The following is a 57,671-nucleotide window of genomic DNA, read 5'->3' on the forward strand; positions in this document are numbered from 1 at the left end:
GCATCCTGCGCTCGAATGACGACGGCAAGACCTGGCATCGCCTCGGGCTCGACGAACCGATCGAATTCGACGGCATCGTTCGTGCGCTCGCCGTCGACCCCGTGACGCCCTCCAGAATCTATGCGGGCGCCGACTCGGGTCTTTGCATCAGCGACGATGGCGGCGCGCACTGGCATCGACCGGCAAACGTGCTGAACGATCAAACGGTATGGTCGATTGCCATCGACCCGAAGAACAGCGCGGTACTGTATGCCGGCACCGGCGCGCCGTCGCGTGCCGCCATTTTCAAGTCGATCGATGCCGGCCAGACATGGCAACGGACGGCGCCGGAGCTCCCGGAATTCTGTTCCGGCGTTCATCGGCCTCGCCTGCTCACGATATGCATCGATCCGCAGGACAGCAACGACGTCTGGTACGGCGTGGAGGAAGGAGGCGTTTGGCGAAGCCGCGACGCTGGCGCGAGCTGGGTGCGTGTCGATGGCCCAGGCTCGGCCATTCGCAACAGCGATATCCACGCGATTCTCGTGCAGCCCCAAACACACGACAAGCCGAAAACCACACTGGTGCTGAGCGTCAATGCGGTTTATGTCAGCGAAGACGACGGGCAAACATGGAACGGAAAACTCTCCAGAGATCGGTTCGACGGCCTGTATTACACCCGCACGGTGGCGCAGTTGCCAAAACCCGGGGGTGACCTGCTGATGGCAATTGGTGACGGTACCCCCGGCAGCCGCACTCGGATCTACCGCTCGGAAGACCGGGGCTGGGAATGGGGGGCGACCGAGCTGGCGAGCGAGCCGAATTCGACCTTCTGGGCGTTCGGCCTGCACGCGGCCAAGCCGGATCTGATTTATGCCGGCACGAAGTATGGCCACCTGTTTTGCTCGCGGGACGGCGGGCGGCACTGGCACAAGGAATGGCGCGACTTCAGTGAAATCACCGCCGTGGCCTGGACGCCTTTTGAAGCACCGCTGGTTGCCCACGCCCAATCGACGCATTAAACAGAGAGTGGCCAGATGATTACGCCAGAAATGCAACAGCGCGCCGCGGCGGCCAATGCAAGCGGTGCGCCGCTGCCGACGCCGCGCGTTCAGCGAACCCATTTGTCGTTGTTCGTTCGCGATCCGGATCTGTCCGGGCGGTGGTATGCGGAAGTGCTTGGCATGACCGAGACCGCACGCGACGAGCAATGGGTTTTCATGTCGTTCGGCAAGAAGCATCACGACATCGCACTCATTCGCGCGGTGTCCGACGCGGAACTCGGCACCGTTGGCCTGCAGCACTACGGCCTGGAAATCGATGGTGACCTGACCGAACTGCGGCGCCTCTACGGCATGTTGATCCGGCGCGGCGTGTCCATCGTGAAGATCACCGATCACAAGGTCGGTGTTGGCGTGTATTTCACCGACCCGGACGGCAATCGCCTCGAATTCTTTTGTGAAACCGTCAAAGACGACGAGGAAGGAAAGCGCGTGCTCAATTTTTACAAGGCGCCGAGCAATCCGACCGAACTCGAACCGCTGTTCGACTAGATCGTTTGTCGATTCAATCCACGAATTCAATATCACAGTCCCTTGGAGCATCCCTCATGAACAAGACCGCGAATTTCGAGAGTTACCACATCCGCAAGTGGTACACGCAAATTGAAGACTCACTGGCGAACGAAACTGGTGAACTTGCCGACGGCGAGCCGTTGCGCAAAATCGTGATCGCCGCCGCCTTGCATAACCCGTACGCGGGTCGCTTCAGCCGTGACCTCGACGACCTGGTGAAGCCGTCACCGGCGCTCGGCGAGGAATTCGCGCGACGTATCAAGGAGTTGATCGGCGACGGAAAAATCGAGAGTTATGGCAAGGCGTGCCTGGTCGGTGCCGACGGTGAATACGAGCACGGCAATGCATTTCTGACGTCGATTTTTGCCGAACCCATTCGGGCCGCATTGGGCGGCGGCAAGTCCTGGGTTCCTTCGAGCGGCAAACGCGGCCCGATCAATACCGTGATCGATGTGCCGTTGGCCCATAAGGACGCCCTGTACGTTCGCTCGCACTACGACACCGTGACCTGCCTGTTTCCCGATGCACCCAATGCCGACGAAGTGCTGGTGATTTTCGCCTTCGCCACGCGTGGGCGATTGCATGCGCGGCTCGGCGGTCTCAAAGCCAGCGAGATCGTCGGCAACGACGGGCTGGTCTAACTTGACAGGCAAAGCGAAGGGCGAGCGATGAATATGTCTGCCGCGCAGGAAGGCTGGATCCAAAGCGATGGGCTTCGACTGCGCTACGTAAGCTGGGGCGACGACGATGCGCCACCGGTGGTGATGTTGCACGGCCTGCGTAGTTACGCTCACACGTGGGAGCCGGTCGCACAGGCGTTGGTCGATCGCTACCGGATCATTGCCCTGGATCAGCGTGGCCGAGGCCAGAGCGATTGGGATCCGAAACGCGATTACTACGCGAGTGCCTATGTGCGCGATCTTGGTGAGCTAATCGACACGCTCGCTCTGCGCCGGTTCGTGCTGGTCGGGCATTCGATGGGAGGGGCAAACGCATTTGTCTACGCCGCTGCCAACCCGAACCGGCTCGCGGGCCTCGTCATCGAGGATATGGGACCGGGGGCGTCGGCGAGTTCGCAGGGATCCGAGCGCATCAAGCGCGAGCTCAAGGCGACTCCGGATGCTTTCGACACCTGGGCGCAGGCGAGGGCTTTCTGGCGGCGTCAGCGCCCGAATATTTCGGAGATTGCCCTGCAATCGCGGGTCGAGCACTCGCTGAAGGACGGTGCAGACGGCCGCGTCGTTTGGCGCCACGATGCCGCCGGCATCGCGGCGGCCAGGCTGGCCGCCACACCCGCGCAGTTGGTGGATCTCTGGCCAATCGTCGCGGCGCTGCAAACTCCGACGCTAGTCATACGCGGCCAGGAGTCCGACTTCTTATCCGAGGCGGTCGCCCTGGAAATGGAGCTGGTCAATCCGCAGATCTGCGCGATCAGCATTCCAGGCGCAACACATTATGTCCATGACGACCAACTGGATGCGTTCAACCTGAAATTGCGGCACTGGCTCGACCATCTGGATGATGCCGCCTGGCGTAACGGGAACTGACACGTGGCGACAAACGAATCAAACAGGACGTCGGTCGCCATTGTCGGTGCCGGACCCAACGGCGTGGCAATGGCAAATATGTTGGGTCTCTACGGTATCGACACCGTGATCGTTGAAAAGACCGCTCAGATCGTTGAATTTCCTCGTGCGGTCGGGATCGACGACGAGGCGCTTCGACTGTTTCAGACCGCCGGTCTCACCGACGAGTTGAGCCGAGACATCATCCAGAACGTACCGCTGCGGATGTTCAAGGCCAACGGCACATGCTTTGCCGACATTCGGCCATCGGTCCGCGAATTCGGCTGGTGGCGCCGCAATATATTCATGCAGCAACTGGCCGAGAAGACCCTGCGTGAGGGGTTGACACGCTACCCGCACGTATCGCTTCGCACCAGCGAGGAAGTCGTCGAGCTGACGCAGGACGAGCAAGGGGTGACGTTGCGGGTGCGTCGCGGCGACGGTCAACTCTACACCTTGGAGGCGGACTACGTGATTGCCGCCGATGGCGGCCGCAGTTCGGTGCGGCAGATGCTCGGCGTGAAGTTGGATGGCAAGACACATCCGATCAAATGGGTGGTCACCGACGTCAAAAACGCGGATCTCGAGCAACCGTGCACGGCGCTCGTGTGCGATCCTCGCCGCCCGAGCGTGTGCGTCTATCTGCCGTTCAATTACCGGCGTTGGGAGTTCCTCGTTTTCCCGCACGAAAACGAAGAGGAAATCGTCAAGCCCCAGACGATCAAGCGGCTAATCGCGCCGTACGTTCGAAACGTCGATGCCATCGAACTGGTGCGGGTCCGCACTTATACGCACCATTCCCGGGTAGCCGAGCGCTTCCTGGTCGGACGGGTGGCACTGATCGGCGACGCGGCCCATTTGACCCCGCCGTGGGTCGGCCAGGGATTGAACGCCGGCTTGCGCGACGTGGGTAACCTGGCCTGGAAGCTGGCGGGCGTCATCAAGGGTGCGTTCAACGCGGACGTTCTCAAGACGTATGAATCCGAGCGCCGCGACCACGCCAAGGCCATGATCGATCTGGCCGACACCTTCGGTGCGATGCTGATGCCGACGAGCCGGACGGTGGCATTTTTGCGCGACGCCTTCTTCAGTCTCGCGCGTTGCGCCCCCGGACTGCGCAACTATGTCCTGCAAATGCGTTTCAAGCCGATGCCCAGCTATACGAATGGCTTGGTGCTGAGTGGGCCATCGACTGCAATTGGCAAGATGATCGTGCAGCCCGACGTTGAGACATCGGATGGACTTCGCCGGAAACTCGACGATGTCATGGGGCCATGGTTTTCGATTATCGGCTGGCGGTGCGATCCGCAGGCAGTCCTCAGTCCGGAGGACCGCGCGTACTGGGTTTCGATGGGCGCCAAATTTGTGCAAATCAATCGCTCTCGCAGCGGGATGTCCCGGCAGGGGCGCGTGTCCAGCGACTACGGCACGGAGTGCGTCGAGGATGTCGACAACACCCTGGCCGAGTGGTTTGAGAAGCACCCTGGCCGGCTCGTGCTCGTGCGACCCGATCGTTACGTGGCCGCACAGACCGACGACGCCGGGCTCGCCGAGATGACGCGCCGCTTCCAGGCATTCTCATCAAAGCAACAGGAGACAGAACATGTTTGTTGAGCAGCGGATATATACGCTCGTGCCGGGTGGTGTCTCGCAATACCTGCGGCTTTATGCCGAGTTTGGCCAGGGTCCGCAAGAGCGGGCCTTGGGGAAAATGCTGGGGTGCTTTACCACCGAGATTGGGCCACTCAACCAACTGATCTATCTGTGGCCGTTCGCGTCTCTCGACGAGCGTGCGCGTCGGCGCGCGGCATTGATGTCCGACCCCGAGTTCGCGGAATTTCGCGGCAAAGTTCGCCATCTGCTCGTCAAGCAGGAAAACCTGATTCTGCGCGAGGAGATCGGTGGGACGCGGGCCGGTTCATAGGCTCGCGAGATCGCAAAGACAAAATCGCCGATGGCGCTTTTCGGCGAGTCAGCGTGGCCAGGCGCAACAACCGATGACCGAGGTATCCATTTTGACAAATCTCTCCCCACTCGCTGCCGAATCGACGAACTCGCCCGCGGCAACCTACGCCGACCTTCACCTATACATCGATGGTGAGTTCATTGGCGTACAACAGCGTCGTACTCTGTCCGTCGTCGATCCCGGCACCGGGCAAGCCATCGGCGAGCTGCCGTTTGCCGATGCCTCCGATATCGCGCGCGCGGTGGACGCAGCGCATCGCGCGTTTGGCGTCTGGAAGCGCGAATCACCGCTCGTTCGCTCCGACATTCTGAGAAAGGCGGCAGCGTTGATTCGTGAGCGCGCGCACGAGATCGGGTGCCATATCACCATGGATCAGGGCAAGCCGCTGCATGAGGCTGTTGCCGAAGTCATTTCCTCTGCGGAGCATCTCGAGTGGCATGCCGAGGAAGGCCGGCGCATTTACGGCCGGGTCATACCCGCCAGATCGCCGGATGTTCAGCAGACGGTGCTGCGCGAGCCGATCGGTGTATGCGCGGCTTTCTCGCCGTGGAATTTCCCCTTCAATCAGGCGCTGCGCAAGCTTGCCGCGGCGCTGGCCGCGGGGTGTACCGTGGTGCTCAAGGGGCCTGAGGAATCGCCCAGCGCGATCGTTGCGCTGGCACGCATATTCCACGACAGCGGGCTGCCGCCGGGGTGCCTGAATATCGTCTGGGGCGTCCCCAGCGAGGTCTCCGCGCAACTGATCGAATCCCCTTTGGTACGCAAGATCTCTTTTACCGGTTCGGTGCCGGTCGGCAAGCATCTGGCGGCGCTGGCGGGTGCGCAAATGAAGCGCATGACCATGGAGCTGGGTGGGCATGCGCCGGTCATCGTATGCAACGATGCGGACGTCGAGCGTGCCGCGACGATGCTTGCCTCCTATAAATTCCGCAACGCCGGGCAGGTCTGCGTTTCCCCGACGCGATTCTTCGTCCAGCGCGGTGTCTACGAACGTTTCATTGACCGATATCTCGACGAGGTCAAGAAGATCCGCGTCGGCTACGGACTTGAGCGCGGTGTCACGATGGGCCCGCTGGCGCATGGTCGACGGGTCGCGGAAATCGAAAACTTCGTTGTAGATGCCAAGGAGCACGGGGCGGAAATCGCGCTGGGGGGCGCGCGCATTTACCCGGCAGGGAATTACTTCGCGCCGACGGTCGTGCTCGCGCCATCGAACCAGACACGCCTGATGAACGAAGAGCCGTTCGGGCCGATCGTCGGGATCGTGCCGTTCGATGAACTCGATGCAGTGCTTGCCGAGGCCAACCGGCTGCCGTTTGGCCTGGCGTCATATGTCTTCACCACGTCGATTCACAATGCCCATCGCATCAGCCGCGAACTGGAGGCCGGCATGGTCAATATCAATCACTTCGGCATGGGCCCGGCGGAGATTCCGTTCGGTGGTGTCAAGGACAGCGGCTTCGGCAGCGAAGGCGGTACGGAAAGTTTCGATGGATATCTGGTGACCAAGTTTGTCACGCAACTGAACTGATCGATAAACATGAATATCAAGGATGCAGAGCTGCTCAAATCGCGGTGCTATATCAATGGTCGCTGGCTCGATGCCGACGATGGCTCCACCATTACGGTGACAAATCCCGCCGATGGCCGCGCACTCGGCACCGTGCCGAAAATGGGGGCGAAGGAGACACGGCGGGCCGTCGAGGCGGCTCACGGCGCCTTTGCAACATGGCGCGAACTGACGGCCGAGACGCGCGCAAAGTACTTGCGCCGCTGGTTCGACCTGATTCTCACCCACCAGGAAGATTTGGCTCTGATCATGACGCTCGAGCAGGGCAAGCCCCTGGCCGAAGCGCGAGGTGAGATTGCCTATGCGGCGTCATACATCGAATGGTTCGCGGAGGAAGGTCGGCGGCTGTATGGCGACGTTGTCCCCTCGCCATGGAGTGACAAACGCATTGTCGTGCTCAAGGAGCCGGTTGGCGTATGCGCGGCCATCACGCCGTGGAATTTCCCGGCGGCGATGATCACGCGAAAAGTCGCGCCCGCGCTGGCCGCGGGGTGCACGGTCGTGGTCAAGCCGGCGTCTCAGACACCGCTGTCTGCGCTGGCGTTGGCCGAACTCGCCCAGCGAGCCGGCATACCCGATGGCGTGATCAATGTCGTGACGGGCAACGCTTCGGCGGTTGGAGGCGAACTGAGCGCCAATCCGCTCGTGCACAAGCTTTCGTTTACCGGCTCGACGGAGGTTGGCCGCACGCTTGCCGCGCAATGCGCCCCTACGCTCAAGAAGCTGTCGATGGAGCTCGGCGGCAACGCACCGTTTATCGTCTTCGATGACGCGGATCTGGACGCCGCGGTCGAAGGCGCCATGGCGTCCAAGTACCGCAATTCCGGGCAAACCTGTGTTTGCGCCAACCGCTTTCTCGTACAGGACGCCGTCTACGACGAGTTTGCGGAAAAGCTCGCTGCCGCCGTGTCGCGACTGCGCGTCGGTAATGGCATAAATCCCGATGTTACGCAGGGCCCGCTGATTGACGCCGCGGCGCTCGCGAAAGTTGAAGAGTTGGTGGGCGATGCGCTTGCCAAAGGCGCGCGGCTTGTGACTGGCGGCCAACGGCACGCGCAGGGCGGAACGTTTTATGAGCCGACCGTGTTGCGTGACGTCGGTGCGGACATGAAGATTGCCCGCGAGGAAATTTTCGGGCCGGTGGCACCGTTGTTTCGATTCGCGACCGATGCCGAAGCCGTCTCCATCGCCAACGCGACGGAGTATGGGCTCGCCGCCTACTTCTTTGCCAACGACATCCGGCGAATCTGGCGTGTGGCGGAGAAAATCGAGTACGGCATGGTGGGGATCAATACAGGGTTGCTCAGTACCGCGGTGGCGCCATTTGGCGGCGTCAAGCAATCCGGCATGGGGCGTGAAGGCTCCAAGTACGGCATCGAGGACTACGTCCACACCAAATATCTGTGCCTGGGCGGGATTTGACCGCTTGGACGGATCAGAGACGACCGCTTCGGCGAGCGGTCGTCAGTCATCGGTGTCGGGTCGACCGCTCAGATCGCCTGGCCGATCCGGGTTGCCGCATCGACCAATAGCTTGCCGAGCACGGCTTGGTCGAAGAGCGCGAAATGTTCGTCGCGAAAGACCAGAGACAGGCTACTGTTGACTTCGCCATTGCTGGCCGCGCAAATGGGTGCCGCGATACCGACGAATCCGCGATCGAGTTCACCCCGGGAGATCCAGTAGCCGATGGTGGCGATTCGTTGGCAATGGCGCCAGAACGTCGGCCAGTCGTCGAACTCCCCCATCTCCGCGCGATGCCTGTCATGCAGCCGCTTGAGGCGCGCACGCGACATCGATGCCACGATGACCTTGGACGACGCGCCCTGGAACAACGGCATGACACGCCCTCGGCCGAATCCCAGCTGCAGGTTCTCCGCCCCAATTTCATGCAGCACATTGATGATTTGCTCGTCATATAGCGTCGAGATCAACGCGTCGCCCCCAGTCACCTGCGTCAGCTTTTCGGTGACAGTCTCCGCCGCCTTCAACATCGGGTCCGATTGCCGCATGTTGTAGTCGAGGTGGATGATCCGCGGCCCGAGGGTGTAAGCCCCGTTGTTGCTCACCAACAATCCGACCGAGGCCAACTCCTTCACATAACGGTAGCAGGTGGTTCGCGAGAATCCCATGTGCTCGGCGATTTCCTCGGCGGTCATGGATCTCTCGCTGGTCGAGAATATATCGAGAATCGAGAGCATTTTGGTGAGGCTGGACATAGCTTGATCCGTGACTCAAACGGGTTTGATAAAGGCTGAGGTCGGCTGGCGGTGGCGAGTTTTTCCTATTCTTTGCGCCAACCGGCAAGGTCACCGCCTGCTGCTACTCGACGCCGGCCGGCGCCTCCGACAGGGTTTCCCACTGACGTGCAAAAGCGATCGGATAAAAGCAAAAAATCCGAATGATGAGATTTTAATAAAAATTCGCCTCATAAGTACAGCAAATGGCAACTCGTTCAGTTTCTCCGCAACACGCCCAACCGGCTGTCGCCAGCGGCAACATTCTGAATGATCCCGGTGTCGACGGCCCAAAACGGACTCGGTGGATCGGCGAAATCCTTCGTTCTTATGAAATGCCAAATTAAAGGATTTTGGTTGCAATGTTAATCGGCTATCGGCGTGATAAATTATTTAAATCCCAAATTAAGGAATTATAGGGAATTCCCCTATGGGGAATTGCGATGCCTGCAACCTAAAATTTGTCATTGAATCAGCTCAGCGGCGACATCGTCACGTGCCGCGGGCTCGAATGCCTTCCTCCGTCGGTCCCTTGCCGTCATCGCGATGTCCATGACGAAGTAGCCGGTGGCCCTGTACGAATTTTTTCGATCATTCCCGTACGCAATGAGAAACACCTCTGACGGACTCAGCATCGCGCCTGGACGCGCTGCAACCCAAGGCCTGAATTCGCCGGCCGCGCTTGACAGAGCAGCCCTGCCGGATAGCGAGTACGACGTAGTCGTGGTAGGGGCGGGATTCGCCGGCCTCACGGCAGCCCGCGAATTGGGTTGCAGGGGCCTGCGCGTGGCAATTGTCGAGGCGCGTGACCGAATTGGCGGCCGGACTTTTGTTGCCGAACAGGATGGCCAGAAATATGAAATCGGCGGGACCTGGATCCACTGGGGCCAACCTTATGTGTGGAACGAAATCCATCGATACGGCCTCACCATCACCGAGTCATTGAGCGGTGCGGCCGACACAATGAGCATATTGAGCGCAGATGGCCTGGTGACCGATACGGCCGAGGCAATAGGGACGGATCTCGAGCAGATACTCACTGCGTACTGTGATATCGACGGGGCGCAGGGCCGGGTGGCGTTCGCGAACCCCCACGCAGCGTCGCCCGAGCTGCTGGCGAGCACGGATGCGCTTAGCCTGGCTGATCGCTTTGCGATGATTCCGGCGGCCGGGCGTCAGCGTGACCTGCTGCTGTCGTTCCTGACCATGAATGCCGCGACCGACCCAGCCAAGGGCGGCTTCCATGACCAGCTGCGCTGGTGGGCGCTCGGAGAATATTCGGCCGACTCGTTATTGAAACGATTGGGCCGCTACAAGATCGCCGAAGGAACATCCGCATTGGCGCTTGCGCTGCTCAAGGACGCGAACGCGGACCTGGCGCTTGGGCATCCGGTCTCGCAAATCAGCGTGGTCGACGGGGCGGTCCGAGTCCGAACCAAGGCAATGGAGATCCGTTGCAAGGCGGTCGTCGTCGCCGCGCCATTGAATGTACTCGGCGACATTGATTTCACATCCGGCGTGTCTCATGAGCGTCTGGCGGCGCAACGGGAGCGGCATGTCTGCGCCGGCACGAAATTCATCGCCCGGGTCGACCGCAGCGTCGGCGCGTGGGTGGGCTTTGCGCCATTCCCCAACCCATTGACGATGGTGGTGGCGGACCGCGAGGTCGGCGGCAAGTCCGTTCTGGTCGGCTTTGGTCCGGATGACAGTATCGATCTTGGTGATATCCGGTTGATCGAGAGTGAACTGAGGAAGTTTCTACCGGGGGTGGTTGTCGAGGAAGTGTTTGCACACGACTGGACAAACGATCCGTACGCCAAGGGCGGGTGGACGTGGTTCTCGCCGGGACAGACTTCCAGGGTACTGAACGAGCTGCAGACACCCGCGCCGCCGCTGTTCTTCGCCAACACCGACTGGGCAAGCGGGTGGCGAGGCTTTATCGACGGAGCCATCGAAGAGGGAATCCGTAGTGCGCGCGACCTCTTGTCGTATTTGCGCGCATCCCGCTGAGCTGCCCATTCCTGTGTCAGCACTGTCAACCAACTGTTGTGGAGAGTAAGAACCATGAATCTGAACGAAGCTATCGAGAAATTGCAGACGTTGTGCCGAGCCGGCGATGCGCGCGTTGTCTTCCAGGAGATGTTTGCCGAGGATGCCGCTGTCTCGGGAGAGGGAGCGCCCGGAATCACATCCGGCTCGGCATTGCTGCCGATATTGACGGAAATGCTGAAGACCACGCCGATGCTGTCGATTCGGGCTGTGAGTACCACCGAGCTCGGCGACGGCGCGGCCGCAACCTGGCTCGAGTGGACGTCGCCAAGGGCGGACCAGCCTGAGGAAACGATCGCATTTCGCTCGCTGACGGCCTGGCGCAAGCGCGGTGCGGCCTGGGTCATCGCGGCCGACATGTATGGGTTGGGGACCTTCGAGGCCGCGTGAGCGGATATCCATTCTTGACTGCATTGTAACGAGGAAGCCATGTCGGATTCACCCACGTCGCCAAGCGAACACACCGGCCTCAAGCGAGACACCATCGGGTGGTTCGGTATCTTCCTGATGGTGATCACGACGAATGGTCCGCTGACGTCCATGGGGGGTGGGGTTCCGGCAAGCATCTCGCTCGGCAACGGGATCGGATTGCCCGGCTCCTACGTCATCGTCTGTGTTGCATACCTGCTGTTTGCGGTCGGCTTTTGTGCGATGAGCCCCCATGTGAAGAACGGCGGAGCCTTCTACGCCTATATTACCAAGGGGCTTGGGACGATCCCCGGCGTGGGCGGAGCCTGCATCGCGGTGTTATCGTACGTCGCTGTGCTGCTGGCTTGCTACGCGATGCTCGGGCACTTTTTAAGCGTCGCATGCGCTCTGTTCGGCCTCGCCGTGCCGTGGTGGATCTGCGCTATCGTCGCGGCCGTCGCCGCGCATCTGTTGTGCGTGCGGGGTATCGAGTTCAGCGGGCGCCTGTTGCTCATTCTGATGCTCTCCGAGGTTGGCGTCATTCTCCTGGCCGACTTGCTGGAACTGCTGCGCGTGAGGCCCGCAGCTCAGGCGCTTTCGTTTCTGCCGTTTTCTCCCAGCATGGTATTCACGCAGGGCTTTGGCCCGTCGCTGATTTTCGTGGTTGCGTCTTTCATGGGTTTCGAGACGGCGGCCATCTATTCCCAGGAGGCTCGCGAGGCTCACCGCTCGGTACCGCGCGCGATGTACTTTTCCATCGTGTTCATCGGGGTCCTGTATGCGGGATCGATCTGGCTCATGCTGAATCACTTCGGGATTGCCGAGGCAGTGGGCGTGGCGTCGCGCGATCCAGGGGGGATGTGGCTGTCGATGTTTTCGGTCCTGGCCGGGCACACCGCTGCCAAGATCGGGTCCGTGCTGGTAATGACAAGTCTCTTCGCGGCCGTTCTGAGCTTTACGAATGTCGTGGCGAGATACTGGCATGCCCTGGCGGTCCGAGGGCTCGTATGGCGCGTGTTATCCCGCACCCATCCGCAGCGCCAATCACCGCACATCGCTTCGGCGGCCACCATGGGCATATCGGTGGTTTTGATACTGCTTTGCGCGAAGGCCGGACTGGACCCGATGCTTCAGGTGCTGCCATGGGCGAGTGTCCCGTCGGCCGTTGGCGTGCTCTCCTGCCAGGTGCTGGCTGCAGTCGCCGTGGTGGTGTTTTTCAGAAGAAATCGGACGGGCGTGTCACTCTGGCGCTCGCTGTTCGCGCCTGCCATCAGCGCGGCCGTCTTGCTGTTCTTCCTCTGGGAGATGATTATTCACGTCGAACTCCTGTCCGGCCTGTCCGCCGCGCTGAGTTACTCCCTTGCGCTGAGTGTCTTGCTGGCCGGCTTTCTCGCGTCGTGCTATGCCACAGACCTGCGCCGCCGGTCCCCGACGAGGTACGCGCAGCTGTCGGATCTTGTTCGCCTGCCGTAACTGCGGTTACGGCGGCAACCATGCACGGCGCTCAAAGGCGTGCATGCGCACGTTCCGCGCCACGCCTGTTTGGGTGCACCGGCCATTGACGCGGTCGGTTGTATCGAGCCCAGACCGTATCTTCATGGCCAGGCGTTCGCCGGCTTTCCATCGGTACTGAGTCGAGACCAAGAAATACAAAGGGCTGTTCCGACACTCCCCGGTGCGTCCGTGTCTGCGTCCGCTTGGCGGTGAGTGCCCGTGGCTTGGGGTTCCGGCCGGCAGCCGCTTTGTCGCGATCACCCGTACCGGACCGAATCATTGGCCGGCGCGGCGCCCCCCTGCGAGCTGGGTCGACATGACCGCTGGTGTGATTCTGCGCGATTACTAAAGTCCCAAATTTGCCGGCTATTATCTCAAAATATTCGGAATCTATAGGGTCAATAAATTATTTAAATCCCAAATTGCGGAATTATAGGGAATTTACCTATGGGATGGCCTACCGTCGGCAATCTAGAATTCGCCATCGGATCGAGCCCGCCGAGAGACGCTTCCCAATCTCCTGCGGGCTTGGGCATCCGCATCCATTGGTGTCTCGCAGCCATAGGGATGGGCAAGGCGGAAATGCTGTTGGGTTTGTGTGTTTTTGGAATGAGCGCCGTACGCAATGAGAAAAGTGTGTGACGGAACGTGCGGCGAACTGACAGGCGTGAGCAAAGTGCTAATTTGGGTTAAGCGATTCCGGGGTCATGACTCGATACTCTCACCACGGTTGGGACCTGCCGCAAATAGCCGGTTTGCGATAGTTGCCGCGATTTGCGCGGTCCCGCACCTTTGACCCACTGGAGACAACAATGAGTTATGAAAATTCGCGCTTCTGGCACCCGATGATGCACCCGGCTGCAATGAAGCAACGCAAGCCGCTGCGAATCGTACGTGGTGAAGGCTCTTACGTATTCGACGATGCCGGGAGCAAGTTCGTGGACGGTGTCGGCGGACTGTGGAATGTGAACGTTGGCCACAATCGCCCGGAGGTCAAGGCGGCGATCGTCAAGCAGCTCGATCAGCTGGAATATTTCCAGCTCTTCGATGGCGTGTCGAACCCGCGTGCGGAGGAGCTATCGGCTCGCCTGATCGACGTCCTGGCGCCGGAAGACATGCAACGGGTTGTGTTCAGCTCGAACGGCTCCGACGCGACGGAAACGGCGTTGAAGCTGGCGCGGCAGTATTGGAAAGTGATGGGGCAGAAGGATCGCACCAAATTCATCTCGCTCAAGGAAGGCTATCACGGCAGTCACTTCGGCAGCGCCGCGGTCAACGGCAACATGGTCTTTCGCCGCAACTACGAGCCCGTAATGCCCGGCTGCTCGCATGTGCAGAATCCGTGGGTCTACCGCAATCCCTTCACGCATGATCCTGAGCAGCTGGCGGTGCTGTGCGCGCAACTGCTCGAGCGCGAGATTGAGTTCCAGGGGCCGGACACCGTCGCCGCGTTTATCGCCGAGCCCGTGCAGGGCGCCGGCGGCGTTATCGTGCCGCCCGCGAGCTACTGGCCGATGGTGCGTCAGGTTTGCGACAAATACGGGGTCTTGCTGATCGCCGACGAGGTGGTCACCGGCTTCGGTCGCACCGGCAGCCTGTTCGGGGCGCGCGCCTGGGGCGTCAAGCCGGATTTCATGTGCTTTGCCAAGGGGTTGTCGTCGGGGTATGTGCCGCTGGGCGCAACCGTCTTCAATTCGCGGGTGGCTCAGGCATTCGAAGAGAACCAGGATTTCTCCGGGACCGTCATGCACGGCTACACATACGCCGGGCACCCGGTCGGATGCGCGGCTGCATTAGCCAGTCTCGATATCGTCCTGAATGAAGACCTGCCGGCCAATGCCGGCAAGCAAGGCGCTTATCTGCTCGAGGCGCTGCAGCCGTTCGTGGAACGTTACGAAGCCGTCGGCGAGGTGCGCGGCAAGGGGCTGATGGTGGCAATCGATCTGGTCAACGACAAGAAGACTCGCGAGTCGATCAGCCCGATGTCCGGTTATGCCTACAGCCTTGCGCAAGCGGTGCGGCAGCATGGCGCCATCGTGCGCCCGGTCGGGACCAAGATCATCATGTCGCCGCCCTTGGTGATTCAGCGTGACGAAATCGACACGATCGTTAATGCTTTGGATGCGGCATTCAAGGAAACGCCTTTTGTTCGGTGAGATTCGCGTCATGGCGGAAGGCGCCGGTGTGTCTTCATGCCGGACCGGATCGAGGCGTTGATGTAAGTTGCCGGCGCTCCGTGGTTGGCAGTCTGGTGCCCCGGAGCGCCGAGCGACGCAAAGCCCGATGCGTATGCGCCTGGTCGTATCGCATCGGTGAGGGATAAGAGCAAAGCGCCGGAAGTCGTCGGCGTGCGGGTCATCGCGAGGGATCGCCTCCTCGCGGCTTCTTTCAAGGTTTATTTATGATTCAGCATCTGAAACATTTTATCGAAGGCGCATTCGTCGAAGCATCCGATGGCGGGCGCATGAGCCTCATCAGCCCGGTCAACGAAGAAGAATTCGCAACCGCGGCGCGCGGTACCAGCGAAGACGTTGCGCGCGCCGTGGCCGCGGCCGAAGCGCAGCTCGACGGCGGCGAGTGGAGCAAACTCAGTGGCTCGCAACGAGGCGGCTTGCTCAATCGCCTGGCGGCGCTGGTGGAGCGGGATGCGGAGCTGCTTGCCGAGATGGATGCCAAATGCATCGGGCGATTGCCGATGGAACCCCGGATGATGGACGTCCCCAACGCCATCGGGACTTTCCGTGCCGCCGCAGGCTGGGCAAATCAGCTGGAAGGGCGAACGATTCCGACCGACGGCTATATGGGCACCAGAACGCTGTCCTATACAAAACGGGAGCCCGTCGGTGTGGTGGCGGCTATCGTCCCGTGGAATGCGCCGCTGATGATCACCGCATGGAAGTTGGCGGCGCTGCTCGCGGCCGGGTGCACCGTGGTAATCAAGCCGGCGGAGGAGACCCCGCTGTCGGCTGTGCATCTGGCCACGCTGTGCCAGGAAGCCGGCTTCCCCGATGGCGTGGTGAACGTCGTTACCGGATTGGGGCAAGTCGTCGGGCGTGCGCTTTGCGAGCATCCCAGCGTGAGCAAAGTGACCTTCACGGGCAGTCCGGAGACCGCTCGCGAGATTCAGCGTATCGCAGGCGCCAGCTTCAAGCGCGTGGCGCTCGAACTCGGGGGCAAAAGCCCGCAGATCGTGTTCGATGATGCCAACTTCGAACATGCCGTTCGCGGCTGTGCGCTGGGGCTCTTTGTGAACCAGGGGCAAGTGTGCGCCGCGGGATCGCGGATCCTGGTGCAACGAGGCGTTGCCAAGCGGTTTTCCGCCGCGCTCGCGCAGGCCGCGGCCTCGGTGAAGGTAGGCGACCCCAGCGCGCCGGGAGTGCAAATGGGACCGGTGGCCAAGAAGGCGCAGTTCGAACGGGTCAACCGCTATATCCAGTCGGGCATCGATCAGGGCGCCGAGTTGCTCGCCGGTGGCGTGTCGAATCCGGAAAAGGGATGGTTCGTCAATCCCACCATTTTCTCCGGCGCCAGCAACGACATGGCGATTGCCCGGGAGGAGATCTTTGGCCCGGTAGGAACAATCATCGAATTCGACTCGGAAGAAGATGCGATTGCGTTGGCCAACGACTCCGAGTACGGCCTGGCGGCCACCGTATGGACGGAAAATCTGTCGCGCGCACATAAGGTCGCGGCCGCGTTGAAGGTCGGCGCGGTCGGGGTGAATTGCTGGAGCCCGCTGGATCCGAATCTGCCCTGGGGCGGCATCAAGATGAGCGGCATAGGGCGCGAGGGCGGCTTCGCGGGTGCGCTTGCATACACCGAGGAGAAGGTCGTCACAGTGCTTTTGCCGTAACTGCGACTGATTTTCGTGCTCTCTTTCGTGCCAAGGAGCTACCGATGAAATGGAAAAATACGGCCGATGCCTACGGCGCCGTTGCGATGCTCTTTCACTGGGCCATTGCCACCGCAATTGTGGTGGCCTATGTGGTCGTCTACTACGTGATTTGGGTGGTGGACCCGCAGACGAGCATCAAGCCCGCGCTGTTCGGACTGGCTCCGGATCAGGCGCGCATCGTGCCGATCCTTAACATTCACTGGGTGCTCGGCATCCTCGTCGGCGTCGCATTTCTTCCGAGATTGCTGTGGCGGATGTTTTCCATCCAGCCCACTCCGATCTCGCATTCGCGGCTGGAAAGATTCCTGGCAATCGTCGCTCATGTATCCCTGTATGTCGTGATGATCGTCATGCCGCTCACCGGATATATGAATACCGACGACCCGACGCGGTTCGGCCTGTTCACCATTCCTTCCTTTCAGTACACGAGCTTTTTTTCGTGGATCTCGAGCACGTTCGGCCTCACGTGGCAGACGTTCAGCGATTTCATCTGGTCGATACACCGATTCCTCGGCAAGTGGGTGGTTTGGCCGCTCATCGCGGTTCACGCGAGTGCGGCAATTTATCACCACGCGATTCGGAAAGACGCCACGTTACGGCGCATGTTGCCCAGGCAACACGAAGCGACCGAATGAATCCCTCAGTTGGCATAACGGAAATTACGAGCCTATTCAAACCATTATGAAACATCCCGCATTAGCCGTGATTGAAGCGCGTACGTCAATCAATCGCTTCGATGCCGCCAGCGATATCGATGACGAGGTCATTCGCGATCTCGTTCATTACGCGACACAAGCGCCGAGCGCGTACAACCTGCAGAACTGGCGCTTCATTGCCGTGAAGTCGGCGGACAGAAAGCAGGTTCTGATGGATGCGGCATACGGTCAGCCCAAGGTTGGCGCAGCCGCGGTGACATTCATCGTGTGCGGAAAGCTGGACCCGCACGCCGGCGCGCTCAACGCGATGCGGCCGTTTCACGAGGCTGGCCACATCAGCAGCGAGGCCCTTCATGGCTGGGTCGAAGACGCCGCTCGCAGCTACCAGGACGACCCGGCGATGCAGCGCGACGAGGCGATTCGCTCGGCATCCCTCGCAGCGATGAGCCTGATGCTCGCGGCCCAGGCGATGGGGCTCGCCAGCGGGCCGATGATCGGGTTCGATCCGCAGGCCGTCACACGAAACTTCGATCTTGGCGCGCAGGAGATTCCCGTGATGCTCGTGGCGGTGGGCCGCGCCGCGACCGGCAACTGGCCTCGCAAACCCAGGCGCGACGTGGGCGAGGTCCTGTCGATCGTTTAGCTCACCCGGCATGTACTCGAAACACTGCCAATGGCACAGGCGCGAGTACGCGGACGGGGTGAGGCAATACCGCGGCTGGAGGGCGACAGCCGCGCACCGGGTGGGGTTGTGACGGTGTGAAATTCTGAGAAGCACGGACGTTTGAGACAGACCAATAACTGTGGATACCGATTAGATACAGCGACAGGAGGAAGTAATGAGACGAATTGCGAAGTTGAGTGCATTGGCGATTTGCAGCGCCGTGGCATTGACGGTGTGGGCCCAATCGCCAGGTGGCGTTACCGTCACGGGCGCCAAGGCTGGGCCCAGCAAGGATGGGCTTATTCCCGCATTCGCCGGGCAGGACAAACCCCTGCCAGGTTGGAGTTACGGCAAGTTCCGCGGCGACTACTGGAAATATAAGGACGAGAAGCCCCTGTTCTCGATCGACGCTTCAAACTACATGAAGTATGCCGACAAGCTATCGCCTGGCCAGATCGAACTGTTCAAGAAGATCAAGGGCTATCGCATGGACATTTATCCAACTCACCGCGACTGCGGCTATCCTGACTGGGTCGATGCCAACATCAAGAAGAATGCCACGTACGCCAAGCTGACGCCGGACGGGAACCACATCCAGCAGGCGATTCTCCCGGGCCTGCCTTTCCCGGCGGCGAAAACCGGACAGGAAGCCATCTGGAACTACCTGTCTCGTTACCGTGGGGTTGGCACGGAATGGCCAAAGACCTACACCATGGTGTCGCCACGGCCGGGCAGCAATACCTGGATTTCCGTGACCAGCAAGCAGACCATGTACTACCCGTGGGGTAAGAAGGGGGCCAACAAGCTGACCCCGGACGAGAATTTGTTCTCGATCTACTTCGCGTATGAGACGCCCGCGGCGTTCGCGGGCCAGGCGCTCGTACAGAACTACCACTTCGGGGACAGCAACGCCGAGAGTTTTTACTACTTCCCGGGGCAACGGCGCGTGCGACGCATGCCATCGTATAACTACGATGCGCCGCAGATCGGCTTCGAAAACCAATACACCATCGACGAAGCAAAGCTGTTCAACGGTGATATCGACCGCTTCAACTGGACGCTGGCCGGGGAGAAGGAAATGTACGTTCCGTACAATGACTTCGGCATGTTCAATTTCAAGAAGAGTGTCGGCGACGTTTTCAAGAACAATGACGTCGACCCTTCCGCGCGCCGTTACGAGCTCCATCGCGTCTACGTGCTGGTCGCGACCCTCAAGCCGAATATGCGGCATATCTCCCAGAAGAAAGTGCTGTATCTGGACGAGGACACCTACTTGGCGTTGGCCGGCGAAGACTATGACGCGCAAGGCAAGCTCTACAAGGTCAAGGAAGGGTATCCGATTCCTGTCTGGGAACTGGGCGGAACCTGCGAGCTCGAGCCGTTCGCGCAATACAACCTGACTTCCGGCCAATACGTCGATGACCAATCGGTCATCGGCGGCGGAAAGGATATTCGGTTCTTCGAAGAATCCAACGACCCGAGATTCAGGGGCGACTACTACACGGCGGAGAATTTGCGCTCCATCAGCGAACGCTAATCACCGCGAAATATAAGAGGGAGCACACCCGGCTCCTAGCCGGCCGGGTTTGCTCGACAAATTGCCGTCCTGGAATCACACCGAGAGCGAATCAAGCGCCCTTGGTGACTCCGTCATGGGGAAGATAATGAAATTGCAAAAAATCAGAAAGAGCGTTCCTGTGTGCGTGGCAGCCGCGACCCTTCTGGGCTGCACCGGGTATGCCTACGGTTATGAATTCGACACGGGGTTGGGGGATCTGCACGGTTCGTGGGTCTCGAACATAACGGGTAGCACGGGCATTCGGACCAAGAATCCGAGCTGCAGCCTGACCGGCGATCCGAATGCCAACGGCTGCGGCGCATCGGCCAATGTGGCGCAATGGGGTGCCGGCACCGATGGCGATCTCAACTACCGCAAGGGCCATCCCTTCACGGCATATTTGAGCGCGACCAGCGAGCTGCTGCTTACGATGCCGTCCGAAGGCTACAAGTTCATGATACGCGGCACCGGGCTTTACGATTTCGCCGCCGACCACACCGCCCGCACGCCCCTGGATGGCGGCGCGCGAGGTCAGATCGTTCACAATGCGCGACTGCTTGATTTATGGCTCGAGAAAGATTTCTCCATCGATGACCGACTGGCTCACGTGCGGGTCGGTAACCAGGTCATCAACTGGGGCGAGAGCTACTTCGCCAGCGGCGGCATCAACCAAACCAATGCTGTCGATATCCAGACGCTGTTGATCCCCGGGACGCAGCTCAAACAGGCGCTGATACCGGCGCAAATGATCAGCTTCGCCAGCGAATTGCCTGACGGGTTCAGTACCGAAGCATACTTGCAGTGGCATTGGAACGCCAACCGGTACCCGCCAGTCGGCTCCTATTGGTCGGTCGGCAATATCTTCGGTCATGGCCAGCAGCCCCTGACGCTCAATACCCAGAATTTCAATGAAACCGGGTTGGATGCGGGCGCGATTGCGGGGCCGCATGCAAGCCCGGCAACCTTGGCGGCCATCAACCAGGGGCTGATCAACGGGCAGTATGCCGGTTCGCCATACTTCTCCCTTGGCATTCCGGTGGGTACCCGCGAGCCGGGCAACAAGCCGCAGTTTGGTGTCAAGTTCAACTACAAGCCGCGCAGCATGGATGTCAACTTCGGCTTCTATTACGAGAACTACACCGACAAGAATCCGGTAATTACCTCGCTGGCCAATGGCACGTCGGAGTGGTCGTACCTGCAGAATCGCCAGCTGTTTGGCGTCAGCGCCGACTTTCCGGTTGGCGATTGGGCGGTCGGGACCGAGCTCTCCTATCGTCCGCGCGATGCCGTGTCGCTATCGAGCTGCTTCAAGCCTGGCGGGCCGTTGGACTCGAATACCAATGGCGTGAGCGGGGTCGACTGCAAGCAGTGGATGGACAAAAAGAAGTTGCAGTTCGACATCAATGGCCAGTTGAGCATGACGCAAAGCTCGCAGCCGCTGCTGAAACTCATCAAAGCCGACGAGGCCACGCTGACTGCCGAACTTACCTGGATTTACTACCCGGGAGTGAGCTCCGCCAGCACGTACGCGTCGACGGCCAGCGGCACGCCGGTGATACAGGCGCCGTCGGCTGGTTATGACACATGGTTGAACTACAACTCCGGCACTGGCTATCCGATCACCGCGGGACAGGGTACGGCGAGCTCCGTGGGGGCGACGGTTGACTTCAACTGGACGTACGACGGCAGCATCATTCCGGGATGGGAGGTTACGCCGGGCTTTACGTTCACGGATGCGTTGTATGGCTATACGCCGACCTTCTCGGCAAATTATCTGCAGGGCGCGAAGTCGGTCAACGTCTACGTGCTGTTCAACCAGGACGCAGCAACCTGGCAGGCCGGCATGAATTTCACGACCTTCTTTGGCGGGCATCAAACCGTGGGCCAGCCGTTCGCCGATCGGAATTTTGTCGGAATCTTCGCGACCAGAAACTTCTGATCTTAGTTCAACTCGCTGGCGTTCAGGACGGAGCCGGAATGTGCCGGCTTCCGTCGTTAGCGTAAGACGTCGAAGGATGATTTTGTGTTAAACCGGATCGTTATTAAACTCGAAAATTGGTTTTTCGGACATCGTGCGATCACATTGATTGGGATCGTTTTATTCACTGCCGTCATGGCTGTTTTCGCGGTTCAACTGCGAATGGACGCCGGCTTTGACAAGCAGATGCCGGTAGGCAATGAATACATACGAACGTTTCAGAAATACCGCAGTGATCTGTTTGGCGCGAATCGCCTGACCATCGTCGTCAAGGCACGCCACGGCAGTATCTGGACCCCGCAGGGATTGACCCGCCTCTACGATGTTACGCAGGCGGTGACGTTCCTGCCCCACGTGGATCGGCAGGGCGTCCAATCGCTGTGGACGCCCAACACCTACGTCAATGAAATTACAGAGGATGGTTTCAGCGCCAAGCCGGTGATCGACGGCACGATCACGACAAGCCAACTGACGCCGGCCGTCGTCGACAAGATCCGGCAGGCGACGGCGCTTGGCGGGTACGTCGGCACCCTGGTGTCGCGCGATCAGTCGAGCGCGATGATTACCGCCGATCTGAACGAACACGACGCGTCGGGCAAACCGCTCGATTACGTCCAGTTCAACCATCTTCTCGAGAAGAAGATTCGCGATAAGTACCAAGACGGCAATTACCAAATCCAGATCATCGGTTTCGCCAAACAGATCGGCGATATTGCCGATGGTGCCGTCGGGGTGCTGCGCTTTTGCGCGCTCTCCATTTTGCTGACCGCGCTGGCAGTCTATTGGTACAGCCATTCGATCCGGTTTACGGTGCTGCCGATCGTCTGCTCGCTCACTTCGCTGGTTTGGCAGTTCGGCACCTTGAAATTGATGGGGTTCGGCCTTGATCCTTTAGGCGTGCTTGTGCCATTTCTGGTGTTCGCGATCGGGGTCTCCCACGGGATTCAGCAAATCAATTTCATTGTCCGCGAACTATCGCACGGCCAGAGTTCGCTGGAGGCATCGCGGCGCAGCTTCCGTGGCCTGTTGATCCCCGGGACGCTGGCGCTGGTGACGGCGTTCGTATCCTTCGTGACGCTGCTGCTGATCCCGATCCCGATGGTCCGGGAGCTGGCGGTGACAGCCTCGGTCGGGGTCGCCTATAAAATCGTGACGAATCTGGTGATGCTGCCGGTGGCCGCATCGTGCTTTACCTTTTCGAAAGCTTACGCCGATCGCGCACAAATAAAACGCGAGCGGCGCTCGAGGTTCCTGCGCACGCTGTCCGGAGTCGCCAGGCCGAAGATCGCTTATTTCGTCGTGGGTCTGACGGTCGTTATCTTCGGCGTAGCCGTGTGGCAAAGTCGCGATCGCATCGTTGGCACGCTGCAACCGGGCGCACCCGAATTGCGAGCGGATTCGCGGTTCAATCAGGATGCGGTTTCCATCGCAAAAAACTACGACATCGGCCTTGACTGGCTGACCGTCGTGTTCGAGGTGCCGCACAGCACCGCCTGCGACGACCCGAAAGTCGGCCTGTTCGAGGACGATTTTGTCGCGGCAATGGCCAACAAGCCCGGAGTGGCGTCGATCGAGTCGTATCCGGGGATGCTGCGGACCTACAACGAGGGATATAACGAAGGTAATCCCAAGATGAACGTAGTGCCGACCGACCCGGTGAATTACGGCGCGCTATCCGCGGAAATCGGCCAGGTCAGAGGGTTCATGAACAAGGATTGCAGCATGACGGCCGTCCACCTGTTCCTGACCGATCACAAGGCGACGACGCTGTCGAACATCCTGAACGACGTCAAGCAATACCGTGCCACACATCACCTTGCCGGCCTGCGAATCAGGCTGGCGGCGGGCAACGCCGGCATCATGGCGGCCATCAACGAGGAAGTCGCACATAGCGAATTGCCGATGATGCTCTATGTCTATGCGGCGATTCTTATCCTGGTGTTTCTTGCCTACCGGGATCCGCGCGCGATGGTGGCGTGCTGTGCACCGCTGACCGTGGCGACGTTTATCGGCTATTGGTTCATGAAGGAGCTGCAGATCGGCCTGACGGTCGCCACGCTGCCGGTCATGGTGCTGGCGGTGGGTATCGGGGTCGACTACGCGTTCTACATTTATAACCGGCTGCAATTCCATATCGCGCATGGCCAATCCATCGTAAAGGCCGTCGAGCACGCGATTCTCGAGGTCGGCGTGGCGACCATATTCACCGCCATTACGCTTGCCATCGGGGTCGCGACATGGAGCTTCTCAGCGCTCAAGTTCCAGTCGGATATGGGGAAATTGCTGGCGTTCATGTTCATTGTCAATCTGATCATGGCAATGACTGCGCTGCCCGCGCTCGCAGTCGTGCTCGAGCGATGGTTTCCGCGGCGCAAGCCGGTTCAGGCGAGCGGTCTTTTCAATCACTGATGGCAGTTCTCGTAGGATGAATACAAACTCGATGATGAAGAGAATTCTGGCAGCCACGGTGTTGAGCTTTGCTCTGGCCGCTGGCTTCGCGCACGCAGCGGCCCCGACGGCGGAGAATCCGCCGAAGGCGCTATCCGTCACACCCGCGCGTGAGTGGGACGATCCGACCCGATTCATGATGCTCGACGCGACATTGGCAGGCTCGCGCATTGTGGCGGTCGGCGAGCATGGCATCGTTTTACTGTCCGATGACAACGGGAAGACGTTCAGGCAGGCACGACACGTTGCGGCTTCGTCCACGCTGACCTCGGTTTATTTTGTCGATGCGCAGCACGGCTGGGCGGTCGGTCAGTGGGGCGTGATTCTATCGACCAGCGATGGCGGCGAGACATGGACGCTGCAGCGTTCCGACACGTCAATCGACCAGCCATTATTCTCGGTGTATTTCAAAGACACCCAACGGGGGTGGGCGACCGGCCTGTGGGGATTGCTGCTGTCGACGCAGGATGGTGGCAAAACCTGGGTGAAACAGCCGCTTCCGCCGCGACCGGGCGGCGCGCGAACGGACTTGAATCTGTACAAGATTTTTGCCGATCACGTTGGCACGCTATTTATCACCGCGGAAAAGGGCATCGTGCTCAGATCGCGTGACGATGGCACGACATGGGAGTATCTGCAGACCGGCAACGAAGGCAGCCTGTGGTCGGGTGCTGCCGGTCAAGGCAACGTGATCGTGGTGGGCGGGCTGTTGGGACACATGTACCGTAGCGCCGACGGCGGCGATACCTGGCAGAAGGTGCAATCCGGCGCGACTGGCTCCATCACGGATCTCGTCTCGTCGGGGGACCACATTTTCGGCGTTGGGCTGGACGGCTTTCTGATACAGGGGGCGCTCGATGCGACGGGTTTCAGCGCCAGCCAACGTCCCGATCATGCCGCGCTGACCGCCGTGGTGGTGCCCAAAGACGGGGTTCCCCTGCTGTTTTCAAAAAATGGCGCGTTGACCGCTGGCCGCGCGAGACCGTGAGGCGGCGCAACGCTGTCCTGACGGCCAGGGTACGGCTGGTTGGCCGGTCCGGCAGACGCATCTCGCGGGCCGGCCAACGCAAATTCGAACGCGATTGATTCAGGCATTAGGGTATCCACTAACGCTCGCGGCGCACTCAGTACTAAATTTGGATAAAGCGCCGTATGCCTGTCGCATAAACTGTCGCCTGGTGAGCCGCCATATCCTCGGCCCGAAGCTTATTTGCCACGCCAGGCAAGCTACGGCAAACGAGTAGCCGACGCCGGCGGCCCAGTGCGCGATTTGGTCGAATCCTTATGGTTCAACCTAGTGTCACCGGCAACCGGTTTCACGCATATTCGCCAGGCCGGTGACGCTCTTGCCCAAGCGCGTTTGCAGTGGAAACCACCATGGACCTGGTGCATCTGCGGCAAGCCTGAGTAAATCGGCGAGCGCTTAGCGTGGTGCATCGTGGCGGCTTTGCCCTGGGCGGAGAGTCGCCGCGTCCCAGTCCTGCGGCACGGCCGTGGCGGGCATGGCGTGCCGCGGCGCAGCTGGTGACCGGCGCTCGACGGGGATGCGAGCGTGCCGCTGAATCTGGTCCTTCGCCATTGGGTTCAGCGGTTGCAGTACAACAAATATTGGGTAACTGGCAGCGGTAAATGCCCGCCCATCTTGAATATGAACTGAGGAGATAACGTGATGTCGGGCGAAACTCAACCAACTGCGGGCCTGAGCAAGAATGCGGTCGGATTGCCGCAGATCGTGTTCTTTGTGGTTGCCGCCGCGGCACCCCTGACGGCGATGGTCGGCGCCACACCGGCTGCATTTTCCCTGGGTAACGGCGCGGGTGTACCAGGCGTATTCGTTATCGCGGGAATCATGTATTTGATTTTCAGCATTGGTTATGCGGCGATGAGCCGATACATTACGAATGCCGGAGCGTTCTACGCCTATATCGTCAACGGGCTGGGCCGGCCGGCCGGCGTTGGCGGAGCGTTTATCGCCATCGTCGCCTACAATGCCGTGCAGGTCGCGATCTACAGCATGTTCGGTTTTTTTCTGAACAATGCCATCCAATTGCATTACGGAATAAACATACCCTGGTGGGTGTTCGTATTGGCCTGCATTGCCGTGGTGCATTTCTGCGGTGCGCGGCACATCGAATTCAGCGGCAAGCTGTTGGGCATGTTGATGGTCTGCGAGGTGGCCATCGTGCTGATGCTCGATATTGCCATTGTGTTGCATGGCGGCGGTCCCGCAGGGCTCAGCGCTACCCCATTTATGCCCACGACCGTATTCAGCCGCGGCATCGGCACGGCGCTGGTGTTCGTGCTGGGCTCGTACATGGGCTTCGAGGCTACCGCGATTTTCTCGGAAGAGGCGCGTGATTCCACCCGTACCATTCCGCGCGCGACCTATCTTGCCGTCATTCTTATCATGGTCTTTTACGCGTTTTCCGCGTGGGCCATCGTGGAGGCCTGGGGCGAGGGGAACATTGCCATACAAGCCACCCATGACCCAGCCAATTTGTGGTTTGCCATAAGCGATCGGTTGCTGGGGGCCGTGGCGACCGACACGATGAACGTTTTGCTGGTCACAAGTCTGTTCGCGGCAATTCTGTCCTTTCATAACACCATTACGCGATACTTTTTCGCGATGGGGCGTGAGGGCGTGCTCTGGCGCGGGTTGAGTCGCACCCACGCCAAATTCCACAGTCCTCACGTGGCCGGCAAGCTGCAGACGGCCATTGCCACCATTTCGATTGTCGTGTTCGCCGTGTTTCACCTCGATCCGTTCGCCATCGTGTTTTCCTGGATGAGCGCGCTGGCCACGGTCGGAATCATTGCCGTGCAAATTCTCGTGGCGATGTCGGTCATCGTCTTCTTCCTGCGAGATTCGCATGGCCTGGGTATCGGCCCACGACTGATCGCCCCGCTCACCAGCATCATTGCGCTGGCGGCGTGCCTGGTCCTCGTGATTCGCAACCTGGCGGTGCTGAGCGGCTCGGATTCAAAAATCGTTCTTATGTTTCCGTATATGCTTCTGGCCGTCGGGGTCGCGGGATTTTGCACTGCGCTTCGATTGAAGCGGATGGCGCCGAGTCTGTACTACGCGCTGGGCCGGCCAATTCAGCAGTGATGGTGAGGGCGAAAAGCCCAGTGTTGACGGGGAGGGGGCAGTGAACCACGCTGTCTCTTCCCGGTGCGAAGAGTCGCCGTCGTTCGTCGCTGTTCCGGACTGGCCCCGCGACAGCCGTAGCCGTGCCGCAGGCATCGAATTGACGCGGGATAGTCGCCCTTTTTAAAGCTCACGCTCAGCAGCGATCCGCGTCATGCGGTCACAAGCAACTCGTTTTTGCGGGCGGTCTGGGATGGCAGTTCGTCGAACAGATCCCGGTAGTCGGCTGCGAAGTGACTGAGGTGAAAAAAGCCCCACTTTGCCGCGGCATCACCGACCGACAGCTCCGACCCGCTTGTCGACATCAGCTCTCGCCGAACGCCGTTGAGACGGATGCACCGAATGTAGTTGACAGGCGTTGACTGCGTCACGCTCTGGAAGCTTTTCTGAACCGTGGTGCGACTGACTCGCAGACGGTCGCAAAACTCTTGCACGCTGGGCGGACTGCCACTGTCTTGCAATAGCAAGCGATGAATTTTTTCCACGATAAAGCTGCAAGGCGAGCTTCCATGGTTCTGATTCTTGTCGCATTCCGGATCGGCGATCAGGTTCAGCATGGTTTCAAGCATGGCGCCCTCGATGCACGCTTCCGAGTGACCGCCGCTTGCATCGGCCGCCGGGCTAACGAGCGAGCCATAAAACAATCTCAATAACCTGGCTTTGCTCTCGGCAAGGCGATGAGGCGAGACCTTTACCACCGGTTGCTTCAACAACGCGCGCAGTGTGTCCGAACGCCCCGAGTCGGTCAGGGCTTGCTCGAAATCTTCGACGTCAAACGTCACGGCGAGTATGTCCATGCTCATCGGCATGTGGAACATGAACTCCTGCCCACCGCGTAGGACGAAAATGCACTTGTCGTCTACTTCTCGGCCTTGTACGCGTGCGGCGCCAGGGACGTTCAGTGGCAGGGCAAAGCATATTTTGCCGCGCGGGGCTTCGCCGTGCTGGACCACCCGTTGATTGATTTGCTCTCGGAAGATGTGAAGATGGCCGGCGACCGCCTGCACCAGGGAACTTTGCAGCGTTCCTGGCGTTATCTGATTATAGATTTGCTTCCACTCTTTGACCGAAGACGCATGGAGATGGATGTCTTGGAAGCGATCGATTTTTACCAGCATAAAGCGACTGCGTTATACCCGGGTTTAAGGAAAAAAGGGATCTAAATCACTGCCCCAAAATTTCTGCAATAAGTATGTGGTAAGAGCGAAGCAACGAAAATGCGTATTTACCCGTTAACTGTGCGATCCGGCGATGGGCGAGGGCTGCGCCGGGCTCTCACGCGAGCTGCGGGCGGCCAGTACCCGCGTCGCGTGAACCCTCAAAATGACAGATAGGCGTGACCCGCCGGGGGGGGCTCAGAAAAGCCTGCTCTGCCGTTGGGCAGGCGGTATGTCGAAGCGTCGAAATTCGGGGCCGGAGTCGCCCCTTCAGCTGCCCAACATCCCGGCCGCGATATTCACGCACAGACCAAGCACCGCGACGTTGAAATAAAAGGACAGGACGGACTGCGCCAGCACGCTGCGCCGCGCGCTACGCCCGCGCAGGCAAATGTCGGCGGTTTGCGAAGCCACCGCGATGGTGAACGAGAAGTACATGAAATCCCAGTAATCGGGCTGCAGCGCGCGGTCGGGAAATCCGAGCTCGGGTTCTTTCGAGCGTGAGCTGTAATAGATACGCGCGTAGTGCAGCGTGAAGATGGTCGGGATGAGAAACCACGCACCAAAAAGGGTCAGGCCGGTCAGAAGCGAGTGCAGCAACTTTATCTCGAGCCCCACGCCCTTGGTCGACCCGAGCTCGAAGACGATCGCGAGGATGCTGGCGACGGTTGCGAAGCAAATGACCGTCAGCACGGTGACGGCATTCTCGTCTTCGCGCTGCGCGTGAGCCCGTACCGCTTGCTCGCTGGCGAATGCCATGTGGATCCAGATCATGACAAGGTACGACCAAACCGCGACGTCCCAGCCGATCAGCACGCGCTCGGTGGGCTGCACGGTGCCTGGCACCAGCAAGCCGGCGGCCAGTCCGATGACGAGTCCAATCGTCATGTATGGCCGGTTGCGAAGCACTTCGGGGTAGAAGCTCATCAGGGGGCGTGCCGCGGAGACGATGACTGCAATTCTACCGTGTCCGCGGGAGGCGCCGCACCACCGGTGCGCGACCGCGCTCCGGCGGGCGCGTCGCCCGAGATCGTCTTTATTTCGCTTGCCGCCCGCGCAATTCCAGGCGGATCACGAAGATACCGGCCGCGGCCGACATCAGCGCCAGTGCGTACCAGGTGATCGAGTACATCAGGTGATTGTTGGGGAAGCTGATGACGGTCAGGCCCCCCACCGGATAGTGTGACGGCGTAGTGCCGGCGCGCGGTGCGCCCGGGCCGTCGGCATCGATGAAATAGGGGGCGACCGGCCCAAGGCCGCGCGCGGCGGCAATGCCCTGCACATCGCGCGAGTACCACAGGTTGTGCGCAGGATCGTTCTTGTGCAGGAAGCCGCCGCCCGGCTCGGGCATGCGTACCAGGCCGGTGACGGTGACCGGCCCCGACGCCTCGCTCGCGGGCGTGTCCTTCCATTCGGGCGGCACGAAGCCGCGATTGACCAGCACCAGCGCGCCGTCGCTCATGCGCAGCGGCGTGAGCACCCAGAATCCGCTGCCCAGATCGCTGACAGCCTGCACCTGTGTGTCCTTGCCGTACAGGTAGGTGCCGGTTGCCGTCACATGCAGGTACTCGTCGCGCGCGGCGCTCACCTGCGGCCACTGGGCCGGCCCGGGCGCCGGCACCGGCGTGGCGTGCACGCGCGTATCGACGCGGTGGATCAGGTCGAGTTTCCAGGCACGCCGGTGCACCTGCCATGTGCCGAGGCGCACGAAGCCATAAACGAGGAGGACCGTAAGGGCCAGGATGACGCCAACACGCGCAAGCGAGGGGCGCATGCGCGCGCCCTGAGTTTCAGAGGGGGTATTGCTGCTCAAGATATGCCGTTCAGGGAGGGTTGTGCATAGGCTGCATCATACCCGGCATCATGTTTTCGTTCAGGTGGTACATCACCCAGATCGAGCCGGACAGCGCGATGGCCACCAGCACGATCGTGAAGATCAGCGCCAGCAGGCTCCAGCCCCCCTGCACCTTGCCGTCCATATGAAGAAAATAGATCATGTGCACGACGATTTGCACCGCGCCGATCAGCAGGATCGCCGCGGCGGTCACACCCGAGCGATGGAACACCGAGCCCATCACGATCCAGAAGGGCAGCGCGGTGAGCGCGACCGCCAGTACAAAGCCGGTCATGTACCCGCTGAAGGTGCTGTGCGGCAGTTCCTCGTCTTCGTCGTGATCGTGTGCGCCGGCGTCGCCCAGCGCGGTGTCATGGGCGCTCATGGCAGCACTCCCATCAGGTAAACAAAAGTGAATACGCCGATCCACACCACGTCCAGAAAGTGCCAAAACATCGACAGGCACACCAGGCGCCGCCGGTTGGCCGCATTCAGTCCGTATTTGCCGACCTGCGTCATCATGGTGATGATCCAGATGATGCCGCACGTCACGTGCAGCCCGTGGGTGCCGACCAGCGCGAAGAACGACGAGAGGAACGCGCTGCGCCAGGGGCCGGCGCCGTCGTGAATCAGCCCGGCGAATTCGTGCAGCTCCACGCCGATGAACGCCGCGCCCAACAGGCCGGTCACTGCGAGCCAGCCGAGCAGCGCGCGCGGTCGGCGCTTTTGCATTTCGAGCATGGCAAAGCCGTAGGTAATCGAGGAGAGCAGCAGCAAGGAGGTGTTGAGCGCCACCAGCGGCAGCTCGAACACTTCGGCGCCGGTCGGCCCGTCGGCGTAGCGCCGACCCAGCACGCCATAGGCGGCAAACAGACAGGCGAACACCAGGCAGTCGCTCATCAGGTACAGCCAGAAGCCGAGCAGCGTGCCATTGGGCGAGTGATGCGCGGTGCGCACCAGGAACTGCAGCGGCCCGGCGGCCTGCCCGTTCGATCGGCCATCGCCGGAGAAGGGGCCGGCGCCCGGGCCGGTCAGCGGGGGTGGGTTGGGGGCGGTCGTGTCAGACATGTTGAGCCAGCAGGCGCGTGCGCTCTGCCTCCGTGCGGTCGACCTGCTCGGCAGGGATATTGAAATCGCGTCGATAGTTGAACGTATGGCCGATGGCCACTGCCAGCAGCGTAACGAATGCGACGATGAGCGGCAGCCACATGTGCCAGATCAGAAAGAAGCCGCAGGCGGTCGAGAGCGCCGCCAGAATGAAGCCAGCCCCGGTATTCTTCGGCATGTGAATCGGCAGGAAACCCGACACCGGGCGCTCGAAGCCATGCTGCTTCATCTGCCACCAGGCGTCGTTATCGTGCACCAGTGGTGTGAACGCAAAGTTATAGGCCGGCGGCGGCGACGAGGTCGACCACTCGAGCGTGCGGCCGTTCCATGGATCGCCAGTGAGGTCGCGCAGGCTGTCGCGGCGGCGGTAGCTGACATAGAGCTGGATCAGGAAGCACGCAATGCCCAGCGCGATCAGCGCCGCGCCGAGCGCGGCGATCTCGAACCAGATCTGCAGCGACGGATCGTCGAAATGACTCATGCGCCGCGTCACTCCCATCAGCCCGAGCACGTACAGCGGCATGAAGGCGACGTAGAAGCCGACCAGCCACAGCCAGAACGAACACTTGCCCCAGAACGGATCGAGCCGGTACCCGAACGCCTTGGGAAACCAGTAGTTGATGCCGGCCATCATGCCGAAAAACACGCCGCCGATGATCACGTTGTGAAAGTGCGCCACCAGAAACAGGCTGTTGTGCAGCGCGAAGTCGGCGGGCGGCACGGCCATCAGCACGCCGGTCATGCCGCCGATCACGAAGGTCACCATGAAGCCCACCGTCCACAACATGGGCACCTCGAAACGGGCTCTGCCGCGATACATCGTGAACAGCCAGTTGAAGATCTTCGCACCGGTCGGTATCGAGATGATCATTGTGGTGATACCGAAGAAAGAGTTCACACTAGCGCCCGAGCCCATCGTGAAGAAGTGATGCAGCCACACCAGGTATGACAGCACGGTGATAACCACCGTCGCATACACCATCGACGCGTAGCCGAACAGCCGCTTGCCGCAGAACGTTGAAATCACTTCCGAATACACGCCGAACGCGGGCAGCACCAGGATGTAGACTTCCGGGTGGCCCCAGATCCAGATCAGGTTGACGTACATCATGGCGTTGCCGCCAAGGTCATTCGTGAAGAAGTTGGTGCCGGCGTAGCGGTCCAGCGCGAGCAAGGCGAGCACGGCGGTCAGCACCGGGAACGCGGCGATGATCAGCACGTTGGTGCACAGCGCCGTCCAGGTGAATACCGGCATGCGCATCATCGTCATGCCCGGCGCGCGCATCTTGATGATGGTGACGGCCAGGTTGATGCCCGAGAGCAGCGTGCCGATCCCCGCGACCTGCAGGGACCAGATGTAATAGTCGACGCCGACGTCCGGACTCTGCAACAGTTCCGACAGCGGCGGATACGCCAGCCAGCCGGTTCTGGCGAATTCGCCGACGAACAGCGAGAGCATGACCAGAATCGCGCCGCCGGCGGTCATCCAGAAACTGAAATTGTTCAGGAATGGAAAGGCCACGTCGCGCGCGCCGATCTGCAGCGGCACCACGTAATTCATCAGACCCGTGATGAGCGGCATGGCCATGAAGAAAATCATGATGACGCCGTGCGCGGTGAAAATCTGGTCGTAATGATGCGGCGGCAGATAACCCATCGAGTGGCCGAACGAAACCGCCTGCTGAATGCGCATCATCACCGCGTCGGCAAAGCCGCGCAGCAGCATGATCGTACCCAGGATGATGTACATGATGCCGATGCGCTTGTGATCGATGGTGGTGAACCACTCGCGCCACAGATAACCCCACAGCCTGTAATACGTAACGGCGCCGAGCAGTGCGCCGGCGCCGATGGCGACCACGATGAAGGTCACCACCAGAATCGGCTGGTCGTACGGAATCGCCTGCAGACTCAGGCGTCCGAAGATAAGTCTGGCGAGATCGAGATGCTCGGGCATGGCGTTATCCGCGCGCGAAGCGCGCCCTGATCAAGTTCGGATGACTCGGCAAGCGTTTCATTGCTGTTCCCGGCCGGGGGCGTTCTGCATGGCAATGCGCAGGGTTCGGCTATTGGCTGCCGTGCATGAGGCGGCGGCAAGCGGCTGCTTCGCCGGGGCATGCGCCGCTTTGCGGTTCTGGTTCGGCATGTCCTTGATGCAGATTTGTCCCGGCTCGACGCAGCGATTGAGGATGGCGTCGTACAGATCCGGCGCGATGTGACCGTAGTAATGCACCGGCACCCACTCGCTGGGCTTGGCCAGCGCTTCGTAGGTGCCTCGCGTGAGCGCATCGCGACTTGACTTGGCATGCGCGACCCAGGCGCGGAAGTCGGCCTCGCTCATGCCGCGGAATTTGAAGCGCATCCCCGAGAAGCCCGCGCCGCTGAAGTTTGCCGAGAATCCTTCGTAGACGCCCGGCTTGTTGACCACCGCGTTGAGCTGCGTTTGCATGCCGGGCATGGCGTAGATCTGGCCGGCCAGCGCGGGAATGAAAAACGAGTTCATCATCGTCGAAGAGGTGATCTCGAAATGGATCGGCCGGTCGACCGGCGCGGCCATCTCGTTGACCGTCGCGATGCCTTGCTCGGGATAAAAAAACAGCCACTTCCAATCGAGTGCGACGACCTGCACTGTCAGCGGTGCGACGTCGGCGGGCAACGCCTGGTGGGCGGCGATTCTGTCGAGCGGACGATACGGATCGAGCTTGTGCGTGCTGACCCAGGTCAGTGCGCCGAGCGCGATAATGATGAGCAGCGGCACTGACCAGATCAGCAGTTCGAGCAGCGTCGAATGGTCCCACTCGGGTGAATATTGCGCTTGGGTATTGGACGAGCGATAGCGCCAGGCAAACAGCAGCGTGAGGAAGATCACCGGCACGATGATCACCAGCATCAGGCAGGTCGAGACGATGATGATGTCGCGCTGGCGCATCGCCAGATCGCCGGACGGGGACATCAGCACGGTACCGCAGCCGGACAACAACAGGGCGGCTGGAAGTGCAAGCAATCCGCGAATCAACTTTGGCGTACTCATTGCTGCGATCGATGAAACCGTAGCCGTGAACCGTTCCCATCATGGACTTCTCGGTCGCTTGCCGGATACTAGGGTTAACGCTATGGCATCGCATGGCAAATGCTGCGATGCTTGTCAAAGCACAAAAGCCATCGTCAATCCGTCTCGCTCGCGGCGAAGGAGTCGATAATGTCAAGTGGTGCTAATCATCAGACGGCATCGCCAGTCCCCTCGGAACCATTCAGCCGAGGGCATCGGTCCCGTATCGCGCCGGAGGAGATCGCCGTCGGTGTGGTGGTGGGGCGTGCATCCGAATATTTCGATTTTTTCGTGTTCGGCATCGCCTCGGTGCTGGTGTTTCCCCGCGTGTTCTTCCCCTTTACCGACCATCTCCACGGGCTGCTCTACGCCTTCACCATTTTTTCGTTCGCCTTTATCGCCCGGCCTTTCGGCACCGCATTTTTCATGACGGTGCAGCGCCGCTGGGGGCGCAGCGTCAAGCTTACCGCGGCGCTGTTCGCATTGGGTACCGCGACAGCGGGCATGGCGTTCTTGCCGAACTATCAAAGCATCGGTGTCCTGTCGATCTACCTGCTGGCATTTTTCCGCTCGATACAGGGCATCGGCTTCGGCGGCTCCTGGGACGGCTTGCCGTCGTTACTCGCGCTGAATGTGCCGCCGCACCGCCGCGGCTGGTATGCGATGATCGGACAGCTCGGCGCGCCGATCGGTTTTCTGATCGCTGCCGGACTGTTCCTGTTTCTGCACATGAGCCTGGACTCCGACGATTTTCTCGGTTGGGGCTGGCGCTATCCGTTTTATGTGGCGTTTGCGGTCAACGTGGTCGCGCTGTTTGCTCGGTTGCGGCTGGTGGTGACGCATGAATACACCGAAATGCTGGAGGAGGATCAGCTCGAACCGATCAGCACCCGAGAAATGGTGCGCTCGCAGGGCTACAACATTTTTCTCGGCGCGTTCGCCTCGCTGGCCAGCTATGCGCTGTTCCATATCGTGACGGTGTTCCCGCTGTCGTGGGTGTCGCTGCAGAATCCGCAGGATATGGACAACATGCTGACCGTACAGATGCTCGGCGCGGTCGTGGCGATGGTGTTTACCGTGCTGTCCGGGCGCATCGCCGACCGCATCGGCAGGCGCACGACGCTGGGCCTGTTCGCCGTGATGATCGGCGTATTCAGCCTGTTCGCGCCGTTCCTGATGGGCCACGACGCGCAGCATCAGGATGTCTTCATCGTCATCGGCTTCGCGCTGCTGGGGCTGTCGTACGGACAGGCCGCCGGTTCGGTCACATCGAACTTCGAACAGCGCTTTCGCTACACGGGTGCTGCGCTCACCACCGATTTCGCGTGGCTCTTCGGCGCGGCCTTCGCGCCGCTGGTCGCACTTGGCCTGTCGTCTTTGTTCGGCCTGGTTGCCGTGACCGGCTATCTGCTCTCCGGCATGCTCTGCACGCTGCTGGCGCTGCGCATCAACAAGCTGCTGGCAACGCGCGATTGACTCGGGCTCACGCAGCGTGCTGCCGCGGGCCGGAAGCAGTCGCGCTTATGTCGTTCTGGTGCCCGGCCAGCCATTGTCCCCGACAGTAGTGCGACAGGATGCCGTTGTCGTAATGGCATAGATGCAGCCAGTGGTTGTCGACGAGCGCGCGCAAATGCGCGTGCTTTTGGAGCACGGCCTCGATCCGCTGCTGCGCAGCGGCGATGATCACGCTCAAGCGCAGCGGTTCGTGCATCTCGCGCTCGCCGTCGTGCAGCGATTGCCGGCTCAGGCCGATGCGCAGATCGCCGCCGTTGCCTTCGAAGACGCCGATATGGGCGCCCACCACGTTGTGCAACAGCTTGTTGCCGCTGCCGAAGTAGACCGGCTCGCAACTCGACGCGTGATATTGCCAATTGATCCAGTGCGTGACTAGCATCGGCGCGGTCATCAATTGCTCGAGCTTGCTGCCGTCGCCATCGTGCGACGCATCGTAATCATGCAGGAAGCTGCGGCCGGCCAGGTTCACGCCGCGCGTGAGTTCGCGCGGCGCGATGATAAAGGCGGCATTGTTGGCCAAGCCCCACTCCGGCCGGGTTTGCGCGCCATCGCTGGCGCGGCGCTGGAGCGTCCGCAGCAGGCGGGCCGGCTGCTGCGTCGCGTCGATCCGCAATTGCGGCGCCCGCTCGCGGCGCACCTGGTCGAGCGCCGCGGCAAATGTCGCCCGAAGCCTGGCGATGCTTGCCTGACCGGCGGCCGGCAGCAAATCCAGATCGAACCATTCCACCTCGTCGGTCGTGGTGTTGTGCAGCGCGGCGGCGAACACGGTATGCGCGGGTACCCGAATGCCGTGGGCCGCCAGATGCTCGCGAACCTCGGCGTCATTGAGCATGCGCGCGAGAATGCGCGCGTTGACTTCGCCGCTCTGCCCGCCGCAGGCGCCGCATTCGAGGGCCGCGGCCTGCGGGTTGTTGGCGCTTTGACTGCCGTGGCCCACCAGCAAGACCAGCGGAGCGAAATCGCGATCGAGCCCCATCAGGCGCAGGATGCGTGCGGCCATCTCCGCGCGCGCGGCCGCATCGAGATGATCGAGCGACGGGCGGCACAGGTGGCGATAGCGCTTGGGCAGGCCGTCGAGGTCATCGCGATCGCGCTCGTGCGGTTTGATTTTCAGCCAGTGGCGCAGCGCACTGCCGTAACTCCATCCAAAGGCCTCGACGTACGAGAAGGCCGCGGCCGGCCAGCGGCTGGCGGCACGCCATTGTTCGGCGATCGAAAAATGGCGCTGCCTGGCGCGTTGCACCGAGGCCGGGCTTGGCGCGCCGGGGCCGCCCGGTGCGCGCAGGCTATCGCCGGCCTGCACCGCCGGCGGCAACAGGCCCGGCAGGCGTGGACTGCTCGCTGCCGTGCCGATCGGAGTGTAGGCAATCGGCAGGCCGAAGAAACCGGCAAAACCAATGGTTTGAATATGCCGATCATGAGTCTCGAGCGCGCGACGCAGTGGCTCGCTGCGCACGTCGATGCAGAACACGGCCTGCGCCTCGACGCCGCGGTCGCCCGATGCTGCGGCCCCGGCAGCCGCTGGGGCTCCCAGTTGACTGGCGAGCCGCCTCTGGTAGGCGAGGTCGAGCGCCAGTTGCCACACCTCGTCGACCGCAAAGGCGGATTGCGCGGCGGCCAATTTGGCTGGCGCCTCCCGCCAGAGCTCGCGCAGCGCGCGAACTCCGGTGCCGACCCCGGGGATCAGCGCGGGATTGAGCAAAATGGCGCCCCAGGCCAGGCGCACCGCGAGCAACTCGCGCAGCGAATGATCGCGTCCACCGGCCTGCCGAGCCTGCCAGTCCAGATAGGCGCACCAGGAGGCCCAACCGTTGATATTGAGCAGCAGGGCCTCGAGATAGTCGGGCCAGACGGCGCTCGGCAAATCGACCTTTTCCATGACCCAGCGGATCGCCAGGTCAGGCGTGGGCGGCAATTGGTTCAACTGGCGATGCAGTTGGGGCAATCCCATCAGCGTGCCGATACCCGGGTCGTGCTCCAGCGTATCGCGCCAGAATGCATATAGGCCGCCGCCGCGCTCGGGCTGCCAGTCGGCCTGTGCATGATCGAAATAGGCGGCGCACGTCTGGCTGATCTGGTGGGTGATTGCCTGACGCCAGGGCAGGTGCGTGTTGCGTTGTGCATCCACGTCCAGCAAGTCGATCAGCAGCGGAATCGGCGAGAGTGCCGGTTCGCCTTGCAGTGCCTGTACGCACTGCTGTTCGTCGAGCAACGCTTGTCCGGCGGCGGCGACATGATGGCGTGCGGCGTGCAGATCCGCACCGGAAATGGTGCCGTTGGTCCAGGCCTGCAGAAAGTAGCGACGCGATGGATACACGCGCGCGCCCGCCAGCAGGCTGAGCCGGGCCGCCACTGTTTGCACCGCATCGCCGGTGCGCCCCCAATGTGGGTTGACGGCGATCGAGCGGTCGAGTGGCCACGCCGGAGCAATGGCTGCGCAGGCCTTTTGGCAGGCCTCGTCGAGCATGGCATCCAGATTCTGGCTGGCCAGCGGCGGCAGCGCGCCGGCGGCTGCCTGCTGCGATGGTGTTACGGTATCGATGTCCGAGTGGCTCATGACAGGCTCTTGTAAGTTTGCCCGGCGCGGGCTGTCGGCACCGCCGTGCCGGGTTTGATGCCGAGCTGGTTTTTGGGGCTTTTGCCTGAAACGGGCAGTTGCGCGGGCCACAGGCGCAGCGCCAGCCGCGTGTAGGCTTCGTCGAGATAGAACCCGGCGTAGCTGCGCCGTCGCCAGGGTTCGAGCCACTGGCGACCACGCGGCACCTGCATCAGGGCGGTGCCGGCATACAGCACCGCCATGCCGGCGCAGGCGATTTGGCCCAGCAGCGCGTGCGGGGCCGACGGCGCGCCCAGCGTAATGGCGTGGCCGGCGAAACTCAGCACCAGCAGGCAGGCGAACAGCAAGCCGCCCAGGACGATGCGACGCGCACTGGCCGAATACGTCATGCCGGCAGACGGCACCCAGAGCATGGGCGCCCACGCGAGCGCCAGGATCAGGGACCACCAGACCGGCCAGTCGCGCATGGCAAGCGGCGGGGCGATCGACGCCAGCGCATGTGCCAGCACGATGCCCAGCACGACGCTGAGCACGGGGGCCAACGCCAGGCTCCAGGCGGCAGGTTGCCAGGGCTCGCGCATCGCATTCAGGCGAGCCTGCCGTACCGCGGCGCCCGAGCTGAGAAACGCATGGGCTTTGTAGAGCGAGTGTCCGATCAGATGGAGCGCGGCCATGTGGTACAGGCCGACACCGCACTCGAGCAGCATGAAACCCATTTGCGCCAGGGTCGACCAGGCCAGCCTGACCTTGATGCTGATGCGCGTGAGCGAAACGAAACCGGCCAGCACCGCAGTGGCCAGTCCGACCGCTGCCAGCAGGGCATGCGCTGGCGCTGCCGCATCGAACAGCGGCGCGAAGCGAATCACGATGAAGCCGCCCAGATTGACCACGCCCGCGTGCAACAGGGCGCTTACCGGAGTCGGCGCCTCCATGACCTGAATCAGCCAGCCGTGCACCGGCAGCATGGCCGTGCGAATCGCCACGGCAAGGGTCAGCAGGAGCGCGCATAGCTGCAGGTCGATGTTGACGCCGTCGGTTGCGGCATGGTGCAGCAATGTCGAGATGGAGAAGCTCCCGGTGGCCCGGTAGGCCAGCCACGCCGCGCCGATCAGGCACAGATCGGCCAGCCGGTCCGCCAAAAATTTCTTGTGGGCTGCCAGCACGGCAAACGGCCGATCGCCATAAAAGCAGAGCAGGCGGTTCAGCGCAAAACCCGTCGCGGCCCAGGCGGCTATCAGCACGATCCAGTTGTCGGCCAGCGTCAGCAGTTGCACTGTCGCCAGCACGGCCGACAGGGCGGCTGCATAGCCTGCCTGGCCACGTTCTCCGTCCAGGTAGCGCGACGAGAATCCGGCGATGACCGCGCCCAGGCATTGGACCAGCGCGCCAAACCAGGCACCCGGCAGCCCGACCGCCAGGCCGGGCAGGATGACCAGTTCGGCGCTGCTGGTCGCAGCCGGTGTCGTGAACCGCAGTCCGAGGGAGATCAGCGAGACGGTGGCGGCCAGCACGCACAATCGTTGAACGAGCATCCAAAAACGCCTGGCCGGCAGACTGGGCTGAACGGCAGCCGCGATCATTGGAATAAACATCAGCACGCCGGGCAGCAGCGCGAGCAGGGCTTTGAAATCAGCGAAGGAACTCATGAACGAGTGGACAAAGTGTCGGTAGGCAGAATATTGCACCGCGACAAATGTTCTGTAAAATAGATAAATATGAACATAAACGAAATTAAAATAGAACGATTCAGCGTCGACCGCTTGAATTTCCACCACCTTTTCTATTTCTGGTGCGTTGCCCGGTCGGGCCATCTCAGCCGCACCGCCAAACAACTGCACGTCTCGCAGTCGGCGCTGTCCGCGCAAATCCGGCAGTTGGAGGAGCGTCTGGGGCAGCCTTTGTTCGAGCGCGAGGGCCGGCGCCTCAAACTCACCGACACCGGCCATCTGGTAGCGACGTACGCCGACGGCATTTTCGATCTGGGTGCCGAGATGCTGGGGCGCCTGAGCGGCAGCAGCGAAGGCGTCACCCGGTTGCGGGTGGGCAGCGTCGCAACGCTGTCCCGCAACTATCAGGAAAACTGGCTGCGCCCGCTGCTGACCGACCCGTCCGTGGCATTGACGCTGGAGTCGGGGTTGCTCGGCGGGTTGCTGGACCGGCTGCAGCACCATCAACTCGACGTGGTGCTGGCCAACGAGGCGGTACCGGCCGACCCGGAGCAGCCGCTGCACTGCCAGCGGCTGGGCAGCCAGCCGATGTCGGTGGTCGGTCGGGCAGAAATCTGGCAAGGCCACCAATTAAATATTCCTAACGGATTGCATGGCGTGGAGATGGCGGTGCCCGGCGTGCGCCATGCGGTCAGGGCGCAGTTCGATGCGCTGTGCGCGAGCGCGGCGGTGGAGCCGCGCATACGCGCCGAGGTCGACGACATGGCGATGTTGCGGCTGGTTGCCCGGGACAGTGACTGGCTCACGCTTTTGCCGGAGGTCGTGGTGCAGGATGAATTGCGCACCGGGCGTTTGGTGGTGGTGGGCGTTTCCACCGAACTGACGGAAAATTTTTATGCGATCACGGCCCCTAACCGCTATCGCCCGAGGGCATTGGACGGGTTGATGGCGAGGGCCGTCAGCCCCGCGCAGGAAGGGCCGCAGTGAAGACAATCGCGCCCGACGGCGACCGGTTTCGATGCGTCGCCGTGTTGCGATGACGCGCCAACGGCGCTTGCTGAGCCTTGACATCGGTCAATAGGGCGCGACGGAGTGGTCTCTATCATGATAAGGGAGCAATTATTCGAGGCACGCCCCGCGCATGTGCCATGGCTTCAACGGACTGATGAATGTCGGTGGAGTAAGGCATTGCGCTGATGTCTATGAGGCGCGTGAGGTTGCGGTCGTCAACGCCACGCATGGCCGCCGCTCGGCGCGGATGATCGCGGGCAGTCCGACGGCCTTCATAGCCGGGTGGAGCCGTCCGGCCGGATCCACGAAGCAACCAGGCGGCGAACGCGCTGTTCGCCTGGATACTATGAAAAGAACTCAGTCACCCCTCCACCATCTTGAGTTGCGAGTGCGAGAATTTGCACAATTGTTCAATTCGATGGATCCAACGCCATTTCTCAATAAGGATCTCGATCGCGACGCCGAGTCTTTCATCGAGACCTGGGCGTTCGGATTTCCCGCGAAGAGTCGGCTGCATATTACGATCCACCTTGAGAAGATGCCGGCGGAGTTGGATCCGGGTGCCCTCTTGACTGAAGCGATTCATAACTTCTTCGAATACAAGACAGGTGTGGTGCGGCGCGACCTCAAAATGCTGCTCAAGCGAGGTCGCGCAAGCCTGTTGATCGGCCTGGTCTTTGTAACGACATGCTTGATTGCCGCGCAGGCGGTGTCCAAGCTGGGTTCAGCGACACCCTTCGCAATTGCCCGAGAGAGCCTGACCATTGCCGGTTGGGTAGCCATGTGGCGGCCGATGCAAATTTTCCTCTACGATTGGTGGCCGCTGGCAAGGAGGATACGGGTGTACCAGGCGCTACGACGTGCCCACGTTCGGGTCGTCGCAGGTAAGTAGCGCCCGCTTGGACGCTGGCGCCGGGCAACTCGTGTGCGCTCCGGCTCCGGCTTGTGAAAGCCAACAGGGGCCGCGCTGCCTGAAACAGGATATTCCGTTTTGACTACTGCCATAACCATCTGGATGCAATTCGCGATTTGTGTCCTGACCATCGGAATCGCGGGGCCGGCGCTGTGCCGCAGCGGCGACGTCATTGCGGAGAAGTGCGGGATGTCCGGCAGTTGGGTCGGACTGATACTTCTGGCATCCGTAACGTCGTTGCCGGAGTTGGTGATTGGTGCCAGTGCGGTGACGATTGCAACCATGCCGGACATCGCGGTGGGCGATGCATTGGGGAGTTGCGTTTTCAATCTGGCCATTCTGGTCGTGCTGGATTTTCTGCAGCGGGGCGAGAGCGTGTATCGCCGGGCACGCGTCGGCCACGTGTTGTCAGCCGGATTCGGCGTAGTGCTGATCGGGGTGGTGGGTCTGAATGTGCTGCTCGATCGCAGCGGCATTGGGCTCGGCGTTGGGCACGTCGGCAGCTACACCTTCGTGATTGTCATTTTGTATGCGCTGGCAATGCGAACCGTTTTCTCCTACGAGAAGGAGCATCGCGCGGATTATGTCGAGGAAATCGCCGAACGCTATCCGCAATTGACCCTGAAAAGGGCCCTGCTTCACTATGCGATCGGTGCCGCCTTCATTGTTGCTGCAGGCGTTTGGCTGCCGTTCGTGGCGGGCACGCTCGCCGACACCATGGGATGGAGAACGACGTTCGTCGGCACTTTGCTCGTGGCGGCGGTGACATCGTTACCGGAGCTTGCGGTTACGGTATCCGCATTTCGCCTTGGCGCCCTGGACATGGCGATTGCCAATCTCCTGGGCAGCAATCTGTTCGACATGGCGATCGTTGCGGTGGACGACATTCTTTATACGAAGGGCCCCATCCTGTCCCATGTGTCGCCGATCCATGCCGTATCAGCGCTGTCCGCCATGATCATGACAGGCATCGCCATCGTTGGCTTGCTATATCGACCCAGGAAGCGGCTTTTCGGTGCGATTGGCTGGATCAGTTTTGGCCTGTTTGTCATGTATCTGATTAATTCGTACGTCCTTTACGTCCATTACGAGTGATGCCGAGCGACCCCGATTTGACGCCCCCGGATGACGCCATTGCGACATGGCACATGCAAAGTGCCGAGACCGCCGCCAGGCGGCTCGGGTCGGATATCGCACGGGGGCTCGGGCACGAGCAGGCGGCGAGCCGTCTGCTTGAGCACGGTCGCAACGAGATCGCCGAGGCGCGGCGGCGCAGCGTCGCAGCAATGATAGCCGCGCAGTTCTCCGACGTCCTGATCCTGTTTCTGTTTGCCGCGGCAATCGTATCCGGTCTCATCGGTGACATCGAGGACGCCGCGGTGATTCTGATGATCGTATTGCTCAACGGCGTCATCGGCTTTTTCCAGGATTTCCGCGCCGAGCGGGCGATGGCTGAACTGAAGCAGCTGGGCGCCTACAAGGCGACGGTCGTGCGAGACGGGCAGCATGCGACGGTGGCGGCGGCCGAAATCGTGCCTGGCGATATCGTCCTGCTGGATGCCGGGGCGGTGGTGCCGGCCGATCTGCGCCTGGCCGAGGCGCCGGGACTTCGGGCGAGCGAGGCCGTGCTGACCGGTGAGGCGATTCCAGTCGAAAAAATCACCGTCGCGCTAAGCGACGCGATGCTGCCGCTGGCCGATCGCGCCAATATGTTGTTCAAGGGCACTGTCGTGACCTACGGGCGCGCGCGCGGCGTTGTAGTGTCCACGGGCATGCAGACGGAAATAGGCAAAATCGCAGCGCTGCTCGATGCGGTGCCGACGGCCCCGACGCCCCTGCAAAAACGTCTCTCCGTGTTCGGCCGGCAGTTGGCGCTCGGCGTGCTGGTCATCTGTGCGCTGATTTTCGCCGTAGGCATCGTCCGGGGCGAACCGGTGTTGCTGATGACGCTCACCGCGCTGAGTCTTGCGGTGGCGGCGATTCCCGAGGCGCTACCGGCCGTGGTGACCGTGATGCTGGCGCTTGGCGCGCGCGCAATGGCTCGCAGGGCTGCGCTGGTGAGGCGATTGCCGGCAGTCGAGACGCTGGGGTCGGTGAGCTATATCTGCACCGACAAGACGGGCACATTGACGCAAAACGAGATGCGCGTGGTGGAGCTCTGTGCGATCGGCGAGCGTCGTCGCCAGCCGGACCAAAGCGACGGCGGCAACCCGCGCGCGCAGTTGCTGACGGCGGCAGCCCTATGCAACGATGCCGGGCGTGACGCAAGCGACGCGCCGATTGGCGACCCGACGGAGATTGCAATGTGGCGGGTCGCCCGTGAAGCCGGGTTCGATAAGCAGGCGTTGGAACAACAGATGCCGCGCTGTCTCGAGTTGCCGTTCGATTCGGAGCGCAAACGGATGACCACGGTACATCGCGCTGGCGCGGACTTTGTCGCTTACACCAAGGGCGCCCCGGAAATCGTGATGGCGCGTTGCGTCGACGTGGCTGGGCGCAAGGGCGAGGCAATCGACCGGCCAGCCCTGTTGGCCGCCGCTCGCGCGATGGCCGCCGACGGGCTGCGCGTGCTCGCCGTTGCGTCTCGTCACTGGGTGACATTGCCCGATACCGACGAGAGCGACACAATCGAGCAGGGCCTCACATTGCTCGGCTTTGTCGGCATGGAGGATCCGCCTCGTCCCGAGGCGAGGGCGGCCGTGGCGACCTGCAAGGCGGCCGGCATTACGCCAGTGATGATTACCGGAGATCACCCCGTGACAGCACAGGCAATTGCCAGATCGCTTGGCATACTCGGCGACGGCGACCGGGTGCTGACCGGTCGGGAGCTTAGCGCTGCCTCGGACGCGCAGTTGGCGGCGATGATCGACGAAACCAAGGTGTACGCGAGGGTCGATCCGACGCAGAAAATCCGCATTGTGCAAGCCATACAGGCAAGCGGCAAGTACGTCGCGATGACCGGCGACGGCGTCAACGATGCGCCCGCACTCGCCTGCGCGGATATCGGCGTGGCGATGGGGAAAACGGGCACCGACGTCGCTCGTGAGGCAGCCAGCGTGGTACTGCTGGACGATAATTTTGCCTCCATCGTGGCGGCGGTGGAAGAAGGGCGGCGCATTTTCGACAATATTCGGAAGTTCATCCGCTACGCGCTGGCTTGCAACGCCGCCGAAATCTGGGTGATTGCGCTCGCCCCCGTGATGGGCCTGCCGCTTCCGCTGCTGCCGATTCACATTCTATGGATCAATCTGGTCACCGACGGCCTTCCCGGACTGGCCCTGGCGGCGGAGCCGGCGGAGCAGGGAGCGATGCGAAGGCCGCCCCGCGCGCCCGATGAGAGCCTGTTCGCGCATGGCCTGTGGCAACACATCGTGTGGGTGAGTCTTCTGATGTCGGGCATATCCCTGTTGACCCAGGCCGGCGCCATTCACCTGGGAAGCGCGCATTGGCAAACCATGACGTTCACGGTGCTGGCACTCTCGCAAATGGGGCACGTACTGGCGATCCGCTCGGAGCGGATCTCATTGTTTCAACAGGGGCTCGGCTCCAACCGGCCGCTGTTGGGCGCCGTGCTGCTCACCATTGCCCTGCAATTGCTGGTGATCTATGTGCCGGTGATGAACACGGTCTTCAAGACGGTGCCGCTGACGTTGCCGGAGCTGCTTGTGTGCCTGTGCCTCTCAAGCGTCGTATTCGGCTTTGTCGAGATCGAGAAATGGCTGATACGCCGGCGCTGGATCTACCAGTGATAGAGCAGGCGCGTCAGTCAGAGCCGTCGCGCGGCATCCTCGGACGCCGCAGGCGCAGCCGGTGCTCGCTGATGGCGAGATCCCAATCAATACGTGTCAGCAGAAATATCAGTCCGAGAAAGATAAGCTGGGTAACGATAAAGTACCCACCCAGGTATTTGCCTTCGAGACGTGTTTCGGTGTCGAGGTAAGCGTGAGCGAGCTGGGCGAAATGCGCCCAGGCGGCGTAGCTTGCGAGGCGCCCGAAAAAGAACGGCACGGCGATAAGCCACAGGCGCATCCTGGTCAGGCCATAGGCGATGAACAGGTAGTTCGATGGAAACGGACTGAAGGCGTACAGCAGGAGCGCGGCGGCCGTTACCGCCTTTCTTTTTTCGAGCCATACCTTGACGACGTCGATGTTTTGCCGGTCGGCCTCGCGCATCAGATGACCCCGCACCAGCCATGTCGAGCTGCGTGCGAGCAGCAGGCGCCCGGTTGTCGCGGCGCTGGCGGCGACGATGGCCAGCAGCAGCGGGTTGCGCTCGGGCTGATGGAAGCCGATCCACGACATCGCCATCCATGTCGGCGGCGCGAAGGCCGGGATGACGTTGAGCAGAAAAACGGCGAGGAAGAGTTCGGCGACGGCAGTCAAGGGAAGTCTCCTGGGCCCGCTTGGGCGCCGCTATGCAATTTGGCTCAGGGAGCGGCGAAAGCGCCGCAGGGAAATGGCAAACAGCACCGACCCGATGACCAGCAAGGCGAGAAACGGCTTCCAGACGACATCGATGCCCGCGCCGCGGTACAGGATTGCCTGTCCCACTTCGACGAAATGCGTCGTGGGTGCGGCAAGCATGATATCTCGCACGATCGCCGGCATGCTCTCGCGGGGTGTGAGGCCGCCGGAGAGCATCTCCATGGGAAGCAGCACCAGCACCATGAGCATGCCGAACTGGGGCATGCTGCGTGCCAGTGTCGCCATCAGAATGCCCATCGACGTGGTGGCGAACAGATGCAGTGCGGCGCCCAGCAGGAACAGCGCCATCGAGCCTTCGATCGGTACGTGCAGCGCGCCGCGCACCACGAAAGTCAGAGAAAATGCGGCGGCCACCAGCACCACCAGACCCATCGACCATACCTTGGCCAGCATGATCTCGACGGGAGTCACCGGCATGACCAGCAGGTGCTCGATGGTGCCGTGCTCGCGCTCGCGGATGAGCGCCGCGCCAGTCAAAATGATGGAAAGCATGGTGATGTTGTTGATGACTTCCATCAGTGCGCCGAACCACGAATGGTCGAGATTCGGATTGAAACGCATGTGTACCGCCAGATCGACTGGCGGCGCCGTGGTGGCGCGGTAGTGCTGAAGAAACGCATCGACCTCGCTGCTGACGATCTGCTGAATGTATCCGCTGCCCGTGAATGCCTGGCTCATGCGCGTGGCGTCGACGTTGAGCTGAATCTGGGCGGACTTGCCGGCGAGGATGTCGCGCTGGAAGTGGGGCGGAATGTCGAGCGCGAAAGTATAGTCGCCCGCATCCAGACCGCGGTCCACCTGGGCCGGCGTAATCATCAACGGTGCCTTGAATTGCGGCGGAAAGAATGCCGCCGCAATGCGCGTCGATAGCGGCGAGGCATCCTCGTCGACGATCGCGATGGGGGCCAGGTGCAGCGTATCGGGCTGCGCGGTGGCGGCTGCATAGATCGCCGCGGTGAACGTATAGACAATGAGTACCAGCAGGAAGGGGTCGCGCAGCAAGCTCCAGAATTCCTTCAGGCCCAGCCGGTAGATGTTCGATAGCCTGCGCATGATCATTTCTCCTGCTTTCTGAGCAACAGGAGCGTGGCGCCAAGCACGACCGGCACGGCGGCGAGCAGCGGCCAGAATTGAGCGTGCAGGTCGCCGAACCCCAAGGCCTTGTTGATCACGCCGCGACTGATGGTGAACATGTAGGTCGTGGGGTAGACCATTCCGATCAGTCGTCCGCCGCCCTCCAGCGACGACAGGGGATTGATCATGCCGGAGAACTCGACCGCGGGTATCAGCGTGCCGATCAGGGTAAAGAACATCGCAGCGACCTGGCTGCGCGTGAAGGTCGACGCCAGCAACCCGAAGCCGGTCGAGATGATATTGAAGATCAGCGCGGCTGCGAACAGGGTCGCAAAGCTGCCCTTGACCGGCACGCCGAACGCGTATCTGGCCAGCAAGGTCATCAGCAGGAAGTTCAGCATGGCCAGGGCGACGTAGGGAACCTGCTTGCCGAGCAGGAATTCGCCGCGGGTGACCGGCGTGACATAGAAATTGATGATCGAGCCGAGTTCGCGCTCGCGCACTACCGCCAGCGCGGTGAGCATCGAAGGCAGCATCATCAGCAATAGGGGGATGACGGTGGGCACCATGGCCGGCATGCTCTTGACGTCCGGGTTATAGCGAAAGCGCGTTTCTATGTCGAGCGGCGAGGATGGCGCGGCACCGAGCCGGTGCAGGGCCTGATCGAGCAGCCAGGTTTGATGCATGCCCAGAACATAGCCACGAATCGTCTCGGCGCGCTGCGGCATGGCGCCGTCGATCCACACGCCGATCTGAGCGGGGGTGCCGCGCCGCAGGTCGCGCGAGAAACCGGGCGGAATTTCGATGGCCAGCGATAGCCGGCCGCTGCGCATGCGGCTGTCGAGATCGCGATAGCTCGACAGCGGGGCCTGTTCGCGAAAGTAGCGTGAGCCCGCGAGGCTCGATACGTAATCGCGGCTCAGTTCGGTGTGGTCCCGATCGAGCACGGCGAAGCTCAGGTGTTCGACGTCCAGACTGATCCCAAAGCCGATCACAAACATCAGCACGAGCGAGCCGAGCAGGGCCAGCGCCGCGCGCAGCGGATCGCGCCGCAATTCCAGGGCTTCGCGCCACATATAGGCCAGCGCGCGCGCCGGGCTGAAACGCTGACGCCGCGCAGCCTCCTCAGTGGCTGCCGCGGGCGCGTCGATCGCCGCCGGCGGAGCGATCTCCCCGCCGGTCGACTGGCCGATCGCCTCGCTCAGGTAATCGATGAATGCCTGCTCCAGCGATGCGGCGCCGCGGGCCTGGATCAGCTCGCCGGGCGTGCCGCTGGCCAGGACGCGCCCGGCATGCATCAGCGAAATCCGGTCGCACCGCTCGGCTTCGTTCATCATGTGCGTCGATATGAAGATCGTCACCCGGTCCCGATGGGCCAGCTTGATCATCAACTGCCAGAAGTTGTCCCGCGCGATGGGGTCGACGCCCGAGGTCGGTTCGTCGAGTATCAGCAACTCTGGCTGGTGCACCATGGCCACGGCCAGCGACAGGCGTTGGCGCACCCCCAGCGGCAGGCGCTCAGGCAAGACATCGAGCACGTCGCTCAGGCCGAAGCGTGCCGACATGTCGGCCACCCGACCGGTGATCTGCGCCGGCGGCACATTGAACAGGCGCGCGTGCAGCGCGAGATTCTGGCGTACCGTCAGCTCGCCATACAGCGAGAAGGTCTGCGACATGTAGCCGACCCGCCGGCGCGTGTCGATGTCCTCGGGGGCGACTTCCTGTCCGAGCAGCCGCGCCGACCCGCCGCTGGCCGGCAGCAGGCCGGTCAGCATTTTCATGGTGGTCGATTTGCCGCAGCCGTTGGAGCCGATAAAGCCGAAAATCTCGCCACGCCTGATCTGGAAAGTGACGCGATCGACCGCGACGAAGTCGCCGAAGCGCATGGTCAAATCGCGCGCCTCGACCGCGATGTCGGCGTTCTGCAATGCCTGCGCGCGACTCGCCGATGGGCGAACATGGCCCTCTCGGCGCGCCGGCGGCAGCAACTCGATGAACGCTGTCTCCAGCGAGGCCGCGCCGGTTTGGGCGAGCAGCGCCTGCGGCGTGCCGGTCGCCAGCACCCGGCCGGCATCCATCGCCACCAAGAGATCGAAGCGTTGCGCCTCGTCCATGTAGGCAGTCGATACGATCACGCTCATTTGTGGGCGAGCGGTACGAATCTGCGCGATCAAATCCCAGAATTGCGCGCGCGCCAGTGGGTCGACCCCGGTGGTCGGTTCGTCCAGGATCAGAAGATCCGGGTCGTGAATCAGCGCGCAACACAGGCCGAGCTTCTGTTTCATCCCTCCGGAGAGTTTGCTCGCCGGGCGCCCCAGAAACGGGTACAGGCCGGTGCTGCGCGTGAGTGCGTCGATGCGGCGGCGCTGCTCGGCCGCGCCATGGCCGAACAGGCGCGCAAAGAATCGCAGGTTTTCCTCGACCGATAGGGTCGGATACAGGTTTTTACCCAGCCCCTGGGGCATATAGGCAATACGCGGGCAGACGTTTTCGCGGTGATGCCGCGATTTCATGTCGCCGCCCAGCGTCTGGACGTGGCCCCGCTGAATGACGCGGGCGCCGGCGGCCAGCGCGAGCAGACTCGATTTGCCGACACCGTCGGGTCCGATCACACCGACGATGGCAGCCGCGGGTATGTCGAGCGTGACATTGTCGAGCGCGATGGTTTTGCCGTAGCGCAGGCCAGTGTCGCGGAATCGGACCACCGGCTGGCTGGGCGCGGCGGTGTTCACTGCGGAACCTTCAGCGCCAGACTGGCCGGCCAGGCGACCTTCGGATCGACTTTGACCCAGGCCACGCCCGGCAGGCCGGTTTTCACTTGAGAGAGGTGTCGCCGCAGCAGATCCGGATCGAGGCGCGCCTTGACCCTGAACATCAGTTTTTGCCGTTCACTGGCGGTTTCCACCGTTTTGGGTGTGAATTGGGCGGTACTCGAGACGAACGTGACGCGCGCGGGCAACACGTATTCGGGCGCCGCGTCGAGGATCACGCGCACCTCGGCGCCCTGTGCCACGCGTCCCGCGACTGTCTCGGGCAGGAAGAACGTAATGTAGACGTCCGACAGATCGACCATATTGAGCACTTTGCCGCCGGCCGGCAGCACTTCTCCGGGTTCGGCTACCCGATACTGAACGCGCCCGTCCCGGGGCGCGGTCAGTTGGCTGTCGACGATGTCGGCTTGCACGCGCGCGACAGTGGCCTGCGCGGCTTGCACGGCCGAGCGCGCTCCTACCAGCTGGGCGCGGGCCGCATCGATGGCGGCCTGCGCGGCGGCGACCTGGGCTGTGGCCGCACCGACGGCAGCCTGCACGCTGCGCACCCTGGCGCGATCGTCGTCGAGTTCCTGCAGCGAAGATGCGCCTTCGCGAGACAGCGTTTGCGAGCGGGCGAGCCGGCGCTGAGCTGCGTCCAGTTCGCTTTTGCGCTGCGCGACCACCGCCTGTGCGACTGCTTTGTCGCTCTGGCGCTGCGCGACCTGGGCTTGCATGGCCAGTACGGTGTCGGCGGCCTGTTGAGCCCGCGCGCGCGCCTCGTCCAGTTGCGCCTCGAGCACCTGCACTTGCATCCTGGCCAGCAGTTGCCCCGCTTTCACGAAATCTCCCTCGTTCACGAGAATTGCGTCCACTCGCCCTGGGAGCTTGGTCGCCACGTCGATCTCGGTCGCTTCGATGCGGCCATTGCCGCTGACCAGGCCCGCGGTACGGTTACCATCGCGCCACTGCTGCCACGCGTAGTAGCCGCCAGCTGCGGCCGCCGCCAGCAGGATCGCAAGCAATAGGAATTTTCGATTAATGGAAGTCATGGCGAGACGCCCCGTTGGTTTGGCGAGTCATGGCGGCTCGGGCCGCTGGCGTGGTCGGCGCGGGACGCATCGCCCCCGAGAGCGACAAAAAGCGCGACGCGGCTCTCGAGCAGAGCGCGGCGCGTCTGGATCAATTGCTGCTGCGCGGTGAGCATATCCCGCTGTGCATCGAGCACTTCGAGAAACGGCGCTGCGCCACTGTCATAGCGCAGCTTGGCCAGGCGCGCCCGTTCCGTTTGCGAGGCCAGCGTGTCGCGTTCGATGCGGATGCGCTCGCTTAGCCAGTGCGCCTTGGCCAGGGCGTCGGCCACGTCGCGAAATGCCGCCTGAATGGACTTTTCGTATTGCGCTACGGCCTCCTTTTCTCGCGCGCGCGCCAGCGCCAGATTGCTGCGATTGCGGCCGGCATCGAAAATCGGTACCGACAGGCTGGGCACGAAGCTCCAGATGGCGCTGCCGCCCGAGAACAGATCCCCCAGCGCGGTGCTGCCGGCGCCAAACGTGCTCGTCAGTGCGATGCGCGGGAAAAAGGCGGCCCTGGCCGCACCGATATCCGCATGTGCCGCGCGCAATTGATGTTCGGCGGCGACGATATCCGGGCGGTTCTCCAGCAGATCCGAGGGCAAGCCGGCGCCAGGCGGCAGTACGCTGTCGTCATTGAGCGAGTATTGGGCTGGCCGCAGAGCCGCCGGCGCGCCGACCAGCAAATCCAGGGCGTGAGCGGCCAGCGCGCGTGACTGTTCCAGCTGCGCCGATAACGACTGTGCCTGCTGCAACAGGATCTCCGCTTGCGTGAAGTCCAGTTTCGAGATCGCGCCGACCTCGTAGCGACGTCGAAAGATGTGCAGCGATGCCCGGCGGCTGGCAATGGTCTGCTGTGTCAGCGCGATGCGCTCGTCCAGTTCGCGCAGCACCAGAAAGTCGTCGGCCACCTGCGCGATCAAACTGAGCCTGACGGCCCGGCGCGCCGCGGTGCTGGCAAGAAATAGTTCGAGCGCCGCTTCCTTGAGGCTGCGCACACGACCCCAGAAATCGAGCTCCCAACTGCTTTGCGTCAAGGTCAGATCGTACAGGCTGGCGGTCAATGGCTGACTGCTCAGAATGCCGCCAGGCGCGTGAAAGCGAGCGTAGGTTGCGCCACCGGCAATGGTGGGCAATTGGTCTGCGGCGCGCACGCCGTAGGCGGCGCGTGCCTCTTGCACGCGCTGCGCGGCCACGCGCAGGTCGCGGTTGTGCGCCAGGGCCTGGCCGATGACGGCCTGCAAATCGGTGTCGACGAAATAGTCGCGCCAGTCGATCGGGGCCGCGGCGGCTTGATTCGGCGGCGTGGTATCGACCGGGTAGCGGTTGGGCACCGGCAGCGGCGGGCGCTCGTAAGGCGGTACCAACGAGGTGCATCCGGCACACGCGGCCAGCAAAACGATCAGCGCCGCGGCAAGCGATGCGCGTGCGCCGGGCGCAGGGCCCTGCCGTGGCAATTTGCCAGGAGACGGAATGCCTCGTCGCATGGTGAGTGTGGTTTGCAGTGATCGGTTGTGGTGCCGCGGCGGGCCGGGCACTCGAAGCGCGCGGTTCCGGGCCCGGTGCGCGGCGTCAACGGCCGGCCCGGCTTGGCGATGCCGGATAGCTCGTTTATAGCCGAGCGGTGTTGGCCGGTCATGATATTTGTCAATGAAGTTGCTGCGCTGCGGCACTCTCCCGTGTCTGGGGCCAGCCGGCAGCGGTGCGAAAACATCGGACTACGACCCGAGAGTGGCATTCTCGCGCCGGCGCACCACGGGCAGGTCCGGGGGCGGCGGCCGGCCACTGGCTGCCGCCCGGCGCGCTACAATGCACGCTGTCTTATTCTGTACGCGCCGCGTGGCGCGGCAAGGACCTGTCGTGGAACAACCCAGCCCGCTTTATCTTCAGTTGCTCGGCGAGACCGCGCGCATTGAATGGCGTGAACTGGAGAAATTTTTCGCGCGCGGCGTACTGCTGCACGTCGGGCGCGAACTCGACCTGGTGTCGGTCGCCGAGGCGATCGCCAGCGATGCGTCCGAGCAGGTGGCAAGGTGGCTGGCCGGCGGTCTGATCGAGCGGATGTCGGCCGACACCGCCGCCGATTTTGCCGGCCGCTCGCCGTCGCTGTGGGCCGTGGTGGTGTCACCGTGGGTGCTGGTGCAGGAGCGCCAGGCGTGAGTCCCCACAGCGCTATCGATCATCAATAGACGGACGGCTCGCCGTGCGGGCGCGTTTTGAAGCGGCGATGGACCCAGTAGTACTGCTCTGGCATGCGGCTCACCTGCTCTTCGAGAAACGCGTTCATGCGGCGCGCGTCGTCCTGGAGGTCATGACTCGGATAGTCGGCCAGCGCGGCGAAAATCGTCATCTTGTAACCCTGGTAGTCGGGCAGCACTTCGGTCACGAATGGCACGACCCGGGCGCCGCTGGCCCTGGCCAGGCGAGCGATCGATGTCAGGGTGCAGGCCGGCACGCCGAAGAACGGCACGAACAGCGAGTCGCGATGGCCGTGGTCCATGTCGGCGGCGAGCATCACCGGTTTGCCGCGCTTCAATGTCGCCAATGTCCTGCGCGCGCTGTCGGCGCGCGAAATCATCTCCGCGCCGAACCTGCCACGTTGTCGTTTTGCCAATTGATCGACGAGTTGGCTCGACATGGGCGTGTAGAGCGAGGCAATCGGGTTGGTTAACGAATACATCATCGAGCCCGCCTCGATCGCCACGAAATGAAAGCCCATGTAAATGGTCGGCGGCGGATCGGCTTCGCTCAAATCGATGGCGCTCTCGACGCTCACCAGCTTGCCGATGGCGCGCCGGCTGCCGAACCACTGGATCCCGCGCTCGACATAACTGCGGATCACATGGCGAAAGTTTGCCAACGCAAGTCGCTCGTATTCCTGCTCACTGCGGTTCGGGAAACAAAGCCGCAGATTCGTGTGAACGATGCGCTTGCGTGAGCTCGGAATCCTGTAAAGGAGTGTCCCCAAGGCGCTGCCGAGTCGTGCCGAGACACCGTAAGGCATCAACGCAAGAATGCGCAGCAACCCCAGCGCAAACGCGAATCCGATTCGCTTCGTGAGCCGCCCGATGGCTACCATGGGCCGAGCCAGCCTACAGATCGGCGATCGTCTCGTTGGGCACCTGGCCGTCGATGATGCCGCGCCCGTGTGCCTCCGCTGCGCGCTTGGCTTCGCCGAATGCGCTGAACACGGTGGCAGGCGAAAGCTTGAATACGCGGCTGTTGGCTTGCGTAGGTTCCGCGCCAGCGCGGATCAGCTTGACGGCGACGTCATACCCCTCCGAATGCCGGGGCTTGCTGCCGTCGGCGCTGCGATTGGGGTAGACCAGCGCCTGGATTTCGAAACCTTTGTAAATCGGCAAGACGGTAGTGAACATGACGGAAGCTCCGTGTGCCCCGTGCGGGGTGTCGATCGGCCGACAATGGGCCCGCGCCGCGCATCGCGCCGCGGGCGGTCAAAATTCGGAAGAGCGCAGGTTGTGGGTGTGGCCCATGGCGGGCTGTTTGCGCATTCGCACGACAATCTGGCGGAGCGTGCGGGGCGGGGCGTTGGCAGACCGCTGCCACGAATGGCGGGCGGAGGCCGACAGCCGCGCCATTCTGCATCGATTGCCCGGGATTGGCAACACAATTGAAACTATCGGACGGCGCCCGAGATGCGGTCCATATTGCTCGCGTACTCCGGACTTAACGCTGACATGATGTTTGGTTAAACTCGCGCTTTCGAGATTTCCCGATCGGGGCGCCCCATGTCCAGGCTTGCCGAGCGTCGCGCTCTAGTGTGGCTTTTGTCCTTGCTGGCCTGTGCGGTACTGGTGGGCGTATCCATTCTCTGGCTCGATCGCCCGTTGTCGAACTGGGTGCATCGCACGACTTACGGTAATCCGCTGGTGATTCGCTTGAGCCAGATTCCGGATCCGCTGTTTGTGCTCGCATGGCCGGGCCTGTTGCTGGCCGGCGCAGTATCGCTGTGGCGTCGCCGCTTCGATGGCGCGTGGGCGAGCCTGGCGCTTTGCTCGGGGAGTGTGGCGCTGGTGATGCTGATCAAGAATGGTTTGAAGGTGATCGCCGGGCGCACCTGGCCCGAGACCTGGATCAACAATAACCCGTCATTCATTCGCGACGGCGCCTTCGGCTTTCACTGGTTCGCCGGCTGGGATCGCGCCTACGCATCGTTTCCCTCCGGCCATCTCAGCGTGATGCTGGCTTGTTGCAGCGTGTTGTGGCTGCGCCATCCACGTTGGCGCTGGCTGTATCTGCTGCTCATCATGCTGACCGCGGTCGGCCAGCTCGGCGCCAATTACCACTGGCTGAGCGACGTGATCGCCGGCGCGTTTCTGGGCACGGCCACCGGCTGCTTCACCGTTTGGCTGGCCCGTCGCCAGGTCCATTCATAGCGCTCGCGCGTCTCATGAAATCGACTCGATATGGGACGACTGCGCGTAGACGCGTCCGAACCGATTGGACAGGAACTCAGGCAGCGTGATCTGCTCCTGACGGATCAATCCGTGCTGTGGCAATCTCCCCTCGCGGAACAGGTCGAGAGCGGCGCACACGCCTGCGGCGGTGGCAATCTGGATCGCGCTGGCGGTGTGTCCGCGGTCGTGCTCGGCGAAGATTTTCCGAGCGAACACTTCCTGCGTGAGCGCGCCGTTGCGCAAGCCTTCGGCGGTGACGAACACCAGCACGACGTCCTGCATGGTCGATGGCACCGCGCGGCGCAAAATTCCCTTGAGATTCTCCGGATCTGACTTGAGCTGGAGCTCGTCGAGCAGCACGCTCATCAGGGCCCGATGGCCGGGGTACCGGACCGATTTGTAATCGAGGTTGCGTACTTTGCCGGCCAGCGTGTCGCACAGCGTGCCGAGTCCACCCGAGGTATTGAACGCTTCGTATTCGACGCCATCGAGCGAAAAGTGCTCCATGCCCTCGAGCGGCAGCAGGGTGATCGGCTCGCCGTCGCGAATTGCCTCGCAAGGGCGACAGTACTCGTTGATGAGGCCGTCGACGCTCCAGGTCAGGTTGTATTTGAGCGAGTTGGTCGGAAAGGCCGGCAAGGCGCCCACGCGCAGCTTCAGATCCTGCACGGCGTCGAAGCGTGAGGCCATGTCGTGCGCGACGATCGAAATAAAGCCCGGCGCCAACCCGCATTGCGGCATGAAGGCGGTGCGCGCGTTCGCTGCCAGACGGGTAATCGCATGCGTGGCGGCAACGTCTTCGGTCAGATCGAAGTAATGGCAGCCGGCTGCCGCGGCCTGGGTTGCCACGTGAACCGCCAGCGAATAGGGCAGGGCATTGACGAGCGCGTCGTGTCCGGCCAATGCCTCGCGCAGCACGTCGGGCCGATCCAGCGCCAACGGTTGCATGGCCTGGCCTTGCTTGAGCGATTCGGCGGCAGCCGATAGCGCCGTGGCATCGCGGTCCATCAAGGTGACGTGATAGTCGCCGCTGGCGGCGAGGATGCGGGCGATTGCGCGGCCGATATGGCCGGCGCCAAGCAGTGCGACTCTCATGGCGATCTCCTTTTCTTCCCGCCATGACGACGAGGCACGGCATGACGGCTTGTGCTCAGTGTAGAAAGGAAGTGCGATGAAATGTAGGATGATTTCGACGATATGCTCGGCTATGATGGACTTATGACAGGATTTTTTGTCGAATCGTCAATTGGAGCGCTGCGATGGCCATGACTTCCCTCACGCTGGATGAACTCGACCGCAATCTGCTCGCGCAACTGCGCGTCAATGCGCGGGAGAGCGCCGCCAATCTGGCACGTCGTCTCGGGGTCGCGCGCACCACCGTGCTGGCTCGCCTGAGCCGGCTCGAGCGTCATGGCGTGATTGCCGGTTATACCGTTCGCCTTAGCCAGGACATGCCCGGCGGGGGGCTACAGGCCTGCGTCGGCATCTCGCTGCAGCCACGGGCCGGCGCCGATGTGTTGCGCCGTCTGTCGAAAATGCCTGAAATTCACCTGCTGTGCACGGTCAGCGGCGAATTCGATTATGTGGCATGGCTGCACACGGCCTCGCCCGAACAGCTGGATGCGCTGCTCGATGAAATCGGCGAGATCGACGGCGTGACCAAGACCACCACGTCGGTGGTGCTGGCGCGCAAGATCGATCGCGGCACGGTGCTGCCCTGACGCGGGTGCGTGGGCGGGGTAATTGGAGTAGCATGACGTCCGTCCATCCACCCCGTGCGCCAGCCGACGATCCGTCGCGGACCGCGTGCACATCCCCCCACCCTCCGGTCATGAACGACAATCAGAAAACCGATAACACCAAGGGCTTCACGAT

Annotated in this window: 47 protein-coding genes (2 of these 47 running past the window's edge); 29 read left to right on the forward strand and 18 right to left on the reverse strand. The window is 62.0% G+C overall.

Features of this window, described 5'->3' with window-relative positions; translation table 11 throughout:
* The 8 genes from PATSB16_RS01865 to PATSB16_RS01900 form a co-directional block, all read left to right on the forward strand.
* Positions 1–1,001, forward strand: partial view of a WD40/YVTN/BNR-like repeat-containing protein gene (locus PATSB16_RS01865; protein WP_047216185.1) — the 3' portion only. 37 nt of this gene lie to the left of the window's left edge; only the last 1,001 of its 1,038 coding nucleotides appear in the window; the start codon falls outside the window, past its left edge; its stop codon occupies positions 999–1,001.
* Between the two features lie 15 nt (positions 1,002–1,016).
* Positions 1,017–1,532, forward strand: a complete 516-nt coding sequence (locus tag PATSB16_RS01870) for a VOC family protein (protein ID WP_047216186.1) — start codon at positions 1,017–1,019, stop codon at positions 1,530–1,532.
* 56 nt (positions 1,533–1,588) lie between these two features.
* The gene (locus PATSB16_RS01875) at positions 1,589–2,194 is read left to right on the forward strand and encodes an amino acid synthesis family protein (RefSeq protein ID WP_047216187.1); all 606 of its coding nucleotides are present in this window, start codon (positions 1,589–1,591) and stop codon (positions 2,192–2,194) included.
* A gap of 27 nt (positions 2,195–2,221) precedes the next feature.
* Positions 2,222–3,100 carry an alpha/beta fold hydrolase gene (locus PATSB16_RS01880; RefSeq protein ID WP_047216188.1) on the forward strand — a complete coding sequence of 293 codons (879 nt, stop codon included), beginning with the start codon at positions 2,222–2,224 and terminating at the stop codon, positions 3,098–3,100.
* 3 nt (positions 3,101–3,103) lie between these two features.
* A complete protein-coding gene (locus PATSB16_RS01885) occupies positions 3,104–4,732 on the forward strand; it encodes a bifunctional 3-(3-hydroxy-phenyl)propionate/3-hydroxycinnamic acid hydroxylase (protein ID WP_047212375.1) in 1,629 nt (542 codons plus the stop codon).
* A complete protein-coding gene (locus PATSB16_RS01890) occupies positions 4,722–5,042 on the forward strand; it encodes an NIPSNAP family protein (RefSeq protein WP_047212376.1) in 321 nt (106 codons plus the stop codon). The genes PATSB16_RS01885 and PATSB16_RS01890 overlap by 11 nt, the downstream gene beginning before the upstream one ends.
* 73 nt (positions 5,043–5,115) lie before the next feature.
* Positions 5,116–6,615, forward strand: a complete 1,500-nt coding sequence (locus PATSB16_RS01895; RefSeq protein ID WP_047212377.1) for an NAD-dependent succinate-semialdehyde dehydrogenase — start codon at positions 5,116–5,118, stop codon at positions 6,613–6,615.
* 9 nt (positions 6,616–6,624) lie between these two features.
* The gene (locus tag PATSB16_RS01900; protein ID WP_206093660.1) at positions 6,625–8,076 is read left to right on the forward strand and encodes an NAD-dependent succinate-semialdehyde dehydrogenase; all 1,452 of its coding nucleotides are present in this window, start codon (positions 6,625–6,627) and stop codon (positions 8,074–8,076) included.
* A 68-nt stretch (positions 8,077–8,144) separates the two neighbouring features.
* Here PATSB16_RS01900 and PATSB16_RS01905 read toward each other — a convergent pair whose 3' ends face one another.
* Positions 8,145–8,870 (reverse strand): IclR family transcriptional regulator, encoded by a 726-nt coding sequence (locus tag PATSB16_RS01905; protein ID WP_047212379.1) that lies wholly within the window; start codon positions 8,868–8,870, stop codon positions 8,145–8,147.
* Positions 8,871–9,494: 624 nt separating this feature from the next.
* Between PATSB16_RS01905 and PATSB16_RS01910 the strand changes: the two genes are divergently transcribed.
* The 12 genes from PATSB16_RS01910 to PATSB16_RS01965 all read left to right on the forward strand — a co-directional run bounded on the left by PATSB16_RS01910 (position 9,495) and on the right by PATSB16_RS01965 (position 27,147).
* Positions 9,495–10,898 carry a flavin monoamine oxidase family protein gene (locus PATSB16_RS01910; RefSeq protein WP_047212380.1) on the forward strand — a complete coding sequence of 468 codons (1,404 nt, stop codon included), beginning with the start codon at positions 9,495–9,497 and terminating at the stop codon, positions 10,896–10,898.
* A 54-nt stretch (positions 10,899–10,952) separates the two neighbouring features.
* The gene (locus PATSB16_RS01915) at positions 10,953–11,327 is read left to right on the forward strand and encodes a DUF4440 domain-containing protein (protein ID WP_047212381.1); all 375 of its coding nucleotides are present in this window, start codon (positions 10,953–10,955) and stop codon (positions 11,325–11,327) included.
* Positions 11,328–11,444: 117 nt separating this feature from the next.
* On the forward strand, positions 11,445–12,818 hold the full coding sequence (locus tag PATSB16_RS01920; protein WP_237170279.1) for an APC family permease: 1,374 nt from the start codon (positions 11,445–11,447) through the stop codon (positions 12,816–12,818).
* An 833-nt stretch (positions 12,819–13,651) separates the two neighbouring features.
* On the forward strand, positions 13,652–14,995 hold the full coding sequence (locus tag PATSB16_RS01925; RefSeq protein WP_047212383.1) for an aspartate aminotransferase family protein: 1,344 nt from the start codon (positions 13,652–13,654) through the stop codon (positions 14,993–14,995).
* Between the two features lie 245 nt (positions 14,996–15,240).
* Entirely contained in the window at positions 15,241–16,692 is a 1,452-nt protein-coding gene (locus tag PATSB16_RS01930) for an aldehyde dehydrogenase family protein (RefSeq protein WP_047212384.1), read from the forward strand.
* Positions 16,693–16,736: 44 nt separating this feature from the next.
* Positions 16,737–17,369 (forward strand): cytochrome b, encoded by a 633-nt coding sequence (locus PATSB16_RS01935; protein WP_047212385.1) that lies wholly within the window; start codon positions 16,737–16,739, stop codon positions 17,367–17,369.
* Between the two features lie 46 nt (positions 17,370–17,415).
* Positions 17,416–18,033 (forward strand): nitroreductase family protein, encoded by a 618-nt coding sequence (locus PATSB16_RS01940; RefSeq protein WP_047212386.1) that lies wholly within the window; start codon positions 17,416–17,418, stop codon positions 18,031–18,033.
* Between the two features lie 196 nt (positions 18,034–18,229).
* A complete protein-coding gene (locus PATSB16_RS01945) occupies positions 18,230–19,591 on the forward strand; it encodes a DUF1329 domain-containing protein (RefSeq protein WP_047212387.1) in 1,362 nt (453 codons plus the stop codon).
* A 127-nt stretch (positions 19,592–19,718) separates the two neighbouring features.
* Entirely contained in the window at positions 19,719–21,551 is a 1,833-nt protein-coding gene (locus PATSB16_RS01950) for a DUF1302 domain-containing protein (RefSeq protein WP_047212388.1), read from the forward strand.
* A gap of 84 nt (positions 21,552–21,635) precedes the next feature.
* Positions 21,636–23,999: an efflux RND transporter permease subunit gene (locus PATSB16_RS01955; RefSeq protein ID WP_047212389.1), complete on the forward strand. Its 2,364-nt coding sequence runs from the start codon at positions 21,636–21,638 to the stop codon at positions 23,997–23,999.
* Between the two features lie 31 nt (positions 24,000–24,030).
* Positions 24,031–25,026, forward strand: a complete 996-nt coding sequence (locus PATSB16_RS01960; protein WP_047212390.1) for a WD40/YVTN/BNR-like repeat-containing protein — start codon at positions 24,031–24,033, stop codon at positions 25,024–25,026.
* Between the two features lie 681 nt (positions 25,027–25,707).
* Entirely contained in the window at positions 25,708–27,147 is a 1,440-nt protein-coding gene (locus PATSB16_RS01965; RefSeq protein ID WP_047212391.1) for an APC family permease, read from the forward strand.
* Positions 27,148–27,338: 191 nt separating this feature from the next.
* Here PATSB16_RS01965 and PATSB16_RS01970 read toward each other — a convergent pair whose 3' ends face one another.
* From PATSB16_RS01970 to cyoA, 7 genes are all read right to left on the reverse strand, one after another.
* Positions 27,339–28,304 carry a helix-turn-helix domain-containing protein gene (locus tag PATSB16_RS01970; protein ID WP_047212392.1) on the reverse strand — a complete coding sequence of 322 codons (966 nt, stop codon included), beginning with the start codon at positions 28,302–28,304 and terminating at the stop codon, positions 27,339–27,341.
* Positions 28,305–28,613: 309 nt separating this feature from the next.
* A complete protein-coding gene (locus tag PATSB16_RS01975; RefSeq protein ID WP_047212393.1) occupies positions 28,614–29,270 on the reverse strand; it encodes a DUF1345 domain-containing protein in 657 nt (218 codons plus the stop codon).
* Between the two features lie 109 nt (positions 29,271–29,379).
* Positions 29,380–30,117: an SURF1 family protein gene (locus tag PATSB16_RS01980; RefSeq protein WP_047212394.1), complete on the reverse strand. Its 738-nt coding sequence runs from the start codon at positions 30,115–30,117 to the stop codon at positions 29,380–29,382.
* A gap of 49 nt (positions 30,118–30,166) precedes the next feature.
* Positions 30,167–30,562 carry a cytochrome o ubiquinol oxidase subunit IV gene (cyoD, locus tag PATSB16_RS01985; RefSeq protein ID WP_047212395.1) on the reverse strand — a complete coding sequence of 132 codons (396 nt, stop codon included), beginning with the start codon at positions 30,560–30,562 and terminating at the stop codon, positions 30,167–30,169.
* On the reverse strand, positions 30,559–31,245 hold the full coding sequence (cyoC, locus tag PATSB16_RS01990) for a cytochrome o ubiquinol oxidase subunit III (RefSeq protein WP_047212396.1): 687 nt from the start codon (positions 31,243–31,245) through the stop codon (positions 30,559–30,561). Before cyoC ends, cyoD begins: the two co-directional genes overlap by 4 nt.
* Complete coding sequence (gene cyoB / locus PATSB16_RS01995) at positions 31,238–33,241, reverse strand: cytochrome o ubiquinol oxidase subunit I (protein ID WP_047212397.1); 2,004 nt, start codon at positions 33,239–33,241, stop codon at positions 31,238–31,240. The genes cyoC and cyoB overlap by 8 nt, the downstream gene beginning before the upstream one ends.
* Before the next feature lie 57 nt (positions 33,242–33,298).
* Entirely contained in the window at positions 33,299–34,315 is a 1,017-nt protein-coding gene (cyoA, locus tag PATSB16_RS02000) for a ubiquinol oxidase subunit II (RefSeq protein ID WP_047212398.1), read from the reverse strand.
* Between the two features lie 168 nt (positions 34,316–34,483).
* Here cyoA and PATSB16_RS02005 point away from each other — a divergent pair, with 168 nt between their 5' ends.
* Entirely contained in the window at positions 34,484–35,809 is a 1,326-nt protein-coding gene (locus PATSB16_RS02005) for an MFS transporter (protein WP_047212399.1), read from the forward strand.
* A gap of 7 nt (positions 35,810–35,816) precedes the next feature.
* Here PATSB16_RS02005 and PATSB16_RS02010 read toward each other — a convergent pair whose 3' ends face one another.
* Positions 35,817–38,405 carry a YbcC family protein gene (locus PATSB16_RS02010; protein ID WP_047212400.1) on the reverse strand — a complete coding sequence of 863 codons (2,589 nt, stop codon included), beginning with the start codon at positions 38,403–38,405 and terminating at the stop codon, positions 35,817–35,819.
* Positions 38,402–40,051 (reverse strand): NADH-quinone oxidoreductase subunit L, encoded by a 1,650-nt coding sequence (locus PATSB16_RS02015; RefSeq protein WP_047212401.1) that lies wholly within the window; start codon positions 40,049–40,051, stop codon positions 38,402–38,404. Before PATSB16_RS02015 ends, PATSB16_RS02010 begins: the two co-directional genes overlap by 4 nt.
* Positions 40,052–40,120: 69 nt before the next feature.
* On the opposite strand from PATSB16_RS02015, the gene PATSB16_RS02020 reads away from it, so the two are divergent.
* The 4 genes from PATSB16_RS02020 to PATSB16_RS02035 all read left to right on the forward strand — a co-directional run bounded on the left by PATSB16_RS02020 (position 40,121) and on the right by PATSB16_RS02035 (position 45,745).
* Positions 40,121–41,059: a LysR family transcriptional regulator gene (locus PATSB16_RS02020; protein WP_047212402.1), complete on the forward strand. Its 939-nt coding sequence runs from the start codon at positions 40,121–40,123 to the stop codon at positions 41,057–41,059.
* A gap of 154 nt (positions 41,060–41,213) precedes the next feature.
* Positions 41,214–41,975, forward strand: coding sequence for a hypothetical protein (locus tag PATSB16_RS02025; protein WP_237170280.1), 762 nt, complete (start codon positions 41,214–41,216; stop codon positions 41,973–41,975).
* Positions 41,976–42,074: 99 nt separating this feature from the next.
* Positions 42,075–43,091, forward strand: a complete 1,017-nt coding sequence (locus PATSB16_RS02030; protein ID WP_206093661.1) for a sodium:calcium antiporter — start codon at positions 42,075–42,077, stop codon at positions 43,089–43,091.
* 53 nt (positions 43,092–43,144) lie between these two features.
* A complete protein-coding gene (locus tag PATSB16_RS02035; RefSeq protein WP_047216190.1) occupies positions 43,145–45,745 on the forward strand; it encodes a cation-translocating P-type ATPase in 2,601 nt (866 codons plus the stop codon).
* Between the two features lie 13 nt (positions 45,746–45,758).
* Here PATSB16_RS02035 and PATSB16_RS02040 read toward each other — a convergent pair whose 3' ends face one another.
* From PATSB16_RS02040 to PATSB16_RS02060, 5 genes are read right to left on the reverse strand one after another with little or no spacing between them, the layout of a single operon-like run.
* Complete coding sequence (locus PATSB16_RS02040; protein WP_047212404.1) at positions 45,759–46,379, reverse strand: hypothetical protein; 621 nt, start codon at positions 46,377–46,379, stop codon at positions 45,759–45,761.
* A gap of 30 nt (positions 46,380–46,409) precedes the next feature.
* A complete protein-coding gene (locus PATSB16_RS02045; RefSeq protein WP_047216191.1) occupies positions 46,410–47,534 on the reverse strand; it encodes an ABC transporter permease in 1,125 nt (374 codons plus the stop codon).
* 2 nt (positions 47,535–47,536) lie between these two features.
* A complete protein-coding gene (gene rbbA, locus PATSB16_RS02050) occupies positions 47,537–50,287 on the reverse strand; it encodes a ribosome-associated ATPase/putative transporter RbbA (RefSeq protein ID WP_047212405.1) in 2,751 nt (916 codons plus the stop codon).
* Positions 50,284–51,357 carry an HlyD family secretion protein gene (locus PATSB16_RS02055; protein ID WP_047212406.1) on the reverse strand — a complete coding sequence of 358 codons (1,074 nt, stop codon included), beginning with the start codon at positions 51,355–51,357 and terminating at the stop codon, positions 50,284–50,286. Before PATSB16_RS02055 ends, rbbA begins: the two co-directional genes overlap by 4 nt.
* Positions 51,354–52,865, reverse strand: a complete 1,512-nt coding sequence (locus PATSB16_RS02060) for an efflux transporter outer membrane subunit (RefSeq protein ID WP_047212407.1) — start codon at positions 52,863–52,865, stop codon at positions 51,354–51,356. The genes PATSB16_RS02055 and PATSB16_RS02060 overlap by 4 nt, the downstream gene beginning before the upstream one ends.
* A 322-nt stretch (positions 52,866–53,187) precedes the next feature.
* Here PATSB16_RS02060 and PATSB16_RS02065 point away from each other — a divergent pair, with 322 nt between their 5' ends.
* Positions 53,188–53,538, forward strand: a complete 351-nt coding sequence (locus PATSB16_RS02065) for a DUF2288 domain-containing protein (protein ID WP_083566641.1) — start codon at positions 53,188–53,190, stop codon at positions 53,536–53,538.
* Between the two features lie 22 nt (positions 53,539–53,560).
* On the opposite strand, the gene PATSB16_RS02070 is transcribed toward PATSB16_RS02065, so the two are convergent.
* Both PATSB16_RS02070 and PATSB16_RS02075 read right to left on the reverse strand, forming a co-directional pair.
* Positions 53,561–54,457, reverse strand: a complete 897-nt coding sequence (locus PATSB16_RS02070) for a lipid A biosynthesis lauroyl acyltransferase (protein WP_047212409.1) — start codon at positions 54,455–54,457, stop codon at positions 53,561–53,563.
* A 13-nt stretch (positions 54,458–54,470) separates the two neighbouring features.
* Positions 54,471–54,755, reverse strand: a complete 285-nt coding sequence (locus tag PATSB16_RS02075; protein ID WP_047212410.1) for a hypothetical protein — start codon at positions 54,753–54,755, stop codon at positions 54,471–54,473.
* A gap of 372 nt (positions 54,756–55,127) precedes the next feature.
* Between PATSB16_RS02075 and PATSB16_RS02080 the strand changes: the two genes are divergently transcribed.
* A complete protein-coding gene (locus PATSB16_RS02080) occupies positions 55,128–55,775 on the forward strand; it encodes a phosphatase PAP2 family protein (RefSeq protein ID WP_083566642.1) in 648 nt (215 codons plus the stop codon).
* Between the two features lie 12 nt (positions 55,776–55,787).
* On the opposite strand, the gene PATSB16_RS02085 is transcribed toward PATSB16_RS02080, so the two are convergent.
* Positions 55,788–56,891, reverse strand: a complete 1,104-nt coding sequence (locus PATSB16_RS02085) for a saccharopine dehydrogenase family protein (RefSeq protein ID WP_047212411.1) — start codon at positions 56,889–56,891, stop codon at positions 55,788–55,790.
* 170 nt (positions 56,892–57,061) lie between these two features.
* Between PATSB16_RS02085 and PATSB16_RS02090 the strand changes: the two genes are divergently transcribed.
* The gene (locus PATSB16_RS02090) at positions 57,062–57,517 is read left to right on the forward strand and encodes an Lrp/AsnC family transcriptional regulator (protein ID WP_418303890.1); all 456 of its coding nucleotides are present in this window, start codon (positions 57,062–57,064) and stop codon (positions 57,515–57,517) included.
* Between the two features lie 110 nt (positions 57,518–57,627).
* Positions 57,628–57,671 carry the start of a hypothetical protein gene (locus tag PATSB16_RS02095; RefSeq protein ID WP_047212413.1) on the forward strand. 154 nt of this gene lie beyond the right edge of the window, so only the first 44 of its 198 coding nucleotides appear in the window; it begins with the start codon at positions 57,628–57,630; its stop codon lies beyond the right edge, outside the window.

The sequence above is a fragment of the Pandoraea thiooxydans genome (assembly GCF_001931675.1).
Lineage (GTDB): Bacteria > Pseudomonadota > Gammaproteobacteria > Burkholderiales > Burkholderiaceae > Pandoraea > Pandoraea thiooxydans.

What these genes read in the sequence shown, in the direction of transcription:
- PATSB16_RS01870 (WP_047216186.1), top strand. Translation starts at nt 1,017, where the DNA reads ATGATTACGCCAGAAATGCAACAGCGCGCCGCGGCGGCCAATGCAAGC.
- PATSB16_RS01875 (WP_047216187.1), top strand. Translation starts at nt 1,589, where the DNA reads ATGAACAAGACCGCGAATTTCGAGAGTTACCACATCCGCAAGTGGTAC.
- PATSB16_RS01880 (WP_047216188.1), top strand. Translation starts at nt 2,222, where the DNA reads ATGAATATGTCTGCCGCGCAGGAAGGCTGGATCCAAAGCGATGGGCTT.
- PATSB16_RS01890 (WP_047212376.1), top strand. Translation starts at nt 4,722, where the DNA reads ATGTTTGTTGAGCAGCGGATATATACGCTCGTGCCGGGTGGTGTCTCG.
- PATSB16_RS01895 (WP_047212377.1), top strand. Translation starts at nt 5,116, where the DNA reads ATGACCGAGGTATCCATTTTGACAAATCTCTCCCCACTCGCTGCCGAA.
- PATSB16_RS01900 (WP_206093660.1), top strand. Translation starts at nt 6,625, where the DNA reads ATGAATATCAAGGATGCAGAGCTGCTCAAATCGCGGTGCTATATCAAT.
- PATSB16_RS01905 (WP_047212379.1), bottom strand. Translation starts at nt 8,870, where the DNA reads ATGTCCAGCCTCACCAAAATGCTCTCGATTCTCGATATATTCTCGACC.
- PATSB16_RS01910 (WP_047212380.1), top strand. Translation starts at nt 9,495, where the DNA reads ATGAGAAACACCTCTGACGGACTCAGCATCGCGCCTGGACGCGCTGCA.
- PATSB16_RS01915 (WP_047212381.1), top strand. Translation starts at nt 10,953, where the DNA reads ATGAATCTGAACGAAGCTATCGAGAAATTGCAGACGTTGTGCCGAGCC.
- PATSB16_RS01920 (WP_237170279.1), top strand. Translation starts at nt 11,445, where the DNA reads ATGGTGATCACGACGAATGGTCCGCTGACGTCCATGGGGGGTGGGGTT.
- PATSB16_RS01925 (WP_047212383.1), top strand. Translation starts at nt 13,652, where the DNA reads ATGAGTTATGAAAATTCGCGCTTCTGGCACCCGATGATGCACCCGGCT.
- PATSB16_RS01930 (WP_047212384.1), top strand. Translation starts at nt 15,241, where the DNA reads ATGATTCAGCATCTGAAACATTTTATCGAAGGCGCATTCGTCGAAGCA.
- PATSB16_RS01935 (WP_047212385.1), top strand. Translation starts at nt 16,737, where the DNA reads ATGAAATGGAAAAATACGGCCGATGCCTACGGCGCCGTTGCGATGCTC.
- PATSB16_RS01940 (WP_047212386.1), top strand. Translation starts at nt 17,416, where the DNA reads ATGAAACATCCCGCATTAGCCGTGATTGAAGCGCGTACGTCAATCAAT.
- PATSB16_RS01945 (WP_047212387.1), top strand. Translation starts at nt 18,230, where the DNA reads ATGAGACGAATTGCGAAGTTGAGTGCATTGGCGATTTGCAGCGCCGTG.
- PATSB16_RS01950 (WP_047212388.1), top strand. Translation starts at nt 19,719, where the DNA reads ATGAAATTGCAAAAAATCAGAAAGAGCGTTCCTGTGTGCGTGGCAGCC.
- PATSB16_RS01960 (WP_047212390.1), top strand. Translation starts at nt 24,031, where the DNA reads ATGATGAAGAGAATTCTGGCAGCCACGGTGTTGAGCTTTGCTCTGGCC.
- PATSB16_RS01965 (WP_047212391.1), top strand. Translation starts at nt 25,708, where the DNA reads ATGTCGGGCGAAACTCAACCAACTGCGGGCCTGAGCAAGAATGCGGTC.
- PATSB16_RS01970 (WP_047212392.1), bottom strand. Translation starts at nt 28,304, where the DNA reads ATGCTGGTAAAAATCGATCGCTTCCAAGACATCCATCTCCATGCGTCT.
- PATSB16_RS01975 (WP_047212393.1), bottom strand. Translation starts at nt 29,270, where the DNA reads ATGAGCTTCTACCCCGAAGTGCTTCGCAACCGGCCATACATGACGATT.
- PATSB16_RS01980 (WP_047212394.1), bottom strand. Translation starts at nt 30,117, where the DNA reads ATGCGCCCCTCGCTTGCGCGTGTTGGCGTCATCCTGGCCCTTACGGTC.
- cyoD (WP_047212395.1), bottom strand. Translation starts at nt 30,562, where the DNA reads ATGAGCGCCCATGACACCGCGCTGGGCGACGCCGGCGCACACGATCAC.
- cyoC (WP_047212396.1), bottom strand. Translation starts at nt 31,245, where the DNA reads ATGTCTGACACGACCGCCCCCAACCCACCCCCGCTGACCGGCCCGGGC.
- cyoB (WP_047212397.1), bottom strand. Translation starts at nt 33,241, where the DNA reads ATGCCCGAGCATCTCGATCTCGCCAGACTTATCTTCGGACGCCTGAGT.
- cyoA (WP_047212398.1), bottom strand. Translation starts at nt 34,315, where the DNA reads ATGAGTACGCCAAAGTTGATTCGCGGATTGCTTGCACTTCCAGCCGCC.
- PATSB16_RS02005 (WP_047212399.1), top strand. Translation starts at nt 34,484, where the DNA reads ATGTCAAGTGGTGCTAATCATCAGACGGCATCGCCAGTCCCCTCGGAA.
- PATSB16_RS02010 (WP_047212400.1), bottom strand. Translation starts at nt 38,405, where the DNA reads ATGAGCCACTCGGACATCGATACCGTAACACCATCGCAGCAGGCAGCC.
- PATSB16_RS02015 (WP_047212401.1), bottom strand. Translation starts at nt 40,051, where the DNA reads ATGAGTTCCTTCGCTGATTTCAAAGCCCTGCTCGCGCTGCTGCCCGGC.
- PATSB16_RS02020 (WP_047212402.1), top strand. Translation starts at nt 40,121, where the DNA reads ATGAACATAAACGAAATTAAAATAGAACGATTCAGCGTCGACCGCTTG.
- PATSB16_RS02025 (WP_237170280.1), top strand. Translation starts at nt 41,214, where the DNA reads ATGTGCCATGGCTTCAACGGACTGATGAATGTCGGTGGAGTAAGGCAT.
- PATSB16_RS02035 (WP_047216190.1), top strand. Translation starts at nt 43,145, where the DNA reads ATGCAAAGTGCCGAGACCGCCGCCAGGCGGCTCGGGTCGGATATCGCA.
- PATSB16_RS02045 (WP_047216191.1), bottom strand. Translation starts at nt 47,534, where the DNA reads ATGCGCAGGCTATCGAACATCTACCGGCTGGGCCTGAAGGAATTCTGG.
- PATSB16_RS02055 (WP_047212406.1), bottom strand. Translation starts at nt 51,357, where the DNA reads ATGACTTCCATTAATCGAAAATTCCTATTGCTTGCGATCCTGCTGGCG.
- PATSB16_RS02060 (WP_047212407.1), bottom strand. Translation starts at nt 52,865, where the DNA reads ATGCGACGAGGCATTCCGTCTCCTGGCAAATTGCCACGGCAGGGCCCT.
- PATSB16_RS02065 (WP_083566641.1), top strand. Translation starts at nt 53,188, where the DNA reads ATGCACGCTGTCTTATTCTGTACGCGCCGCGTGGCGCGGCAAGGACCT.
- PATSB16_RS02070 (WP_047212409.1), bottom strand. Translation starts at nt 54,457, where the DNA reads ATGGTAGCCATCGGGCGGCTCACGAAGCGAATCGGATTCGCGTTTGCG.
- PATSB16_RS02075 (WP_047212410.1), bottom strand. Translation starts at nt 54,755, where the DNA reads ATGTTCACTACCGTCTTGCCGATTTACAAAGGTTTCGAAATCCAGGCG.
- PATSB16_RS02080 (WP_083566642.1), top strand. Translation starts at nt 55,128, where the DNA reads ATGTCCAGGCTTGCCGAGCGTCGCGCTCTAGTGTGGCTTTTGTCCTTG.
- PATSB16_RS02085 (WP_047212411.1), bottom strand. Translation starts at nt 56,891, where the DNA reads ATGAGAGTCGCACTGCTTGGCGCCGGCCATATCGGCCGCGCAATCGCC.
- PATSB16_RS02090 (WP_418303890.1), top strand. Translation starts at nt 57,062, where the DNA reads ATGACTTCCCTCACGCTGGATGAACTCGACCGCAATCTGCTCGCGCAA.